The sequence below is a fragment of the Amycolatopsis sp. NPDC051045 genome (assembly GCF_040682955.1).
GTDB lineage: Bacteria > Actinomycetota > Actinomycetes > Mycobacteriales > Pseudonocardiaceae > Amycolatopsis.
In genome coordinates this window covers 1-57,671 of record NZ_JBFBCC010000031.1, presented here as the reverse complement: position 1 = coordinate 57,671, position 57,671 = coordinate 1, and the positions used below count along the sequence as shown (strand labels likewise).

General features: G+C 71.9%; 46 protein-coding genes (1 of these 46 running past the window's edge). 15 read left to right on the top strand and 31 right to left on the bottom strand.

Annotated features, from left to right (window positions below; genetic code table 11):
* Both AB0M80_RS39875 and argG read right to left on the bottom strand, forming a co-directional pair.
* Nucleotides 1-1,307 carry the start of a BTAD domain-containing putative transcriptional regulator gene (locus AB0M80_RS39875; protein ID WP_364575305.1) on the bottom strand. 1,459 nt of this gene lie to the left of the window's left edge, so only the first 1,307 of its 2,766 coding nucleotides appear in the window; the start codon lies at nt 1,305-1,307; its stop codon lies beyond the left edge, outside the window.
* Between the two features lie 268 nt (nt 1,308-1,575).
* The gene (gene argG / locus AB0M80_RS39870) at nt 1,576-3,024 is read right to left on the bottom strand and encodes an argininosuccinate synthase (RefSeq protein ID WP_364575304.1); all 1,449 of its coding nucleotides are present in this window, start codon (nt 3,022-3,024) and stop codon (nt 1,576-1,578) included.
* Between the two features lie 91 nt (nt 3,025-3,115).
* On the opposite strand from argG, the gene AB0M80_RS39865 reads away from it, so the two are divergent.
* Nucleotides 3,116-4,048 carry an aminoglycoside phosphotransferase family protein gene (locus AB0M80_RS39865; protein WP_364575350.1) on the top strand — a complete coding sequence of 311 codons (933 nt, stop codon included), beginning with the start codon at nt 3,116-3,118 and terminating at the stop codon, nt 4,046-4,048.
* Here the strand turns inward: AB0M80_RS39865 and AB0M80_RS39860 are convergent.
* The 4 genes from AB0M80_RS39860 to AB0M80_RS39845 form a co-directional block, all read right to left on the bottom strand.
* Complete coding sequence (locus tag AB0M80_RS39860) at nt 3,963-5,054, bottom strand: hypothetical protein (protein ID WP_364575302.1); 1,092 nt, start codon at nt 5,052-5,054, stop codon at nt 3,963-3,965. The genes AB0M80_RS39865 and AB0M80_RS39860 overlap by 86 nt on opposite strands.
* A gap of 62 nt (nt 5,055-5,116) precedes the next feature.
* Nucleotides 5,117-6,820, bottom strand: a complete 1,704-nt coding sequence (glpD, locus tag AB0M80_RS39855; protein ID WP_364575300.1) for a glycerol-3-phosphate dehydrogenase — start codon at nt 6,818-6,820, stop codon at nt 5,117-5,119.
* Nucleotides 6,821-6,822: 2 nt separating this feature from the next.
* Nucleotides 6,823-8,340 (bottom strand): glycerol kinase GlpK, encoded by a 1,518-nt coding sequence (glpK, locus tag AB0M80_RS39850; RefSeq protein ID WP_364575298.1) that lies wholly within the window; start codon nt 8,338-8,340, stop codon nt 6,823-6,825.
* 14 nt (nt 8,341-8,354) lie between these two features.
* The gene (locus AB0M80_RS39845) at nt 8,355-9,176 is read right to left on the bottom strand and encodes an MIP/aquaporin family protein (RefSeq protein WP_364575296.1); all 822 of its coding nucleotides are present in this window, start codon (nt 9,174-9,176) and stop codon (nt 8,355-8,357) included.
* Nucleotides 9,177-9,432: 256 nt separating this feature from the next.
* On the opposite strand from AB0M80_RS39845, the gene AB0M80_RS39840 reads away from it, so the two are divergent.
* The 3 genes from AB0M80_RS39840 to AB0M80_RS39830 all read left to right on the top strand — a co-directional run bounded on the left by AB0M80_RS39840 (nt 9,433) and on the right by AB0M80_RS39830 (nt 13,844).
* Complete coding sequence (locus tag AB0M80_RS39840) at nt 9,433-10,185, top strand: IclR family transcriptional regulator (protein WP_364575295.1); 753 nt, start codon at nt 9,433-9,435, stop codon at nt 10,183-10,185.
* Nucleotides 10,186-10,309: 124 nt separating this feature from the next.
* Nucleotides 10,310-12,259 carry a glycerol kinase GlpK gene (gene glpK / locus AB0M80_RS39835; protein ID WP_364575293.1) on the top strand — a complete coding sequence of 650 codons (1,950 nt, stop codon included), beginning with the start codon at nt 10,310-10,312 and terminating at the stop codon, nt 12,257-12,259.
* Between the two features lie 199 nt (nt 12,260-12,458).
* Nucleotides 12,459-13,844: a flavin monoamine oxidase family protein gene (locus AB0M80_RS39830; RefSeq protein ID WP_364575291.1), complete on the top strand. Its 1,386-nt coding sequence runs from the start codon at nt 12,459-12,461 to the stop codon at nt 13,842-13,844.
* A 79-nt stretch (nt 13,845-13,923) separates the two neighbouring features.
* Here the strand turns inward: AB0M80_RS39830 and AB0M80_RS39825 are convergent, their stop codons facing one another.
* Nucleotides 13,924-14,757, bottom strand: a complete 834-nt coding sequence (locus AB0M80_RS39825; RefSeq protein WP_364575289.1) for a substrate-binding domain-containing protein — start codon at nt 14,755-14,757, stop codon at nt 13,924-13,926.
* A 250-nt stretch (nt 14,758-15,007) separates the two neighbouring features.
* Between AB0M80_RS39825 and AB0M80_RS39820 the strand changes: the two genes are divergently transcribed.
* Entirely contained in the window at nt 15,008-16,453 is a 1,446-nt protein-coding gene (locus AB0M80_RS39820; RefSeq protein ID WP_364575287.1) for a DUF1996 domain-containing protein, read from the top strand.
* 41 nt (nt 16,454-16,494) lie between these two features.
* Here the strand turns inward: AB0M80_RS39820 and AB0M80_RS39815 are convergent, their stop codons facing one another.
* The 16 genes from AB0M80_RS39815 to AB0M80_RS39740 form a co-directional block, all read right to left on the bottom strand.
* Nucleotides 16,495-18,540, bottom strand: coding sequence for a glycoside hydrolase family 2 TIM barrel-domain containing protein (locus AB0M80_RS39815; protein WP_364575285.1), 2,046 nt, complete (start codon nt 18,538-18,540; stop codon nt 16,495-16,497).
* Nucleotides 18,541-18,680: 140 nt separating this feature from the next.
* On the bottom strand, nt 18,681-19,901 hold the full coding sequence (mmsB, locus tag AB0M80_RS39810; protein WP_364575283.1) for a multiple monosaccharide ABC transporter permease: 1,221 nt from the start codon (nt 19,899-19,901) through the stop codon (nt 18,681-18,683).
* Nucleotides 19,898-21,418, bottom strand: coding sequence for a multiple monosaccharide ABC transporter ATP-binding protein (gene mmsA, locus AB0M80_RS39805; protein ID WP_364575281.1), 1,521 nt, complete (start codon nt 21,416-21,418; stop codon nt 19,898-19,900). Before mmsA ends, mmsB begins: the two co-directional genes overlap by 4 nt.
* Nucleotides 21,415-22,521, bottom strand: a complete 1,107-nt coding sequence (chvE, locus tag AB0M80_RS39800; protein WP_364575280.1) for a multiple monosaccharide ABC transporter substrate-binding protein — start codon at nt 22,519-22,521, stop codon at nt 21,415-21,417. The genes mmsA and chvE overlap by 4 nt, the downstream gene beginning before the upstream one ends.
* Nucleotides 22,522-22,573: 52 nt before the next feature.
* Entirely contained in the window at nt 22,574-24,073 is a 1,500-nt protein-coding gene (gene araA / locus AB0M80_RS39795) for an L-arabinose isomerase (protein WP_364575278.1), read from the bottom strand.
* 17 nt (nt 24,074-24,090) lie between these two features.
* Nucleotides 24,091-24,768, bottom strand: a complete 678-nt coding sequence (locus tag AB0M80_RS39790) for an L-ribulose-5-phosphate 4-epimerase (RefSeq protein ID WP_364575276.1) — start codon at nt 24,766-24,768, stop codon at nt 24,091-24,093.
* The gene (gene araB / locus AB0M80_RS39785) at nt 24,768-26,429 is read right to left on the bottom strand and encodes a ribulokinase (protein WP_364575274.1); all 1,662 of its coding nucleotides are present in this window, start codon (nt 26,427-26,429) and stop codon (nt 24,768-24,770) included. Before araB ends, AB0M80_RS39790 begins: the two co-directional genes overlap by 1 nt.
* A 70-nt stretch (nt 26,430-26,499) precedes the next feature.
* The gene (locus AB0M80_RS39780; protein WP_364575273.1) at nt 26,500-30,324 is read right to left on the bottom strand and encodes a LamG-like jellyroll fold domain-containing protein; all 3,825 of its coding nucleotides are present in this window, start codon (nt 30,322-30,324) and stop codon (nt 26,500-26,502) included.
* 79 nt (nt 30,325-30,403) lie between these two features.
* Nucleotides 30,404-31,387, bottom strand: a complete 984-nt coding sequence (gene yjfF / locus AB0M80_RS39775; RefSeq protein WP_364575271.1) for a galactofuranose ABC transporter, permease protein YjfF — start codon at nt 31,385-31,387, stop codon at nt 30,404-30,406.
* A complete protein-coding gene (locus AB0M80_RS39770) occupies nt 31,384-32,439 on the bottom strand; it encodes an ABC transporter permease (RefSeq protein WP_364575269.1) in 1,056 nt (351 codons plus the stop codon). Before AB0M80_RS39770 ends, yjfF begins: the two co-directional genes overlap by 4 nt.
* Nucleotides 32,436-33,938, bottom strand: a complete 1,503-nt coding sequence (locus AB0M80_RS39765) for a sugar ABC transporter ATP-binding protein (protein ID WP_364575348.1) — start codon at nt 33,936-33,938, stop codon at nt 32,436-32,438. Before AB0M80_RS39765 ends, AB0M80_RS39770 begins: the two co-directional genes overlap by 4 nt.
* Before the next feature lie 52 nt (nt 33,939-33,990).
* A complete protein-coding gene (locus tag AB0M80_RS39760) occupies nt 33,991-34,971 on the bottom strand; it encodes an ABC transporter substrate-binding protein (RefSeq protein WP_364575267.1) in 981 nt (326 codons plus the stop codon).
* Nucleotides 34,972-35,118: 147 nt separating this feature from the next.
* A complete protein-coding gene (locus AB0M80_RS39755; RefSeq protein ID WP_364575265.1) occupies nt 35,119-36,162 on the bottom strand; it encodes a LacI family DNA-binding transcriptional regulator in 1,044 nt (347 codons plus the stop codon).
* 335 nt (nt 36,163-36,497) lie between these two features.
* Entirely contained in the window at nt 36,498-37,463 is a 966-nt protein-coding gene (locus tag AB0M80_RS39750; protein ID WP_364575263.1) for an endonuclease/exonuclease/phosphatase family protein, read from the bottom strand.
* Nucleotides 37,460-38,383 (bottom strand): serine hydrolase, encoded by a 924-nt coding sequence (locus AB0M80_RS39745; RefSeq protein WP_364575261.1) that lies wholly within the window; start codon nt 38,381-38,383, stop codon nt 37,460-37,462. The genes AB0M80_RS39750 and AB0M80_RS39745 overlap by 4 nt, the downstream gene beginning before the upstream one ends.
* Before the next feature lie 211 nt (nt 38,384-38,594).
* Nucleotides 38,595-39,389 carry an SDR family oxidoreductase gene (locus AB0M80_RS39740; protein ID WP_364575259.1) on the bottom strand — a complete coding sequence of 265 codons (795 nt, stop codon included), beginning with the start codon at nt 39,387-39,389 and terminating at the stop codon, nt 38,595-38,597.
* A gap of 221 nt (nt 39,390-39,610) precedes the next feature.
* On the opposite strand from AB0M80_RS39740, the gene AB0M80_RS39735 reads away from it, so the two are divergent.
* Nucleotides 39,611-40,228 carry a LysE family transporter gene (locus AB0M80_RS39735; RefSeq protein ID WP_364575257.1) on the top strand — a complete coding sequence of 206 codons (618 nt, stop codon included), beginning with the start codon at nt 39,611-39,613 and terminating at the stop codon, nt 40,226-40,228.
* A 21-nt stretch (nt 40,229-40,249) separates the two neighbouring features.
* Here AB0M80_RS39735 and AB0M80_RS39730 read toward each other — a convergent pair whose 3' ends face one another.
* From AB0M80_RS39730 to AB0M80_RS39720, 3 genes are all read right to left on the bottom strand, one after another.
* A complete protein-coding gene (locus tag AB0M80_RS39730) occupies nt 40,250-44,359 on the bottom strand; it encodes a beta-galactosidase (RefSeq protein WP_364575255.1) in 4,110 nt (1,369 codons plus the stop codon).
* Nucleotides 44,360-44,525: 166 nt separating this feature from the next.
* The gene (locus AB0M80_RS39725) at nt 44,526-45,569 is read right to left on the bottom strand and encodes a LacI family DNA-binding transcriptional regulator (RefSeq protein WP_364575346.1); all 1,044 of its coding nucleotides are present in this window, start codon (nt 45,567-45,569) and stop codon (nt 44,526-44,528) included.
* A gap of 172 nt (nt 45,570-45,741) precedes the next feature.
* Nucleotides 45,742-46,053 carry a hypothetical protein gene (locus AB0M80_RS39720; RefSeq protein WP_364575253.1) on the bottom strand — a complete coding sequence of 104 codons (312 nt, stop codon included), beginning with the start codon at nt 46,051-46,053 and terminating at the stop codon, nt 45,742-45,744.
* 105 nt (nt 46,054-46,158) lie between these two features.
* Between AB0M80_RS39720 and AB0M80_RS39715 the strand changes: the two genes are divergently transcribed.
* Both AB0M80_RS39715 and AB0M80_RS39710 read left to right on the top strand, forming a co-directional pair.
* Entirely contained in the window at nt 46,159-46,728 is a 570-nt protein-coding gene (locus tag AB0M80_RS39715; protein ID WP_364575251.1) for an RNA polymerase sigma factor, read from the top strand.
* Nucleotides 46,725-47,852, top strand: a complete 1,128-nt coding sequence (locus AB0M80_RS39710; RefSeq protein WP_364575250.1) for a CU044_5270 family protein — start codon at nt 46,725-46,727, stop codon at nt 47,850-47,852. Before AB0M80_RS39715 ends, AB0M80_RS39710 begins: the two co-directional genes overlap by 4 nt.
* A 56-nt stretch (nt 47,853-47,908) precedes the next feature.
* On the opposite strand, the gene AB0M80_RS39705 is transcribed toward AB0M80_RS39710, so the two are convergent.
* Entirely contained in the window at nt 47,909-48,565 is a 657-nt protein-coding gene (locus tag AB0M80_RS39705; RefSeq protein ID WP_364575248.1) for a helix-turn-helix domain-containing protein, read from the bottom strand.
* A 121-nt stretch (nt 48,566-48,686) separates the two neighbouring features.
* Between AB0M80_RS39705 and folE the strand changes: the two genes are divergently transcribed.
* A complete protein-coding gene (folE, locus tag AB0M80_RS39700) occupies nt 48,687-49,274 on the top strand; it encodes a GTP cyclohydrolase I FolE (RefSeq protein WP_364575344.1) in 588 nt (195 codons plus the stop codon).
* A complete protein-coding gene (locus AB0M80_RS39695) occupies nt 49,274-49,897 on the top strand; it encodes an FAD-dependent oxidoreductase (RefSeq protein WP_364575247.1) in 624 nt (207 codons plus the stop codon). The genes folE and AB0M80_RS39695 overlap by 1 nt, the downstream gene beginning before the upstream one ends.
* Before the next feature lie 302 nt (nt 49,898-50,199).
* Here AB0M80_RS39695 and AB0M80_RS39690 read toward each other — a convergent pair whose 3' ends face one another.
* The 4 genes from AB0M80_RS39690 to AB0M80_RS39675 form a co-directional block, all read right to left on the bottom strand.
* The gene (locus tag AB0M80_RS39690) at nt 50,200-50,634 is read right to left on the bottom strand and encodes a hypothetical protein (RefSeq protein ID WP_364575245.1); all 435 of its coding nucleotides are present in this window, start codon (nt 50,632-50,634) and stop codon (nt 50,200-50,202) included.
* A 109-nt stretch (nt 50,635-50,743) separates the two neighbouring features.
* Entirely contained in the window at nt 50,744-51,403 is a 660-nt protein-coding gene (locus AB0M80_RS39685) for a response regulator transcription factor (protein WP_364575243.1), read from the bottom strand.
* Nucleotides 51,400-52,902: a GAF domain-containing protein gene (locus AB0M80_RS39680; protein WP_364575342.1), complete on the bottom strand. Its 1,503-nt coding sequence runs from the start codon at nt 52,900-52,902 to the stop codon at nt 51,400-51,402. Before AB0M80_RS39680 ends, AB0M80_RS39685 begins: the two co-directional genes overlap by 4 nt.
* Before the next feature lie 166 nt (nt 52,903-53,068).
* A complete protein-coding gene (locus AB0M80_RS39675) occupies nt 53,069-53,476 on the bottom strand; it encodes a pyridoxamine 5'-phosphate oxidase family protein (RefSeq protein ID WP_364575242.1) in 408 nt (135 codons plus the stop codon).
* A gap of 238 nt (nt 53,477-53,714) precedes the next feature.
* Here AB0M80_RS39675 and AB0M80_RS39670 point away from each other — a divergent pair, with 238 nt between their 5' ends.
* The 5 genes from AB0M80_RS39670 (at nt 53,715) to AB0M80_RS39650 (ending at nt 57,549) form a co-directional block, all read left to right on the top strand.
* Complete coding sequence (locus AB0M80_RS39670; RefSeq protein ID WP_364575240.1) at nt 53,715-54,329, top strand: sigma-70 family RNA polymerase sigma factor; 615 nt, start codon at nt 53,715-53,717, stop codon at nt 54,327-54,329.
* A 21-nt stretch (nt 54,330-54,350) separates the two neighbouring features.
* Complete coding sequence (locus AB0M80_RS39665; RefSeq protein ID WP_364575238.1) at nt 54,351-54,884, top strand: adenylyl-sulfate kinase; 534 nt, start codon at nt 54,351-54,353, stop codon at nt 54,882-54,884.
* 456 nt (nt 54,885-55,340) lie between these two features.
* Nucleotides 55,341-56,771: a DUF1996 domain-containing protein gene (locus AB0M80_RS39660; protein ID WP_364575236.1), complete on the top strand. Its 1,431-nt coding sequence runs from the start codon at nt 55,341-55,343 to the stop codon at nt 56,769-56,771.
* 61 nt (nt 56,772-56,832) lie between these two features.
* On the top strand, nt 56,833-57,183 hold the full coding sequence (locus AB0M80_RS39655) for an MmcQ/YjbR family DNA-binding protein (RefSeq protein WP_364575234.1): 351 nt from the start codon (nt 56,833-56,835) through the stop codon (nt 57,181-57,183).
* Between the two features lie 231 nt (nt 57,184-57,414).
* Nucleotides 57,415-57,549, top strand: coding sequence for a hypothetical protein (locus tag AB0M80_RS39650; RefSeq protein WP_268747407.1), 135 nt, complete (start codon nt 57,415-57,417; stop codon nt 57,547-57,549).
* The last annotated feature ends 122 nt before the right edge of the window (nt 57,550-57,671 follow it).

The window sequence follows — 57,671 nt, the reverse complement described above, 5'->3', positions numbered from 1 at the left end:
CCGACGACCCGGTCCGCCCCCGCCAGCTCGGACAGCAGCTGCGCAGCCTCCCGTTCGCCGAACACGGTCAGTTCGACGTGCTTCGCGCCCGCCAGCTCCGGCAGCCGCCCGCGGGTCGTGACCAGCACGGCGCACCCGGCGTCGGCGGGCAGCAGCGGGCGGACCTGCGCGGCGGTCGCGGTGTCGTCGAACACCAGCAGCATCCGGCGCCCGGCCAGGCGCGAGCGGAACAACGCGGCCCGCTGGCCGAGCCCGGCGGGGACGGTGTTGCCGGTGACGCCCAGTGCGTGCAGGAAGTCGGCGAGCACCTCGGCCGGGTCGCGCGGCGCGCCCGTGCCCGCGAGGTCGACGTAGAGCTGGCCGTCCGGGAAGCGGCCGGCGAGGCGGTGGGCGACGTGCATGGCGAGCGCCGTTTTGCCGGTGCCGGGTGCGCCGGTCAGCACGACCGGCGCCGGCCCCGCGCCGAGCGCCGTTTCGAGCTCGCGGACGTAGTCCTCGCGGCCGGTGAAGTCGGGCAGGTCGGCCGGGAGCTGCCGCAGCGGCGACGGGACGGCCGCCCGAGCCGGGCCGGGCAGCGGCCCGCCGGCCAGGATCGCGGCCTGCAGGGCCCGCAGTTCCGGTCCCGGTTCGACGCCGAGTTCGGTGACCAGCCGCTCCCGCGCGGTCGTGTAGGCCTGGAGCGCCTCGGCCCGGCGGCCGGCGCCGGCGAGCGCGAGCAGGTACTGCTGCCAGAGCCGTTCGCGGTAGGGGTGTTCGGCCAGCAGCACGGTGAGCTCGGCGATCGCGGGGTCGTGCCGGCCCAGCCGCACCTGCAGCGCCAGCCGCTCCTCGACGGCGGCCAGCCGGTTCTCGACGAGCCGGCCGAGCTCGGCGTCCCAGGCGGGCGCGGTGGGCAGGTCCTCCAGCGGGTCGCCGCGCCACAGCGCTTCGGCCTCGGCCAGCAGCCCCAGCGCCGTCTCGGGCGAGCCGTCCTTGGCCGCGCGGGCGGCCTCGCCGACGAGCCGGCCGAACCGGTGGGCGTCGACGTCGCCAGGGTCGACGACCAGCGAGTAACCCGGGCCGTGGGTGCGCAGGACGGCGCCTTCGGGCAGCAGCCGGCGCAGGCGCCACACGTAGGTCTGCAAGTTGGCGGTGGCGGACGTCGGGGGGTCGTCCGGCCAGAGGGTGTCGATCAGCTGCCCGGGCGAGACCATCCGGTTCGCGTTGAGCAGCAGGTGGGCGAGCAGGACCCGCTGCTTCGCCCCGCCGAGGGGCAGCGCCCGCCCGCCGACCGTCACGGTCAGCGGTCCGAGCAGGTGAAACCGCACTTCAGGCCCCATCGCGTGCCCCCGTTCCCGCAGCCGCCCCCAGGCGGAACCCAGCAGCCGGACTGTAACCGGACGACGGTGCGGCCCGTGGGGAAATCGCGCACATCCGAGACAGTCAGACGCCTGATGTCACTCGTTTGCCGGGGTCGGCGAGGCGCTCGGCCGCGGCGAGGCGAGCGGAGTTTCGTTCGCCGAGCAGCGGATGGGCCGGGGGAGAACGAGGCGAAGGCCGCCACGGGGACATCCCCATGACGGCCTTCGCGGGCGATCAGTCCGTGCCGAACTCCATGGCGGCGCTGTCGAGCAGTTCGTCGTTGCCCGCCTTGCCGCGCGAGGCGATCGCCTCGGCGCCCCCTTCGGGCATCGCACCGATCAGGCCGGTCGAGGCCGCCTGGGCGGCGCCGATCAGCTTCGGGTGGGAGTTGCCGCCGACCATCCCGAGGCTCGCGTACTGCTCCAGCTTCGCGCGCGAGTCCGCGATGTCGAGGTTGCGCATGGTGAGCTGGCCGATCCGGTCCACCGGGCCGAACGCCGAGTCCTGGGTGCGCTCCATCGAGAGCTTGTCCGGGTGGTAGCTGAACGCCGGGCCCGAGGTGTCCAAAAGGGAGTAGTCCTCGCCGCGGCGCAGCCGCAGGGTGACCTCGCCGGTGACGGCGGTGCCGACCCAGCGCTGCAGCGACTCGCGCAGCATCATGGCCTGGGGGTCGAGCCAGCGGCCTTCGTACATCAGGCGGCCGAGCTGGCGCCCGTGGTTGTGGTAGCTGGCGAGGGTGTCCTCGTTGTGGATCGCGTTGACCAGCCGCTCGTAGGCGGCGTGCAGCAGCGCCATGCCCGGCGCCTCGTAGATGCCGCGGCTCTTGGCCTCGATGATCCGGTTCTCGATCTGGTCGGACATGCCCAGCCCGTGCCGCCCGCCGACGGCGTTGGCCTCCAGGACGAGGTCGACGGCGGTGGCGAACTCCTTGCCGTTGATCGTCACCGGGCGACCCTGCTCGAAGCCGATCGTGACGTCCTCGGGGGCGATCTCGACCTCGGGGTCCCAGAACCGCACGCCCATGATCGGCTTGACGATCTCGATGCCGGTGTCGAGGTGCTCCAGGGACTTGGCCTCGTGGGTCGCGCCCCAGATGTTCGCGTCGGTGGAATAGGCCTTCTCGGTGCTGTCCCGGTACGGCAGGTCGTGCGCCAGCAGCCACTCCGACATCTCCTTGCGGCCGCCGAGCTCGGTGACGAAGTCGGCGTCGAGCCACGGCTTGTAGATCCGCAGGGAGGGGTTGGCCAGCAGGCCGTAGCGGTAGAACCGCTCGATGTCGTTGCCCTTGAAGGTGGAGCCGTCGCCCCAGATCTGGACGTCGTCTTCGAGCATCGCGCGCACCAGCAGCGTGCCGGTGACCGCGCGGCCCAGCGGGGTGGTGTTGAAGTAGCTGCGGCCGCCGGAGCGGATGTGGAAGGCACCGCACGTCAGCGCGGCGAGCCCCTCCTCCACCAGCGCTTCCCGGCAGTCGACCAGCCGCGCGACCTCGGCACCGTACGCCGCGGCCCGGCCGGGCACCGACGCGATGTCGGGCTCGTCGTACTGGCCGATGTCGGCGGTGTAGGTGCAGGGGACCGCGCCTTTGTCGCGCATCCACGCGACCGCTACGGAAGTGTCGAGGCCACCGGAGAAGGCGATACCGACACGCTCGCCGACGGGCAGGGAAGTGAGCACCTTGGACATGCGAATGATTATGCACGGCTATGCATCGTCGTGCAATCCGGGGTGCCCGTGCTCACGGAAACCCGGTTGACGTGCGTGGTTGCGTGAACGCATGGGCCGGATGCACGCCGACGAGCACGCGATCGACGCCGGGCTGGTCCGGCGGCTGGTGCGCGGGCAGTTCCCGCGGTGGGCGGACCTGCCGGTCACTCCCCTGGCCTCGGGCGGCACGGTCAACGCCGTGTACCGGCTCGGCACCGGCCTCACGGTCCGGCTGCCCCTGACCAGTGGCGGCGCCGGTGACATCGCGAAGGAAGCCCGGATCCGCACCGCGCTCGGAGGGCTGCCGGTGGCCGTCCCGGCCGTCCTCGCGCGGGGCGAGCCCGCCGAGGGCTACCCGTGGCCGTGGACGGTGCACGGCTGGCTCGACGGCGAACCGGCGCTCGAAGGCCGGGACGCACCGGCCCGCGAGCTGGCGAAGTTCGTCCTCGCGCTGCGGGTGAACCGGGCGGACGGTCCCCCGGCGAATCGGGGCAAGCCGCTGTCCGCGGTCGACCAGGCCACCCGCCGGGCGATCGACGAGCTGAGCCGCACCGACGAGCCGTTCGACGCGGCCGCAGCCCTCGCGGTCTGGGCCGAAGCGCTCGACGCTCCCCCGTGGACCGGGCCGCCGTGCTGGGTGCACGCCGACCTGATGCCGAGCAACCTGCTGCTGCGCGAGGGCCGCCTGAGCGGTGTCCTCGACTGGGCGACCGCGGGCCTGGGCGACCCGGCGTGCGACCTGATCCCCGCGTGGAACCTGCTGTCCGCGGCCGCGCGGCCGGTCTTCCGCGACGTCGTCGGCGCCGACGACGCGACCTGGGCCCGCGGCCGCGGCCGGGCGTTGTCGATGGCGGTGCTCCAGCTGCCGTACTACCGGCACACCAACCCCGTCATCTCGGCCAACGCCCGGTACGTCCTCAGCGAGCTGAGCTGCCTGTCGGTTCCGACAGCTTCCACAGCACGGCGTGGGCGTTCCGGCCGGGCACGGCACACGAACCCGTGACCTCCCAGTCGTTCAGCCCCTTCGCGGAGCAGATCCCGCCCTCGGCGGGCAACGGCAGGGCCGAGGGCCGGCCGGCCCGGTCCCAGACGAGCGACGTCGAGGCGTCCTTCTCCCCGAGCACGACGCCGGACCGGCTGACGGCCGTGAACCGGATCGACCCGCCGTCCGGGGCCGGGAGCACGGTGAGCGTGCCCGCCGGGTCCCAGCGCGCCACCCGGGTGGTGAAGGCCTTGTCGCGCACCTCCCCGAAGACGGTCCCGTCGTCGGTGATCGCCAGCGCCGTACTGACCTCCCAGGTGGTGTCGAGCACCGTGGGCCGGCCCGTCGAATCCCACTTCGCCGCGTGGGTGCCGATGCTGCCGACCACGGTGCCGGCGTTGTCGAGGTCGTGCAGTGAACCGCCGTCGGTGAGCTCGACGACGTTGCCCGCCGGGTCCCAGTACGTGGCCTCGCTGATCACCGCGCCCGCGTCGTTCATCGCCCGGACCCGGCCGAGGCCGAGCACGGTCACCTCGCCCGAGCTGTCCCACCGCACCGCGGCGTCCGGGCCGGGCGCGCCGTAGGCGGTCCCGGCGACCACGCCGCGTTCGTTGATCGCGACCGGCGTGGACCACGAGTAGCCGGGGAAGCCGGTCGGCTGTTCCAGCTCCACCGGTACGCCGGAGGCGTCCCAGCGGGTGGCCCGCCCGGTGTCGACGTGGTTGGTCGAGTCCCCGATCGCCACCCCGGCCTCGTTGACGGCGGTCGCCTTCACCTCGGCGTAGCCGTCGAGCGGCCGCAGGTCGGAAATCCGGCCCGCCGCGTCCCACCGGGCCCCGTGCACGTGGAAGGCCGGGTCGTACGCCTCGCCGAACACCGTTCCGTGGTTCGTCACCCGCAGTCCCTCGCTGGTGAGGCCACCGGGCAGCGTGCCCAGGTCGATCGGCCCGCGGATCTCGTCCGCACCCGCCGGCACCGCGGCGAGCACCGTCACCGCCGCCGCCGTCGCAAGAACTCCTCTGAACATCCCTGTTCCTCCCTGTCAGGTCGGTTCCGGGTGTTCACGCGCGACGGCGGCGATCGGTTGAGTCAGCCCGGCAGGAGCGCCGGGGCCGCGAGGCGGGTGGCGTTCGCCGCCGCGTCGTCCGGGGCCTCCTGCGCCGAGCGCTCCGCCTCGACCCGGGCCAGGTAGTTGGCCACCTCGCGGCCGGCCCGGTGCGCGTCCCAGCCCAGCAGCGGGGCCATCAGCTCCGCGACCACCGGGGCCGCCGTGACGCCGCGGTCGCGTTCCTCGATCGAGATGCGCGTCCGCCGGGTGAGCACGTCCTCCAGGTGCAGCGCACCCTCGTGGGAAACCGCGTAGACGGCCTCCGCGCGCAGGTACTCCGACGCGCCCGGGATCGGCGAACCCAGGTCGGGCTGCTCCTTGATCAGGTCCAGGAGGTTCCAGATCCGCGTCCCGTACCGCTGCAGCAGGTGCTCGACGCGGGGCAGCGGCAGTCCCGTCCGGGAGGCGAGACCGGCCCGGTCCTCCCAGAGCTCGTGGTAGCCCTCGGCACCGGCGATCGGGAGCCGGTCGGTCCACGACGGCGGGGCCGGGCGGCCGAGCTCCTCGACCACGACGTCGACCGCGTCCGCGGCCATCACCCGGTACGTCGTGTACTTGCCGCCGGCCACGATGACCAGGCCCGGCACCGGGTGCGCCACCGCGTGCTCCCGGGAAAGCTTCGTCGTCGCGGCCGCCTTCGCCGCCAGCAGCGGCCGGAGCCCCGCGTAGACGCCCTCGATGTCGTCATGCGTCACCGGGGTACGCAGGACGGCGTTGAGGTGCTCCAGCACGTAGTCGACGTCCGCGCGGCTCGCCGCCGGGTGCTCGCGGTCGAGGCCCCACTCGGTGTCGGTGGTGCCGACGATCCAGTGCCGTCCCCACGGGATGACGAACAGCACGCTCTTCTCGGTGCGCAGGATCAGCCCGGTGTCCAGGTCGATCTTCTCCCGCGGCACCACCAGGTGGATGCCCTTCGACGCGCGGACGGTGAACGGCGCGGGGATCCCGGCCGCCGCCGCCATGTCGTCGCTCCAGACACCGGTGGCCGCCACCACCGTGCGAGCGCGGATCTCGAACTCGACGCCGCTTTCGCGGTCCACGACCTTGGCGCCGACCACGCGCTCGCCGTCGCGAAGCAGCGAAGTGACGCGAGCCCGCGTGAGCACCGAAGCGCCCTGCTCGGCGGCCGTCCGCGCGATCGTCATCGTGTGGCGGGCGTCGTCGACCTGGGCGTCGTAGTACTGGATCGCCCCGATCAGCGCGTCGTCGGCGAGGGCCGGCGCCACCTTGAAGGCACCTCGCTTGGACAGGTGCCGGTGCCGCGGCAGCGCGCGGGCCCCGCCGAGGGTGTCGTACAGCGTGACGCCGGCGCCGATGTAGCCGCGCTCCCACACCCGGTGCTGCAGCGGGACCAGGAACTTGACCGGCCGCACCAGGTGCGGGGCCAGCTTCTGCAGCAGCAGCCCCCGCTCCTTGAGCGCTTCGCGCACCAGCTTGAAGTCCAGCTGCTCCAGGTAGCGCAGGCCGCCGTGGATGAGCTTGGACGACCGGCTGGACGTGCCGGCGGCGAAGTCGCGGGCCTCGACCAGCGCGGTGGAAAGCCCGCGCGACGCGGCGTCGAGCGCGATCCCGGCGCCGGTCACTCCCCCGCCGACGACCAGGACGTCGACCTCTTCGCGCGCCAGTTTCCGCAGCGTCTCCACGCGGTAGACCGGGGAAAGCGGTGTCACGGTGTTCCTCCTCATGGTCACTGCACGTCGACCCAGTCGAGGGTGCGGCCGACGGCCTTCTGCCAGCCCGCGTAGCCCTCGGCGCGCTGCTCGTCGGTCCACGTCGGCGTCCAGCGCTTGTCTTCGTTCCAGTTCTGTTCGAGCTCGTCGGTCGAGGACCAGAAGCCGACGGCCAGCCCGGCCGCGTAGGCGGCGCCGAGCGCGGTCGTCTCGGCGACGACCGGCTTCGACACCGGGACGCCGAGGATGTCCGCCTGCAGCTGCATGCACAGCTCGTTGGCGGTGACGCCACCGTCCACGCGCAGCACGTCGAGCGGGACGCCGGAGTCGTTCTGCATGGCCTCGACGACGTCACGGGTCTGGTAGCAGATCGCCTCCAGCGTCGCCCGCGCGATGTGGGCGTTGGTGGTCGCGCGGGTCAGCCCGACAATCGCGCCGCGGGCGTCCGAACGCCAGTACGGCGCGAACAGCCCCGAGAACGCCGGGACGAAGTAGGCGCCACCGTTGTCCTCGACCTGGCGGGCCAGGCTCTCGCTCTGGGACGCGCCGCTGATGATGCCCAGCTGGTCGCGCAGCCACTGCACCGCCGACCCGGTGACCGCGATCGAGCCTTCCAGCGCGTAGACCGGCTTCTCGTCGCCGAACTGGTAGCACAGGGTCGTCAGGAGGCCGTGCTTCGAGCGGACCAGCTCCTGGCCGGTGTTGAGCAGCAGGAAGTTGCCGGTGCCGTAGGTGTTCTTCGCCTCGCCGGGCCGGAAGCAGACCTGCCCGACGGTGGCCGCCTGCTGGTCGCCGAGGACGCCGGTGATGGCGACCTCGCCGCCGAGCGGGCCGTCCGCGCGGGTGGTGCCGAAGAAGCCCGGGTTCGACGACGGCCGGATCGACGGCAGCATCGCACGGGGGACGTTGAAGAACGACAGCAGTTCGTCGTCCCAGTCGAGTGTCTCGAGGTCCATCAGCATGGTGCGCGAGGCGTTGGTCGGGTCGGTGACGTGGACGCCGCCGTCCGGGCCGCCGGTGAGGTTCCAGATCAGCCACGAGTCGGTGGTGCCGAAGAGGGCGTCGCCCTTCTCGGCGTCCTCGCGCACGCCGTCGACGTTCTCGAGGATCCACTGCAGCTTGCCGCCGGAGAAGTACGTCGCGGGCGGCAGGCCGGCCTTGCGGCGGATGACGTCGCCCTTGCCCTCGCGCTCGAGCGCCGAGGCGATCCGGTCGGTCCGGGTGTCCTGCCAGACGATCGCGTGGCCGTACGGGCGGCCGGTGCGGCGGTTCCACACGACGGTGGTCTCGCGCTGGTTGGTGATGCCCAGCGCGGCGAGGTCACCGGCGGTGAGGTCGGCCTTGTTCAACGCGGTCGCGATGACCGAGCGGGTGCGTTCCCAGATCTCGGTGGCGTCGTGCTCGACCCAGCCCGGCTTGGGCAGGATCTGCTCGTGCTCGAGCTGGTGGCGGGCGATCTCGTTGCCGCCGTGGTCGAAGATCATGAAGCGGGTGCTGGTGGTGCCCTGGTCTACGGCGCCGACGAAGTCAGGCATGGTGGTTCTCCGTTTCAGGCGGCGGGCTCGAGGTCCTTGGCGGGCATGGCGTCCAGCGGGTCCCCCGTGGGGAGGAAGCGCTCGATCAGGAACTTGTAGATCGCGCCGCCGACGAGGGCGCCGAGGACCGGGGCCACGATCGGGATCCACCAGTAGGGGAAGCCGTACTGGTCCGACCACGCTGTGTCGTAGCCGGTCAGCCAGGACGCGAGGCGGGGGCCGAAGTCACGGGCGGGGTTGATCGCGTAGCCGGCGTTCGTGCCCCAGGCCATGCCGATCGCGACGACGAGGAAGCCGACGACGACCGGGGCCAGGTTCGCGCCCGGCGAGGTGTTGCGGAGGTCGGTGATGGCGAAGAGGACGATCAGCAGGATCGCGGTGCCGATGATCTGGTCGCGGAAGGCGCCCCAGTCACCCACGGGGAGCGTGCCGTTACCCGGAAGGGTGGAGAACACGCCCTGGGTCTTGATGGTGAGGCCGGGGTCCTTGGCGTTGAGCACCTCGGTGTAGTTCCAGCGCACGAGCAGGGCGGCGACGAAGGCACCGGCCGTCTGGGCCAGGGCGTAGGGGGCGACCTTGCGCCATTCGAAGCCCTTGAACACCGCCAGCGCGATGGTCACGGCCGGGTTCAGGTGCGCGCCGCTGATCCGCGATGCGACGTAGACACCGAGCGTGACGCCGAGCCCCCAGGCCCAGGCGATGCTGTCGTGGTCCCCGATGCCCGCGGCGACGACCTGCGCCACCACCCCGCACCCGAACAGGATGAGGATCATCGTCCCCACGAACTCGGCGGCCATCTCGCCGCCGAGCCCGCGGGCCTTGAGGTTTCGCACCATTGCTTTCCTCCACAAAGGACCGTTCGTTCCCCCTGGTGAGGGAAAGCTAGGTTCACCCGGGTGGGCGGTCAACGGACGGCGGTCGGCATTGTCGAACGGCCGATGTGGATGTTCGACATTGTCGAATCACGGCCGGTCAGGTTACCGATCCGGCCGAAAGCAGGCGGACCCCAACTGGAGCGAACTTGCTCGACGGGACCTGTTCCGCCGTGACTGCCGGTCGGATTGGTAACGATCGGTACAGTAGGGTCGCGCCGTGCCCGGTCCGATCCAGTCCATCGAGCGCGCCGCCGCGATCCTGCGGTTGCTGGCGCGCGGCTCGGGGCGGCTGGGGGTCGGCGAGATCGCCGAATCGCTGGAGCTGGCGAAGGGCACCGCGCACGGGATCCTGCGCACGCTGCAGGGCGTCGGGTTCGTCGAGCAGGACCGCGACACCGGCAAGTACCAGCTCGGCGCGGCGCTGCTGCACCTGGGCACGAGCTACCTCGACGTCAACGAGCTGCGGTCCCGGGCCATCAATTGGGCCGACGCCCTGGCCTCGCGCAGCGGCGAGGCGGTCCGGATCGGGGCGTCCCTGGAGGGCCGGGTGCTGGTCGTGCACCACGTGTTCCGGCCGGACGACAGCCTGCAGACCCTCGACGTCGGCACGCTGCTGCCACTGCACGCGACCGCGCTCGGCAAAGTCCTGCTCGCCTACGACTCGACGCTGAAGGCGGCCCCGGAGCCGTACACGCGCCGCACCCTGGTCACCCAGACGGCGATCAAGCGAGCGTGTGCGAAGGTACGGGAGGCGGGCTGGGCGGTGGAGAACGGCGAGATGATCTCCGGGGAAGCCGGGATCGCGGCCCCGATCCGCGGCCACGGCGGCATCGTGGTGGGCGCGATCGGCGTGTCCGGCGCGGTCGAGCGGATCTGCGAGCCCGACGGCGGCCCGAGCCCGCGGCTGCTGGGCCACGTCCGCGACGCGGCCCGTGCGGTCTCGCGCGACCTGGGCGCGTCCCGGTGGTGAGGTGGCGCGGCCGGGTTCGCGACGCCGCCCGCGGTCGCCCCCGGCTCGACCGGCCCGGCCGCCACCGCGAGGTGGCCGCACCCGCGCCGGACCGGCGCGGCCCGATCGGCACGGAGGTGAGCACGTGGTCCAGCGGTACGTGATGTCCATCGACCAGGGCACCACCTCGACCCGGTGCATCCTGTTCGACGCCCGCGGCCGGCTCGTCTCCGTCGTGCAGCGCGAGCACCAGCAGCACTTCCCGCGGCCCGGCTGGGTCGAACACGACGCGACCGAGATCTGGCGGAACGTGTCCCGGATCGTGCCGCAGGCGCTGGCCGACGCCGGGGCGACCGCCGAGCAGATCGTCGGCCTCGGGATCGCCAACCAGCGCGAGACCACCGTGCTGTGGGACCGCCGCACCGGCAACCCGGTCGGGCGCGCGATCGTCTGGCAGGACACCCGCACCGACGCCATGCTCGAACAGCTCGCCCGCGAACCCGGCGCCGACCGCGTCCGGCAGCTGTGCGGCCTGCCGCTGGCGACGTACTTCTCCGCGCCCCGCATCCGCTGGCTGCTCGAGCGCACGCCGGGCCTGCGCGAGCGCGCCGAACGCGGCGACGTCCTCTTCGGCACCATCGAGACCTGGCTGATCTGGAACCTGACCGGCGGCGCCGAGGGCGGCGTGCACGTCACCGACGTCACCAACGCCTCGCGCACCATGCTGATGAACCTGCGCACGCTGTCCTGGGACGACGAGCTGCTGGAGTTCTTCGACGTCCCGCGCGCGATGCTGCCGGAGATCCGGTCCTCCACGGAGGTCTACGGGACGACGTCGCGCGTGGTGCCCGGGATCCGGATCGCGGCGGCGCTGGGCGACCAGCAGGCGGCGCTGTTCGGCCAGACCTGCTTCGCGCCCGGCGAGGCGAAGTGCACGTACGGCACCGGCAGTTTCCTGCTGCTCAACACCGGCCCGACACCGGTGCTGTCCACCCACGGCATGCTCACCACGGTCGGCTTCAAGATCGGCGACGAGCCGGCGGTGTACGCACTGGAAGGGTCGATCGCGGTCACCGGGTCACTGGTGCAGTGGTTCCGCGACGGCCTCGAGCTGATCGGCAGCGCACCCGAGATCGAGACCCTGGCGCGCACGGTCGAGGACAACGGCGGCTGCTACATCGTGCCGGCGTTCTCCGGGCTGTTCGCGCCGCACTGGCACAGTGAGGCGCGCGGCGTGATCGCCGGGCTGACGTCGTACATCACGAAGGGCCACCTGGCGCGGGCGGTGCTGGAGGCGACCGGCTGGCAGACCCGCGAGGTCGTCGACGCGATGAACGCCGACTCCGGGCTGGCGCTCACGACGTTGAAGGTCGACGGCGGGATGACGGCCGACAACCTGCTGATGCAGTGCATCGCCGACGTGCTCGACGTGCCGGTGGTGCGCCCGATGGTGGCGGAGACGGTGTCGCTCGGCGCGGCGTACGCGGCGGGGCTGTCCGTGGGGTACTGGCCGGACCTGGAGGGCTTGCGGCGCAACTGGCACCGCGCCGGCCAGTGGCTGCCGGCGATGGACCCGGCCCGCCGCGACTCCGAGTACGCGCACTGGCGCCAGGCGGTGGAGCTGACGTTCGGCTGGATGCGCCCGGCCCCGGCCGCGGCGGCGCCGGGCTCGGACCTGGTCGAGGTCCTGCTGGCCGACCACCGCCGGTTCGAGCAGCTGCTGCGCGACCTGCGCAACACCGAAGCCGACCGCCCGGCCTTGGTGGCGGAGCTGGCGGCCCTGCTGGTCGCCCACGCGACGGCGACCGAGCGCATCGTCCGCCCGGCGGCCCCGGGCGACCCGTTCGCGGAGGACCTGCTGGCGGTCTTGGAGGGCGACGACTTCGAGAAGGCGTTGCTGCGCTTGGAGAACGTCGTGGACGCCCACGTCCGCGGCGAGGAACGCGGGCTGGTGAACGACCTGCGCCGGAGTACGTCCACTTCGGACCGGACGGGACTGGGCCGGGCGTTCGTCGCGGAACGGCGCCGCCAGCTGGATCTCGACTGCGGCGGGGTGAACCACATCCGCGAACTGGGCGACCGGCTGAAGCTGTAGCGCTGCACCTTCCCGCCGCCTTCTTCGCCGCCGCCGCTGGACGCGCCGGCGCCGCACCCAGCGGTTGACACCGCGGCGGCGGAACCGAAATGATCTGCGCACAAGTGAATCCGTAACCAGTCGGCGCCGTGGTGGTAGGTGGGTGCGCCGGCGTGTTCGCGCACGTCGCGAACACGCCCGACCCACCCTGGAGGTTTTCGTGTCCCCCCACCCCGAGGTCGACGTCGTCGTGGTCGGCGCCGGCATGGCCGGTCTCGTGTGCGCGCATCGCCTGCGCCGCCGGGGAATCGGCGTCCTCGTCCTCGAAGCCTGCGATCGACCCGGTGGCCGTACGGTCGGCGCCGAGGTCGGCGGCGAGTCCGTCGATCTCGGTGGCCAGTTCGTCGGACCGGGCCAGGACCGGGTTTACGCGCTGGCCGCGGAACTCGGCGTAGCCACCTTCCCGACGTACACGGCAGGCTCGAACGTGCTCGAAACCGAGACCGGACGGTTGCGGCCGTTTCGCGGCATGGCGCCGAGACTCGGCCCGTCGACGCTGCTCGACGTCGCGCGGGCGCGGTTTCGCCTGGACCGGCTGGCCCGGGATATCGACACCGAAACACCCTGGCGCAGCCCGGACGCGGCCGCGCTCGACGGGCAGACCCTGCAGTCGTGGATCGACCGCAGGGTGCACACCCGGGGCGGGCGCCGGTTCCTCACCCTGGCCTGCCAGGCCATCTGGGCCTGTGAACCGAGTGAGCTGTCGCTGCTGCACGCCCTGTTCTCCATCAAATCAGCGGGCAGCCTGTCGGCGTTGACCGATTTCGAAGGCGGCGCGCAACAAGACCGGTTGGCGGGCGGGGCCCATGGCCTCGCCGCCCGGCTCGCCGCCGGCCTGGACGCCGGCCTGCTCCTGAATGCCCCGGTCCGGCGGATCGAGCAGGACGACCGCGGCGCCACCGTGATCACCGAGGACGGAACCGCCTGGCGCGCCGGACAGGTGGTGGTCGCGGTGCCTCCACCGCTCGCGAGCCGGATCGCCTACCAGCCGCCGATGCCGGCCGGACGCGACACCCTGCTGCAGCGACTGCCCATGGGCAGCGTGCTGAAGTGCATCGCCACGTACCCGGAACCGTTCTGGCGGACGGCCGGTCTCAGCGGCGCGGCCCTCAGTTTGCGCGGCCCCATCGCGCTGACCGCCGACAGCAGCCCGCAGTCGGGCCGGTGCGGCGTCCTGATCGGCTTCGTCAACGGCGCAACCGCTCGAGATCTCACCACCCGCTCCGAGGCCGGCCGCCGGGCACTCCTGCTCGACGCGCTGAGCCGCCTGTTCGGTCCACCGGCCGGCAGGCCCGTGGCCTTCGCCGAACGAAACTGGACCGAGGAGCCGTTCACCCGTGGCGCCTACGCGGCGGTGTTCCCGCCGGGGGCCTGGACCGGGCCGGGCTCCGCACTCCGCGCCGGCGTCGGCCGGATCCATTGGGCGGGAACGGAAACTTCACCCCGCTGGTACGGCTACATCGAAGGCGCCGTGCAGTCGGGCGAACGCACGGCGGACGCGATCATCCGGACGCACCGGCCCCGTCCGCCGGCGCCGGTGCGGTGAAGCTGCTCGACGGCCATCGTGATCCTGGCGGTGCGGGCGGTTCGCCCCGGTGGCGCGTGGCCCGTGCCGTCAGAGCTTCCTAGCCGGCCCGGAGGCAGCGGCTGCTCTCCCGCACCACGAGCTCCACCTCGACCGTTCCCCACGCCGGGGCCGCCACGCCTTCGATGTGGGCCGCAAGGGTCGCCAGGGTCCGGCGGCCCGCCGCCACGAAGTCCTGGCGGACCGTCGTCAACGGGGGTGCGAAGTACGCGGCCTCGGGGACGTCGTCGAAGCCGACCACGTGTGCGTCGCGCGGGACTCGCATGCCCGCCTCCGCGAACGCCGCCAGCAGGCCGAGAGCCATGTGGTCGTTGGCCGAAAACACCGCGCCCACGCCCGATTCGACGGCCAGGGACTGGCCGGCGCGGTAGCCGGAACGGGCGGACCAGTCGCCGCGCATCACCGGCGGGATCTCCGCTCCGTGGCGTTCGAGGGTTTCGCGCCAGCCTTGCTCGCGGGCGCGCGCCGCCGGGCCGTCTTCGGGGCCGCCCAGGTGCCAGACCGTCGGGTGGCCGAGCTCCAGGAGGTGCTCGGTGGCCCGGCGCGCGCCCGCGTACTGGTCGGTCGACGCCGCCGGCACCAGGGGGATGCCGGCGGCCGGGGCCAGCTCGGCCAGCAGGTGCCCGTCGAGCACGACGATCCCGGTCACCCCCTGCAGCTGCAGGCCGTCCACCGCGGCCAGCACCGCCGCACCGTCGTGGCCCGCCGCGCTGAAGACGCTCAGCGGGTATTCCTGCTCGCGGGCGGCCGCGCGGAGACCGTGCAGGACCGGGCCGGACGCGGACGAGCCGGTGGCGATCACCCCGAGCGTGCCCCGCCGCCGGCGGGCCCGCGCGCGGAGGGGGCCGTCGGGACCTGCGTCGTCCACGGGCATGGGTCGATGTTAGCGATCACATCGCGGGACGTGAACTTTGTTCACCTTCCATAAATAACGAACCGATAACGGCGCCGACGCGGCTTGAACCGGCCCCACCCGGCGGCCGTTCCACCCAATGCCGGAACCAGTGACACCGGGCGCGTTCCCGATACCCGCGCCCCCGGTGCCGCTCCCCGGGTTCCGCGCGTCTCCAGCCCGGGCACGCACGCTGTCTTCGCCGTGCCCGGAAAACCGAACGAGGTGAACTTTGGCCCGGAATACTTCCCGCACCCCCGCCACGGGCAGACATCGCATCACCCGTCGCACGAAGATCGCGACCGGCGGTCTGGCGCTCGCGCTGGCCGTCGGCGGCATCGTCGTCGCGACCACCGCCGGCCGCACCGGCGAGGCCAGCGCGGACGAGGCCGACCCGTCGTTCTTCATCGACATCGCGAAGGTCCCCTCGGGCATCAACGTGAACAAGGCGCTGCAGCAGAAGGGCGCCCGCGGCACGTTCACCGTGGACTGCGGCCGCAACGAAAACCAGCACTTCAACCCCGACAACTTCATCGCCCAGCCGGGGATCAAGAACGGTGCCCAGCACCTGCACGACTACGTCGGCAACCTGTCCACCAACGCCGACTCGAACAACAAGAGCCTGCTCAAGGCCGGCACCACGTGCAAGAACGGCGACAAGTCCGCCTACTTCTGGCCCGTCGTCCGCATCGACACCGGCGACGCCGAGAAGAACCCGCCCGCCACGCAGCCCGACCGGGCCGGCAGCGCCAAGGACAAGGCGAGCGCCCAGGTCGAGTGCCCCGACGTCGCGAGCAAGCTCCCCGACGTCCCGGACCAGGCGATGGCCGAGGTCGACCGCAACCTCGACCTGCTCGACAAGCAGATCGACGAGGCCAACAAGCGGATCGCGAACGGCGACCTCAAGACGCCGCAGGACATCCAGAACGCCGTCGTCGGCCCGCTCAAGGACAAGCGCGCGGCCACCATCGACCGGATCGCCATCGCGATCGGCCGCCGGGCCGCGAAGCCGACGAACCTCGGCGGGCTCGCGCAGTGCGCGCTCAAGCAGAACGGCCAGGGCGGCATCGACAACGGCGGCCAGAACAGCAACGGCCAGCCCGCCGAACTGCCCGGCGTCAACGACAAGAACGAGGTCGGCGACAACGACGGCGAGATCCAGCGCGTCCAGTCGGCGACGATCACGTTCACCAGCGGCGGCGCGAGCAAGGTCGTCGCGATGCCGCAGTTCCTCCGCATCCTCTACGGCGACGCCAAGCAGAGCACCAACGGCCCGGCCAACGCCCGGCCCAGCTGGACCTGCACCGGCTTCGAGGACCGGCTCACCGACCACTACCCGATCTGCCCGCAGAACAGCAAGGTGGAGCGCATCCACGCCTTCCCGAACTGCTGGGACGGCAAGAACATCGACAGCGCCAACCACCGCACGCACATCGTGTTCGCGGACCAGCAGGGCAAGTGCCCGCAGGGCTTCAAGAACGTCCCGCAGCTGGTGATCAAGCTGGTCTACAACATCCCGCGGGACATCCAGGTCAAGGGCCAGTACAAAGTGGACGCCTTCGCGCAGGAGAAGCACAACCCCCGCTCGGACCACGACGACTTCGCCAACGTCATGGGCCAGCGCCTGATGAACCAGGTCGTCAACTGCATCAACACCGGCAAGCGCTGCAACCAGTGACCCGCTGACCGGCCCTTCGAGGAATCTCCTCGAAGGGCCGGTCACGGCGTCAGGGTCCAGGTCACCGTGTCCGTGTGCGGGTGACCGTCCTCGAAGGACGTCGCCCGCACGACGTTGGGTCCCGGCCGCAGGGTGACCGCGGACCAGCGGGCGATGTGGCCGTCGGGGACCCGGGTGCCGAGCGGGACACCGTTGATCGAAAGGCTCACCGGCGCGGTGCCGGTGTAGACCTTGACGTCGGTGGTGGCGGTGGTCCGGACCGCGTCGCGGGCCGAGGTGATGTGCAGGACGGGCCGGTCCGACCAGTTCGCCTGGTACCAGTAGAAGGCGTCCTTCCTGGTCACCCGGTCGTCGGTGACCAGGCCCTTGTCGTTGATGCCCGCGCGGTCGCCCTCGTTGCGCCCGTCCGAGGCGAAGTCGAACATCACCCAGACGAAGCTGCCCCAGAGGTACGGACGCGCCTCGATCGCGCGCCACGAGGCCTCGGCGACCTCCGCCTGGTACTCCTCGGGGTGCCAGTGCCCGCCGGGCACGGGCGGGGCGGGGTGCTGCTCGTGCTGCCGGACGCTCGCGCCGGCCCCGTACTCGGAGACCGAGATCCGGCGCCCGGGATCGGCGCGGTGGAGCTCGTCCGCCCACTTCCCCAGGTTTTCCGCACCCGGCAGGTACCAGCCGTAGTACCGGTTGTAGCCGGTGAGGTCCGCGTGTCCGGCGAGGGGGTCGGTGTCGGACAGGCAGCAGTGCGCGTATGACGTGAGCCGGTCCGGATCGTCGGCGCGGAAGACGTCCTGGACCGCCGCGAGCACGGCGTTGGCGGCCGGGCTGGAGACGTACTGCTCGTTGCCGAGCCCCCACAGTGCCACCGACGGGTGGTTGTAGTTCTGCCGGACCAGCTCGTGCGCCTGGATTTCGGCGTTCGCCGTGAACGCCGCCGAATCGGTGACGAAGCCGACCAGCGGCACCTCGGTCCACACCACCAGCCCGAGGCGGTCGGCGAGGTCGTATTCGCGGGGCGAGTGCTGGTAGTGCGCCATCCGGACGGCGTTCGCGCCCAGCTCGGCGATCAGCGCGTAGTCGGCGTCGATGTCGCTGTCCGTCACCGCCGCACCCCGGTCCGGGCGGCTGGGCAGCTGGGTGTTGACCCCGCGCAGCGGGTACGGGACGCCGTTGAGCAGGAACCCGCGCGCGGGATCGACGGCGAAGGTGCGCAGCCCCAGCGGCACGCTCACCGCGTCGCCGCCCACCTCCGCGGTGACCGAGTACCGGTAGGGATCCCGCACCCCGTTCCACCGGTGCGGATCACGGATCCGCAGCGCCGAGGTCACCGGCACGGTCCGGCCGGGCCCCACGGTGACCGCGGTGGCCGCCACCGCCACGACGCGGCGCGAGGCGTCCCGGACCACCGTCCGGACCGGGATGCGCCGCGTCACCGGCGTGTCGTTGGTGACCCTGGTCGTGGCCTCCAGCTCGGCCGCCGCCGCGGAGAGCGCTTTCTGCCGCACGGCGACACCCGGGCCGCCGAAGTCGAGCGCGTCGACGTGCACCGGGTCGGTGACGACGAGCCGGACATCGCGGTAGAGGCCGCCGAACAGCGTGAAGTCGCCGTCGAGGGGCGCCACGTCCGCGTTCTTCCGGTTGTCGACCGCCACCGCGACGGGCACGGACTCCCCGGCGGGGGCGAGACCGGTGATGTCGAACCGGAAGCCGGAGTAGCCGCCCTCGTGCCGCCCGGCGTGCCGCCCGCCGACGTAGACGTCGGTGACCAGGTTCGCGCCGTCGAACTGCAGGAAGACGCGCCGGTTCCCCGCCGGGACGGCCAGCCGCGTCCGGTACCACCCGACGTCGCGCCGGTAGTTCCCGCCGCCGTCCGCGCCATCGGCCGCGTTCCACGTGTGGGGCAGGGAAACCGGCGTCCATGAGGAGTCGTCGAAGCCGGCGGCCGCGGCGCCCGGGACATCGCCGAGGTGGAATTTCCAGCCGGTGGCCAGCACGGTTTCGCTACGCGCCCGAGGGAGTGCCGCCTCCGCGGCCGGCACGCAGAAACCGCACAACAGCAGGGTGATCAGGGCGAGCACGAGCCGACGCATTCCCGGGACTATCACAGCCCCCTCGGCCACGGGTCAAGCAGTTCGAGAACTTCGAAAGCGCATTCCGACCAAGGTATTCACCCGCACGAAAAGGGGGCCTTCCCCACCCGGGAAAGGCCCCCTTGCGAAACGCGCCCGGCTCAGGAAGCCGCGCGGCGTTTCGTCCAAATGTCGTAGGCCACCGCGGCCAGCAGCACGACGCCCTTGACCAGCATCACCCGCTCGCTCGGCGCGCCGATCAGGGACATGCCGTTGTTGATCACGGCCATGATCAGGCCACCGGTGATCGCGCCGACGACCTTGCCGACGCCGCCCTGGACGGCCGCGCCGCCGATGAACGCCGCCGCGATCGCGTCGAGTTCGAAGTTGACGCCGGCCGTCGGGCCCGCCTGGTTGAGCCGGCCGGCAAAGATGATGCCCGCCAGCGCGGCCAGCACGCCCATGTTGACGAAGATCCAGAACGTCACCGACTTGACCTTGACCCCGGAGAGGGTCGCGGCCTGCAGGTTGCCGCCGACGGCGTAGATGTGCCTGCCGAACACCGACTTCCCGGCCACCAGCGAGTAGCCGATCACCAGCACCGTCAGCAGGATGAGCACCCACGGCAGGTTCTTGAACCGCGCCAGCTGCACGACCAGCGCGAGCACCAGCACCGCGATCCCGGCGATCTTGAGCACGAAGACGCCGAACGGGTCGACGTCCTGGCCGTAGCCCACGCGCGCCGAGCGCTTCCGCCACTGGGTGAACGCGATCCCGGCGACGGCCGCCACGCCGGCCAGCAGGCTGACCAGGTCGGCGCCGCCGAGCGGGCCGAGACCGATGTTGCCGAGGTAGCCGTCGGTGAAGCCGTTCGACAGCGTGCGGATGGTGTCCGGGAACGGGCCGATGCCCTGGTTGCCGAGGACCGTCAGGGTCAGGGCCCGGAACGCGAGCATGCCGGCCAGGGTGACGATGAACGCCGGGATGCCGAAGTAGGCGACCCAGTAGCCCTGCCACGCGCCGATCACCGCGCCGACGACGAGGGTGACCAGCACCGCCCAGAACCACGGCAGGTGCCAGTTCACCATCAGCACCGCCGACACCGCGCCGGTCATCGCGACGACCGATCCGGCGGACAGGTCGATGTGCCCGGAGATGATCACCAGGATCATCCCGATCGCGAGGATCAGCACGTACGAGTTCTGCACGATGATGTTGGAGATGTTCTGCGGCTCCAGCAGCGCACCACCGGTGAGCACCTCGAACAGCACCACGATCAGCGCGAACGCGACGTAGATGCCGCTCTGGCGCGGGTTGATCGAGATCCTCCGCTTGGAGCGCTCAACCGGGGGCACGGCGGGCCGCGCTTCGGTCGTGGTCATTCCCGTTCCTTCGTCATGTACTGCATCAGCAGTTCCTGGGTGGCGTCTTCGCGCTTGGCCTCACCGGTGATCCGCCCCGCCGAAAGGGCGTAGATCCGGTCGCAGAGCCCGAGCAGCTCCGGCAGCTCGGAGGAGATGACCAGCACGGCCTTCCCCTGCGCGGCCAGCTCGTTGATGATCGTGTAGATCTCGAACTTCGCGCCGACGTCGATGCCGCGCGTCGGCTCGTCGAGGATCAGCACGTCCGGGTCGGTGAAGATCCACTTGGCCAGCACGACCTTCTGCTGGTTGCCGCCGGAGAGCTTCCCGGTCACGCTGTTCACGCTCGGCGCCTTGATCCGCAGGTCCCGGCGGTAGGAGTTGGCGGTGTCGTGCTCGGCGTGCTCGTTGACCCAGCCGCGCTTGGCCAGCTTGCCCAGCCCGGCCGCGGACACGTTGCGCTGGATGTCCTCGATGAGGTTGAGGCCGTAGCGCTTCCGGTCCTCGGTGGCGTAGGCGATGCCGTGCCGGACGGCGTCCTGCACCGACCGGACCTCGATTTCCTTCCCGTGCTTCAGGATCCGGCCGGAGATGTCCTTGCCGTAGGACCGGCCGAACACGCTCATCGCGAGCTCGGTGCGGCCTGCGCCCATCAGCCCGGCCAGGCCGACGATCTCCCCGCGCCGCAGCGTGAGCGAGGCGCCGTCGACGACGACCCGGCCGGCCTGGGTGGGGCTGTGCACGGTCCAGTCCTCGATCCGCAGGACCTCTTCGCCGATTTCCGGTTCCCGGGGCGGGAACCGGTGCTCGAGGTCGCGCCCGACCATGCCGGTGATGATGCGCTCTTCCGTCAGCCCGGCCGCGTCGAGCGTCTCGATCGTCCGGCCGTCACGCAGGATGGTGACGGTGTCGGCGATCGCGGTCACCTCGCCCAGCTTGTGCGAGATGATCACGCACGTGACGCCCTCGTCACGCAGCCCGCGCAGCAGCTCCAGCAGGTGGGCCGAGTCCTCGTCGTTGAGCGCCGCGGTGGGCTCGTCGAGGATCAGCAGCCGGACCTCCTTGGACAGGGCCTTGGCGATCTCGACCAGCTGCTGCTTGCCGACGCCCAGGTTCTGGACCTGGGTGACCGGGTTTTCGGCGAGGCCGACGCGCCGCAGGAGCGCGCCGGCCTCGTGGTTGGTGCGGTTCCAGTCGATCCAGCCGCGCTTTTCGCGTTCGTTGCCGAGGAAGATGTTCTCCGCGATCGACAACTGACCGCACAGCGCGAGCTCCTGGTGGATGATCACGATCCCGCGCCGTTCGCTGTCGCGCACCGACCCGAACTCGCACCGCTGCCCGTCGAAGGTGATCTCGCCGTCGTACGACCCGTGGGGGTAGACGCCCGAGAGCACCTTCATCAGGGTGGACTTCCCGGCGCCGTTCTCCCCGCAGATCGCGTGGATTTCCCCGCGGCGCACGGAAAGCGTGACGTCCGACAGCGCCTTGACCCCGGGGAAGGTCTTGGTGATCCCGCGCATGCCGAGCAGTTCGGTCATTTCAGCTGACCTGCCGTGTAGTAGCCGGAGTCGACCAGTTCCTTCTGGTAGTTCGTCTTGTCCACGGTCACCGGCTGCAGCAGGAAGGACGGGACGACCTTCTTGCCGTTGTCGTAGTCCTTGGTGTTGTTGACCTCGGGCTTGCCGCCCTTGAGCACCGCGTCGGCCATCTTCACCGTGGTGTCGGCGAGGATGCGGGTGTCCTTGAAGACCGTCGAGAACTGCTCACCGGCGATGATCGACTTGACCGAGGCGACCTCGGCGTCCTGCCCGGTGACGATCGCGTACGGCTGGCCGGCGGTGCCGTAGCCGTTGCTCTTCAGGGCCGAGAGGATGCCGATCGACAGGCCGTCGTACGGCGAGAGCACGCCCTGGACCTTGGCACCACCGGTGTAGGTCTTGGTGAGCAGGTCCTCCATGCGCCGCTGCGCGGTGGCCGGGTCCCAGCGCAGGATGGCCGCGCGGGCGAAGTCGGTCTGCCCGCTCTTGACGACCAGCTTGCCGCTGTCGATCAGCGGCTTGAGCACCGACATCGCGCCGTTGAAGAAGAAGGTGGCGTTGTTGTCGTCCGGCGAACCGGCGAACAGCTCGATGTTGAACGGACCGGCACCGTCACCAAGGCCCTTGACCAGGGAGTTCGCCTGCTCGACGCCGACCTTGAAGTTGTCGAAGGTGGCGTAGTAGTCGACGTTCGGTGAATTGCGGATCAGCCGGTCGTAGGCGATGACCGGGATCTTCTTGTCCGCGGCTTCCTGCAGCTGGGTGGTGATGGCGGTGCCGTCGATCGAGGCGATGACCAGGAGCTTGGCGCCCTTGGTGATCTGGTTCTCGATCTGGTTCACCTGGGTGGGGATGTCGTTCTCGGCGTACTGCAGGTCGACCTTGTAGCCGAGCTTCTCCAGCGCCGACTTGATGTTGTCGCCGTCGTGGATCCACCGCTCCGACGACTTCGTCGGCATCGTGACGCCGACGAGGCTGCCCGCGGCACTGGCACCGGACGAAGCGGCCGCCTGGTCCCCGGTCTTCTGGCTCGAGCCGCACGCGCTGAGCGTGAGCACGAGGCCCGCGGCGGCGATCCCCGCGATTGTTCTGCTGAACTTCATTGTTCCTTTTTCCTTTCTCGGTGACCCGCCACTTTCACGTGGAAGCGGCCGGTCAGAAACCCTGAGCGAGCCGGTAGTAGGCCTGGTTCCAGCGGATGCGGTCGGCGAAGCCGTGCGGGGTCGTGTCCTGGTCGATGACCAGCAGTTCGACGCCGAGCAGATTAGCGAAGTCGCGGAGGGTCTCCGTGCCCACGGCCTGGGTGAGCACGGTGTGGTGCGGGCCGCCCGCGGTGATCCACGACTCCGCGGACGTCGCCAGCGACGGCGCCGGCTCCCAGACCGCCCGCGCGACCGGCAGGTTGGGCAGCGGCTCGTCCGGCGCGACGACCTCGATCTCGTTGGCCACCAGCCGGAACCGGTCGCCGAGGTCGACCAGGCCGAGGACGACGCCGGGCCCGGGCGCGGCGTCGAACACCAGCCGGACCGGGTCCTCGCGGCCGCCGATGCCCAGCGCGTGGATCTCGCAGGACGGCTTCGCCGCGGCGATGCTGGGGCAGACCTCCAGCATGTGGGCGCCGAGGATCTTCGGCGTGCCCGGCCCGAAGTGGTAGGTGTAGTCCTCCATGAACGAGGTGCCGGGGCCGAGCCCGGTGCCCATCGCCTTGACCGCGGCGAGCAGCGCCGAGGTCTTCCAGTCGCCCTCGCCGCCGAAGCCGTAGCCGTCGGCCATCAGCCGCTGCACCGCGAGGCCGGGCAGCTGCCGCAGCCCGCCGAGGTCCTCGAAGTTCGTGGTGAACGCGCCGAACCCGCCGTCGGTGAGGAACTTCCGCATCCCGGCTTCGATCCGGGCCGCGTAGCGCAGCGACTCGTGCCGCGCTCCCCCGGCCGCCAGCTCCGGGACCAGGTCGTAGTCCGCGGTGTACTGCTCGATGAGCGAGTCCACGTTGGAGACTTCTTCAACCAGGTCGACCAGGTCGTTGACGCCGTAGGTGTTGACCGAGACGCCGAACCGCAGCTCGGCCTCGACCTTGTCGCCTTCGGTGACCGCGACGTCGCGCATGTTGTCCCCGAACCGGGCCAGCCGCAGGTTCCGCAGGTGGTCGGCGCCGATCGCCGCCCGCGCCCACGCGTCGATCCGCGCGACCACGGCCGGGTCGGACACGTGCCCGGCCACGGTCTTGCGCGGCACGCCGAGCCGGGTCTGGATGTACCCGAACTCCCGGTCGCCGTGCGCGGCCTGGTTGAGGTTCATGAAGTCCATGTCGATCGTGGACCACGGGAGCGCCTCGTTGAGCTGCGTGTGCAGGTGCAGCAGCGGCTTGCGCAGCGCGTCCAGCCCGGTGATCCACATCTTCGCGGGCGAGAAGGTGTGCATCCACGCGATCACGCCGACGCACGCGGCGTCGGCGTTGGCCTCCTGCAGCACCCGGCGGATCGAAGCGGCCTCGGTCAGCACCGGCTTGCCGACGATCTCGGCCGGGAGCCCGCCGGAAGAGGCCAGGAGCTGCTGGATGCGCAGCGACTGGCCGGCGACCTGCTCGAGGGTCTCCTCGCCGTAGAGGGCCTGGCTGCCGGTGAGGAACCAGAGCTGGGGTTTCGATGCCGAAGTCATCGTTCTCCTTGGAAAGATCAGTGCTGGCCGTAGACGTTCTGGTACCGGGCGTAGAGCCGGTCGACGTCCTCGGGCGGCAGGGGTTCGGGCGTGCCGAGCTCGAAGGCCTTGTGCACGGTGCGGGCCACGTCTTCGACCATCACCGCGGCCTTGACCGCGTCACGCGCGGTGCGGCCGACGGTGAACGGGCCGTGGTTGCGCATCAGCACCGCGGGCGACCGGCTCGAGCGAAGCGTTTCGACGATGCCGCGGCCGATGGAGTCGTCGCCGATCAGGGCGAACGGCCCGATCGGGATCTCCCCGCCGAATTCGTCGGCGATCATCGTCAGCACGCACGGGATCGGCTCGCCACGGGCCGCCCACGCCGTGGCGTAGGTCGAGTGGGTGTGCACGACGCCGCCGATCTCCGGCAGGTGCCGGTAGACGTAGGCGTGCGCGGCGGTGTCGGACGACGGCGCGAGGTCGCCTTCGACGAGTTCGCCGTGCAGGTCGGTGACGACCATGGTGTCCGCGGACAGGTTGTCGTAGGACACCCCCGAGGGCTTGATGACCAGCAGGTCCCGGCCCGGGACCCGCGCCGAGACGTTGCCCGCGGTCCAGATGACCAGCTCGTTGCGGGTCAGTTCGCCGTGCAGCTTCGCCACGGTCTCCCGCAGTTCGGCGACGGTGTCGAGCACTTCACCGGTCAGCGACATCAGGACCGTCCTTTCGCGACGCCTTGCGAGATGGCGCGGCGGCGGGCCGCCATGCGGTGCATGACATCGTTGCCGCCACGGCCGAAGTAGTCGTGCAGCTCGGTGTACTCGGCGTACAGCTCGTCGTAGGCGGCGACGTGGGCGGGCACCGGCTGGTACACCGCGCGATCGACCGAACCCATGGCCGCCGCGGCCACGCGGACGTCCGGGTAGGCCCCGGCGGCGACGGCCGCGTGGATGGCCGACCCGAGCGCGGGCCCCTGGGCCGAGCCGATCACCGACAGCGGCAGGTTGGTGACGTCGGCGTAGATCTGCATGAGCAGGGCGTTCTTCATCAGGCCGCCGGCGATGATCAGCTCGGTGACCGGGACCCCGGCCGCGTTGAACGTCTCGATGATCTTCCGGGTGCCGAACGCGGTCGCCTCCAGCAGCGCGCGGTAGACGTCCTGGGCGCGGGTGGCGAGCGTCTGCCCGACGATCACCCCGGACAGCTCGTGGTCGACCAGCACCGACCGGTTGCCGCTGTGCCAGTCGAGGGCGATCAGGCCGTGTTCGCCGATCTCCTGCTGCGCGGCGAGCCGGGTCAGGTGCTCGTGCACCCCGGCCGGGCTCGCGTAGGACGCGGGGACACCGTGCTCGACGAACCAGCCGAAGATGTCGCCGACGCCGCTCTGGCCGGCCTCGTACCCCCACAGCCCCGGCACGATCCCGCCTTCGACGACGCCGCACATGCCGGGGACCTCGCGCAGTTCGGCGCCGTTCATCACGTGGCAGGTCGAGGTGCCCATGATCGCCACCATCTGCCCGGGCTCGACGGCCTGGGCTGCGGGGGCGGTGACGTGCGCGTCGACGTTGCCGACGGCGACCGCGATGCCCTCGGGCAGCCCGGTCCACGCGGCGGCCTCGGCGGACAACGAACCGGCGCGGGCACCCAGCTGGCCCAGCGGGTGTTCGAGCTTGTCGGCCACGAAGGACTCGAAGCCGGGGGCGAGCTCGCGGAGGAAGTCGCGGCTCGGGTACTGGCCGTCCTGCAGGATGCCCTTGTAGCCGGCCGTGCAGGCGTTGCGGACGTAGGACCCGGTGAGCTGCCAGACGATCCAGTCGGCCGCCTCCACCCAGTGCCGCATCGCGGCGTAGACCCCAGGCGCCTCTTCGAAGACCTCGAGAGCCTTCGCGAACTCCCATTCCGACGAGATGAGCCCGCCGTAGCGCGGGAGCCACTTCTCGCCACGGGTGCGGGCCAGCTCGTTGATCCGCACGGCCTGCGGCTGGGCCGAGTGGTGCTTCCAGAGCTTCACGTACGCGTGCGGCTCGGCCTCGAACTCGGGCAGTTCGCACAGCGGCGTCCCGTCCGCGGTCGTCGGCACCATCGTGCACGCGGTGAAGTCGGTGGCGATGCCGATGACGTCGCCCGCGTCCACGCCGGCGTCCCGCAGCGCCGCCGGTACGGCGTTGCGGAGCACTCCGACGTAGTCCGCGGGCACCTGCAACGCCCATTCCGGCGGCAGCGCGCGGCCCGTGGCGGGCAGCGTCTCGTCGAGCACCCCGTGCGGGTACTCGAAGACGCCGGAGCCGAGTTCGGCTCCGTCACGGACCCGCACGACCACTGCGCGGCCCGACAGCGTGCCGAAGTCGACGCCGACGGTGAGTGGTTCTCCCACGGTGTCCTCCCTCCTGATTGGTGACCGGGACGCGGCGCGGGCGGCGGTCTGCGCGCCGCGTCCCGGGGTTCTAGCGGCCGGTGAGCACCAGGACGGTCACCGAGTTGGCCGGCAACGTCAGCTTCGACGTCGCGGCGAGACCGGTGATCTCCCTGGTCTGCGGCACGATGGCAGCCGGCGCGGCGAGGCTGTTGCGCCCCGCCGGGTCGCCGGTGAGCGTGGTGAGGGTCCCGGTGCCGTCGACGGCGGTGACGCCGGTGAGCGCCAGCCGTGCGGTCTGCACCTGCCCGGTCGGGTTGACGAGTTTGACCGTGAAGGTCTTCCTTCCGCTCTTCGTGGTCACGTTGACCACCTGCCGCAGGGGGCTGCCCTGGTTGAGGCGGCTGGTCACGATCTGCTTGCCCAGCGTGCTGGAGAACATCTGCTGCACCCAGTACGACGGCGAGCCGTAGCTGCTCCCGGCGTCGAGGCCGATCAGGTTGACCGGCCAGTTGGACTGGTTCTCGTGCACCAGCACCGGCGCGTACATCGAGCCGATGACGACGTCGCTGTTGCGTTCGAGCCCGGTGAGGAACGCGGCCTCGCCGATGGCGGCGGCCAGCGTGCCGGTGGGCCGGCCGTCCTGGGCGCCGTACTCGCCGACGAGGATGTCCGGGCCACTGCGGTCGGCGGTGTCGTAGCGGGTCGAGTTGTCGGTGAACCACTGCGGCGACTGGTAGTAGTGGTCGTCCGCGGCGTCCGGGCGCACCCCGGTGGAGGTGCTCGACGCGGCCCCGCCCTGCAGGCCGCCGGTGGTGGCGATGACGGTCAGCTGCGGGTACTTCGCCTTGATGGCCTGGTACATGTCGGTGAAGCGCCAGGCGTAGCTGCCCGAGCCGTCGAACCAGTCCTCGTTGCCGACCTCGACGTAGTGCAGGTCGAACGGCGCCGGGTGCCCGTCGGCGATCCGCTTGGCGCCCCACGTCGTCGAGGCGTCGCCGATGGCGTACTCGATCTCGTCGAGGGCTTCCTGGACGTAGGCCGGGTAGTCGGCCTGGTCGACGTGCTGGCCGTTGAGGGTGTAGCCGGCGAACAGCGCGAGCAGCGGCTGGGCACCGATGTCCTCGGCGAGCTTGAGGTGGTCGAGGATGCCGAAGCCGTCGGTGGACCAGTAGCCCCACGCGGTGTTCTGGTGGCCGGGCCGCTGTTCCAGGGGGCCGATGGTGTTCTTCCACGCGAAGCGCGTGTCGAGGGTGTTGCCTTCGAGGTAGTTGCCGCCCGGGACGCGGAACAGGCCGAGCTTCATCGCCGCGAGCTTCTGCCCGAGGTCGGCGCGGACGCCGTTGGGCCGGTTCTTGAAGGTCGGCGGGAACAACGACACCTGCTGGAACCAGGCGTCCCCGCTCAGCGCCTTCTTCCCCTTGTTGAGCAGCGAGACGACGATCCGGTTGTCGGTGGACGCGGTGATCGTCGACGGCGTGGTGAAGCTGAACGCCTGCTGCGCCCACGCCGCGCCGACCGGCTGCACGTCCTTGCTCGCCAATACCGTGCCGTCCGGCTTCTCCAGGCTGACCCGGACGCCGCCGGTCCACGTTCCCTTGGCGAAGAAGCTGCCGGTGTACTTGGTCGACGGCTTGGCGGCGACGCCGTAGAAGCCGACGTTCGCGGCGGCCACCCGGCCGGCGGGCGGGACCGCGTCGGCGTGCAGCTTGAGCGACCGGTCGAGCGCGGTGTTCAGCGGGTTCGCGGTGTCGATCGCGTAGGTGCCGGTGGCGCCCGCCGAGGTCAGCAGCGACCAGTACGGCACCGGGGTGTCGCCCGCGCCGCTGCCACCCTGGTAGCTCTCCTTGAAGGTGCGGTTGCGGACGAGTTCGGCGTAGAGCCCGCCTTCGATCGAGTGGCTGATGTCTTCGAGGATCGAGCCGTAGGTGGTCGGCCGGGTGTTGGCGCGCACGACGTTGGCGTCGACGGCGAGCTGGTTGGCCCCGGCGAGGGTGCCGATCTGCGCGGCGGTCAGCGGGAAGCGGCGCAGCTCGACCTCGTCGACGGCGCCGGTGAAGCCGGAGCCGACGGTGAACGGCGCCGCCGCGGTGCCCGAGGCCGGGCAGGCGGAGACGTCGAGGGCCGTGCCGGTGGGCGTGCCGCAGGTGCCGGTGACCGCGGACGCGTCACCGTCGGCGTAGACGGTGAGCCGCTGCGTGGCGCGGTCGAGGACGAGGGCGGCGTGGTGCCAGGCGCCGTCGGCGAGCCCGCCGCCGGTGGTGGTCACCTGGATCGGGCCCACCCGGGCGGTCAGCTTGCCGCCGGTCACGCCGAGGGCGTAGCCGTCCCCGTGGTCCACCAGGGTGCCCGACGCGGTGGTGCGGAACCACCCGGCCAGCGACAGCGAGCCGGTGCCGGTGTCGAACGCGGGCGAGGTACCCATGTCCACAGTGGACTTGCCGTCGAGCTGGACGGCCTGGCCGGCCGCCCCCGCGGTCCAGGTGGCACCGCGGAGCGTGCCGTCGGCGGCGTTGGCCGAGGCGTCGCGGGCCACTGTCCCGGCGCCCTCGTCGAAGTGCCACGAGCCGCTCGCGGCCAGCGCGGCGACGGCGGGCCCGGTCAGCGGCGTCGGGTAGGCGCGGACGTCGTCGACGCCGCCGGCGAACCAGTCGGCCGGGGTGCCCGCCCACTTGCCGCGCCCGATGACCAGGTGCCCGCCCGCGGTCCACGGCGTGGTGAACGGGACGCTCTGCTGCAGTGTTCCGTTGACGTACAGCGAAAGCGTGCCCGCCGCGCGGTTGTACACGCCGACGACGTGCTGCCACTGGCCGGCCTGCGCGGGCAGTGTCGACACCGCCGATGTCGCAGCCGCCTCTCCGTCGCTCGCGCGGCGGGTGAAGGCGAAGCGGCCGTCCGCGGCGCGCTGGAGGTAGAAGCCGCTGATCGTGGCGCCGTCGATGCTCACCGCGGTCCGGAACCCGGTGTCCGCGGCCGGCTTGACCCACGCGGACACCGAGAAGCTCTGCGCGGTGTCGACGACCGGGGCCGGGACGTCGACCGCGGCGTCGGTGCCGTTCAGGGCGACGCCGTACGGACCGACGACGCCGTCGCCCCAGGCGGCACCGCCGGTCAGGGTGGCGGTGCGCCCGTCGAGGGAGTCGTCCGCCGTGGTGGTGCCGGTGCCCTCGTCGAGACCCCAGTGCCCGGCGATGGCCAGGCGGGCGGCGCCGGCGGCGGTCAGGGCGCCGGTGTAGGCGCGGACGTCGTCGATCGTGCCGTCGACGAAGTCCACCGGGTTGCCGCCGTACTTGCCGCGGCCGATCACCAGGTGGCCGGCGCCGGCCCAGGCCGTGGGCGCCGCGACGGTGGCCTGGCGGGTGCCGTCGACGTAGAGCGACAGGGTCGACGCGGTGGCGTCGAACACGCCGGTCAGCTGGTACCACTGGCCGGCGACGGGGTCGAAGTTCGCCGACGCGACCACGCCGTCGGTCGGGGCGTCCCCGGCGAGGCGGGTGAAGGCGAAGCGGCGGGAGTCGTCGCGGAACTGCAGGAAGAAATTGCTCACCTGGGTGCCGTCGACGCTGACGAACGTCTGGTAGCCGGACGTCTTGTCGAGCTTGACCCAGCTGCTCACCGTGAAGCTCTTGGTGGTGTCGAGCACGGGCGCGCCGGCGTCGGCGAACCCGCCCGCGCCGTCGGTGGTCAGCGCACCGCCCCGCAGGCCCGGGCCCCAGCCCGCGCCGCCGGTCAGCGTCGCCGGGTGGCTGCCCGCGGTGTCGGCGGCGGTCGTCCCGCTGCCGTCGTCGAACGTCCAGTGCCCGGCCAGTGCCGGGTCGGCGTCGGCCGAGGCGGCCGGCGCCACCGCGACCGGGACGCCGGAGCACAGGGCCAAGGCCGCCAACACGGCCAGCGGCCGCCGCAGTCTGCGGAGCATGACTCTCCCTTGAGTGTGAGCGCTCACAAGTCTGGCGGGAGCGAAAGCGGCACTTCCACGGGGAAGTGCCGCTTTCGCGCTAACGGGTTCGGCGGGTGACGAGGCGTTGCAGGACGATGAAGACGAACAGGAGGGCCCCGGTGATGATCGAGGTCCACCAGGAGTTGAGGGTGCCGTCGAAGGTGATCAGCGTCTGGATGATGCCCAGCACCATGATCCCGAGGACGGTCCCGAGCACGTACCCGGAGCCGCCGGTGAGGATGGTGCCGCCGATGACGACCGCGGCGATCGCGGTCAGCTCCAGGCCGACGCCGTTGAGCGGGTCGCCCGAGGACTTGTAGAGGACCAGCAGGAGCCCGCCGAGCGCCGAGCAGAACCCGCTGATCGTGTACACCGCGATCTTCGTGCGGCCGGTCTTGAGTCCCATCAGCATCGCGGACTGCGCGTTGCCCCCGATCGAGTAGACGGTGCGCCCGAACCGGGTGAAGTACAGGACGTACGCGGCCACGGCGACGACCACCAGCGCGACGACCACGCTGATCGAAATGTGCAGCTCGCCGCCGAGCGGGAGCTGCGTCTGCGCGAGGGTCGCGATCGTCGCGTTGTCGATCGAGTACGCCTCGGTGCTGATCGTGTAGCAGAGCCCACGGGCGAAGAACATCCCGATCAGCGTCGCGATGAACGGCTGGATCTCGAAGAAGTGGATCAGCGCGCCCATCCCGGCGCCCAGCAGCGCGCCGACCACCAGCACCACGGCGATCGCCGCGTACGCCGGCCAGCCGTGCTTCTGCAGCAGGTCGCCGGAGATCACCGTGGACAGCGCCACCACCGACCCGACGGACAGGTCGATGCCGCCGGTGAGGATCACGAACGTCATGCCGACGGCGACCACGAGCAGGAAGGCGTTGTTGATGAACAGGTCGAGCACGACCTGCCCGGACCCGAACGCCTCGTAGCTCGAGGCCCCGAAGATGTACGCCCCGATGAGCAGCGCCATCGTCGCCAGGATCGGCAGGTGCCGCTGCTGCGGCCGGTAACCGCGGACGCGCGCGAGCGTGGTCATGCCGTGACCTCCACCTTCTCCGGAGCGGACGTGGGTGCCGGGTGCCCCGGCTGGGGCGTCCGGCGGCGCAGGAGCTTCCGGCGGAACGCGGGCGACTGCAGGAGGCACACCGCGAGCACGACCACGGCCTTGAACAGCATGATCGCCTCGGGCGGGATGCCGAGGGCGTAGACGGTGGTGGTGAGCGTCTGGATGAGCAGCGCGCCGATCACCGAGCCGCCGAGGGAGAACCGGCCGCCGGTCAGCTGGGTGCCGCCGACGACGACGGCGAGGATCGCGTCGAGTTCGATGAACAGCCCGGCGTGGTTGCCGTCGGCGCTGTGCACGTTCGCGCTGATCATCAGGCCGGCGATGCCCGCGCACAGGGCGCAGAAGACGTACACGAGCCAGGTCAGCCGCGCCGAGCGGAGGCCGGCCAGCCGGCTGGCCTCCGGGTTGCCGCCGACGGCCTCGACGAGCAGCCCGAGCGCGGACCGGCGGACGAGCACCGACGCCAGCACGAACACCGCCAGGGCGATGAGGATGGCGCCGGGCAGCGTGAACAGGAACCCGCTGCCGATCCACTCGAAGGAGTGGGAGTTGACGGTGATGATCTGCCCGTCGGTGATCAGCTGCGCGATCCCCCGGCCGGCGACCATCAGGATCAGCGTGGCGATGATCGGCTGGATGCCCAGTGCCGCGACGAGCCAGCCGTTCCACACCCCCAGCAGCAGCGAGAGGCCGAGCGCCAGGCCGACCGCGATGAGCGTGGAGCCCACGCCGTCGGGGTTGTCGCTGATCCACAGGCACGCGAGCGCGCCGCTGATCGCCACGACCGAGCCCACCGACAGGTCGATGCCGCGGGTGGCGATGACGAGCGTCATGCCGATCGCGATGAGGATCAGCGGGGCGCCGTTCTTCAGGATGTCGACGAGGTTCCCGTAGAGGTGGCCGTCGCGCACCTCAATCTTGAAGAACGACGGGCTCGCGATCAGGTCGCCCAGCAGCAGCACCAGCAACGCCACCACGGGCCAGAAGAGCCGCTGTTTCGTCAAGTTCGTCAAAGCCGTCATGCCTGCACCCCCTCGGCCATCGTGGCCATGATGTCGTCCGCCGTGAGCCCCTGGTTTTCCCGGACCGCCACGACCTTCCGGTCGCGCAGCACCACGACGCGGTGGCTCAGCCGCAGGACCTCTTCCAGCTCGGCGGAGATGTACACGACGGCCATCCCCTCGCCCGAGAGCTGGGTGACCAGCCGCTGGATCTCCGTCTTGGCGCCGATGTCGATGCCGCGCGTGGGCTCGTCGAGGATCAGCAGCCGCGGTTCGGTGATCAGCCAGCGGGCCAGCAGCACCTTCTGCTGGTTGCCGCCCGACAGGTTGCCCACCAGCGCTTCGGGGTTCGCGGGGCGGATGTCGAGGGCCTTGACGTACTTTTCCGCGATTTCGTCCTGCCGGCGGCGCGAAAGCGGCCGCGCCCAGCCCCGGGAGGCCTGGAGCGCGAGCACGATGTTCTCCCGCACGGTGAGCTCTTCGACGAGCCCTTCGGCCTTGCGGTTTTCCGAGAGGAACGCGATCCGGTGGTCGAGCCCGGCCCGCGGGGTGCGCAGCGTGGTCGCGCGGCCGTCGACCTGCACGGTTCCGCTGTCGGCGTGGTCGGCGCCGAACAGCAGCCGGGCGAGCTCGGTGCGCCCGGAGCCGAGCAGACCGGCCAGCCCGACGACCTCGCCCTCGTGGATGGCGAGGCTGAACGGCTCGACGCCGCCCTTGCGGCCGAGGTCCTCGGCGGCCAGCAGCACCGGCGCGCCGGCGACCTCGGCCCGGCTCGGCCCGGAGTCCTCCAGGTCCTCGAGGACCTGGAGCTCCTTGCCGATCATCTTGGTGACCAGATCGACCGGCGTGATGTCCGCGGTGCGGTACTCGCCGATCAGCTTTCCGTTGCGCAGCACGGTCATCCGGTCGGCGATCGCGAAGACCTGGTCGATGAAGTGGGAGACGAACAGGATCGCCATGCCGCCTTCGCGCAGGGACCGCACGACCTTCAGCAGCTGCTCGACCTCACCGGCGTCCAAACTGGACGTCGGCTCGTCGAGCACCAGCACCCGCGCGTCGACGTCCAGCGCGCGGGCGATGGCGACGAGCTGCTGCACCGCGATCGAGCAGGTGCTGAGCTCGGCCGAAACGTCCACGTGGACGTCCAGCCGGGCCAGCAGCTCCTCGGCCCGCCGCCGCATCGGGGCCCACTGGATGCGGCCGAAGCGGCGGGGTTCCCGGCCGAGGCAGACGTTCTCCGCCACGGACAGGTTCGGGCAGAGGTTGACTTCCTGGTAGACCGTGCTGATGCCGGCCTGCTGGGCCTCGCCGGGCCCGCTGAAGGCGACGGCGTCGCCGTTCAGCTCGATCGTGCCCGCGTCCACCCCGTACACCCCGGTGAGCACCTTGATGAGAGTGGACTTGCCGGCGCCGTTCTCGCCCATCAGGGCGTGGACTTCGCCGGGGAACATCCGGAAGTCGACCCCGTCGAGGGCGAGGACGCCGGGGAACTCCTTGCGGATACCGCTCATCCGCACCATGGGTTGCGGTTCAGGCATTTGGTGTGCTCCGGGGTGGACGCGGGGAACTGGCTCAGTACTGACGCTGCGGCAGTGCGGCCTTGGCCGACGCCTGGTCGAACTCGGTTTCCTGGGTCTCGATGCGGGCGGGCACCTGCTCGCCGGCGGCGACCTTCTTCACCAGGTCCATCAGCTGCGGGCCGAGCAGCGGGTTGCACTCGACGATGTGGTTGATCTTGCCGTCGGCCAGCGCCTGCATCCCGTCCTTCACGGCGTCCACCGAGACGATCTTGATGTCCTTGCCCGGGACCTTGCCCGCGGCTTCGATGGCCTCGATGGCGCCGAGGGCCATGTCGTCGTTGTGGGCGTAGAGGACGTCGATCTTGGGCTGGGCCTTCAGGAAGGCCTCCATGACCTCCTTGCCCTTGGCGCGGGTGAACTCACCGGTCTGCGAGGCGACGATCTTGTACTTCGGGTCCGCCGCGATGACGTCGCCGAAGCCCTTCTTGCGGTCGTTCGCCGGTGCCGAGCCCGTGGTGCCCTGCAGCTCGACGATGTTCACCTGGCCGGTGGCGCTCCCGTACTCCTTGGTCAGCCACTCCCCCGCCTTCTTGCCCTCGGCGACGAAGTCGGAGCCGAGGAAGGTCTTGTAGAGGGACTTGTCCGGGGAGTCGATCGCCCGGTCGGTGAGGATGACCGGGATGTTGGCCGTCTTGGCCTCCTTGAGCACGGTGTCCCAGCCGGACTCGACCACCGGCGAGAAGGCGATGACCTTGACCTTCTGCTGGATGTACGAGCGGATCGCGGAGATCTGGTTCTCCTGCTTCTGCTGCGCGTCGGAGAACTTCAGTTCGACCCCGGCGGTCTTCGCCGATTCCTGGATCGACTTGGTGTTCGCCGTCCGCCAGCCGCTCTCGGCGCCCACCTGGGCGAAGCCGAGCGTGACCGCTCCGCCCGGACTACCGGACGAACCGCCGCTCCCGCAGGCGGTGAGCAGCACGAGTCCGGCCGCCGCGGCCGCCGCGGCGGCCCATCGCTTCTTCAGCACGTTCACTCCTCGATCGACGATGATCTGTGGGAAAACCTGGGTGGGGAAACTCGGTGGAACTGGGTCTGGCAAAACTCGGTGTGACAAATACCTGCTTGCGTGTTAGCGCTAACAAATCCTCGGGGACCACCGGGTCCGCACCGGCCCGCCGCGCTACCGCGGTCCGGTGCTTTCGCGCACGATCAACTCGGGGACGACCAGGGCGCGCGCGTGCCGGTCGCCTCCGTCCATCCGCCCGGCCAGCAGGCCGAACGTACGCCGTCCGACTTCGATGAAGTCCTGGCGCACCGTGGTGAGCGGCGGCGTGAAGTACGCCGCCTCGGGGACGTCGTCGAAGCCCGCCACGCGCACATCCCGCGGCACCGAGATGCCCGCTTCGGCGAACGCGCGCAGCAGCCCCAGCGCCATCTGGTCGTTGCCGGCGAACACGGCGTCCAGGTCCGGTTCCTTGGCGAGGGATCGCCCCGCCTCGTAGCCGGAGCGCGAACTCCAGTCGCCGCGGATCACCTGCGGGACCCCGACGCCGTGGCGTTCCAGGGTTTCCCGCCAGCCGAGCTCGCGGTCGCGGGCCTCCAGCCAGTCCTCCGGCCCGGCGATGTGCCACACCGTGCGGTGGCCCAGCGCCAGGAGGTGTTCGGTGGCGCGGCGGGCCCCGTCGCGCTGGTCGACGGAGATGACCGGCACCGGTGCCGTCTCCCCGCCGCCGACCGCGACGACCGGGAAGTCCGCGGGCGCGGCTTCCAGGGCCCGGCCCGCGCTGACGTGCGGGGCGATGACGATGACGCCTTCGACCGCCTGGCGGCGCAGGTTCTCCACCGCGTCGGCGATCGACGACCGGCCCGGCCGGCTGACGCTGGAGATCGTGATCGCGTACCCGGCTTCCCGGGCGGCGTTCTCGATGCCGTACAGCGTGCTGGCCGGACCGTACAGATTGGACTCGAGCGCGACGACGCCGAGCGTGCCGGTCCGCCCGGTGACCAGCGCGCGGGCCGCCGAGTTGGGCCGGTAGCCCAGTTCTTCGATCGCCGCGAGCACCCGGGCACGGGTCTCGGGGCGCACCGGGCCGGTCCCGTTGATCACCCGGGACACGGTCATGTGGGACACGCCGGCCACGCCCGCGACGTCGGTCAGGCTCGGCTGCCGCGTCCCGGCCGCGGTCGCCTTCACGGGTCCGCCGGAGCGGGGTCGTTCGGCCACCGGCGTCCCCTTCCGTCCGCTCCGACATGGTCTGCGTCACCTGTTCCGGTGACGACGAGGAGTTAGTGTTAGCGATAACACCTGCGGGGTCAACCCCGGGCCGCGTAACGGTCCAATCACGAGGCCCACCGACCGCCCCGACGACGAATTCGACGGCCCGACCTGCGCGGAGCGTCGTTTGAAATTCACCGCCCGTCAGCACCGCCCGGTGTTCAAGTGCATGTTCGACGTCCGGCACCGGACGACACGCGTCCCCGGATGGACGACACGGCGTACCCGGGCGGCCGCTGCCGTGTCGTCCGCCCAGGTACGCGAGATCGCCGTCCGGGTACGGCTCAGAACGCCACCGTGGCGGCGACGGGCAGGTGATCGCTGCCGGTCGCGGGCAGCGTCCAGGCCGCCACCGGCCGCACGCCGGAGACGAAGATCTGGTCGATCCGGGCCAGGGGCAGCGCGGCGGGCCAGCTGAAGCCGAAGCCGTCGCCGGCTTCGTCCTGCGCGGCACGCAGCCGGGCGGTGATCGGCGCGAGCGCGCGGTCGTCGGCGGTGCCGTTGAAATCGCCGACGAGCACGGTCCGCGGCGCGGATTCCGCGGCGAGGGCGTCGGCGAGCAGGCCGACCGCGCCGTCGCGGCCGTTCGCGGTGAACCCCGCGTCGAGGCGTACCCGCACCGACGGCAGGTGCGCCACGAACACCGCCACCGGCCCCTTCGGAGTGTCCACAGTGGTCCGCAGCGCGCGGGTCCACGGCATGATCGCCACCGGCTGCGTGTCGCGGAGCGGGAAGGTGCTCCAGACGCCGACGGTCCCCTGCACGGAGTGGTGGGGGTAGCCCGCGGCGAGGGCGTCCTCGTACTTCGGCACTTCGGACTTCTTCAGCTCTTCGAGCGCGATCACCTGGGCGCCCACGTCGGCCAGGGCGCGGGCGGTGCCCGCCGGGTCCGCGTTCTCGTCGTTCACGTTGTGCGAAACGATCGTGAGGTCCCCGCCCTGTTCCCGCTGGTCGACGAGCCGGCCGCCGAAGAACCCACCCCAGACCAGTGTCGGCAGCAGGAGCGAGACGAGGGCGAGCGCCGAACGCCGGACCAGCGCCGCGACCAGCAGCGGCACGACCAGCAGGCCGGTCCAGGGCAGGAACGTCTCCAGCAGGCTGCCGGCGTTGCCCGCCCAGTTGGGCACCAGCGGGTGCGCGAGCAGCAGCACCGCCGTCAGGACGGCGAAGACGGCGATGACGCGGCCGCGGCGCCACGTCCCGGCCCGGCGATCCGGCACGGACGGCGCCGGCTCGGTGGTCGCGGTCATCGGGTGGCCGCCGGCAGTTCCCGCCGGATCGCGGCGATGAGCTTCTGGCTGTTCTCGAGCGCGGCCCGCAGCCCGGCCGCCGGCGTCCCGCCCGCGTTCTGGTGGAGGACGACGCCGAGGATGAGGGCGCCGTCGTTCGCTCGCGCGGCCCACATCAGGGCGCCCCCGGCGGCGGTCGACGAGCCGGTCTTCAGCCCGATGACGCCGTCGCGGCCGAGGAGGGTGTTCGTGTTGACGACCGGGCCCGGCACGCCGTCGATGCGCAGGCTCGGGGTGGCGGCGATCGCGCGGATCACGGGGTTCTTCATCGCTTCGCGGGCCAGCCGCAGCTGGTCGGCGGCGGTGCTGGTGGTCGAGTCCTCGACCCCGCTGGCACCGGTGTAGGTGGTGCTGGTCATGCCCAGCGCCGCGGCCTGGCGGTTCATCTTCGCGACGAAGGCTTCCTGGCTGCCCGCGTCCCAGCGGGCGAGCAGGCGGGCGACGTTGTTGCCGGACGGGACGAGCATCAGGGCCAGCAGGTCCCGCTCGCTGAGCCGGCGCCCCGCGCGGACCGGCGCGCTCGATTCTTCGGCCGACGTCGACTCGGCCTCGGCCTGCTCGTCGACGGTGATCTCGGGGCCGGCCTCGTCCGGGCCGAGCGGGTGGTCCTTCAGCACCACGTAGGCGGTCATGACCTTCGTGACGCTGGCGATCGGCACCGGCCGCTGCGCACCGCGGCTGCCGAGCGAGCCCAGGTTCTGCACCTCGGCGCTGGCCTGCCCCTCGGCCGGCCACGGCAGCGAAAGGTCGACGTCCGGCCGGGCGGCGAGCGCCCGCCCGGCGGTCTCGGGCGGGAAGACCACCCAGCAGGCGGCGGCGAGCGCCACCGCCCCCGCGGCGGCCAGCCCCGCGGCGACGGGCGGGATGCGGATACGGGCCATCGGTCTCCTCCGAGTGCGGGGTGCGCTCGGCGAAGCGCACACCGGTCACTCTGCGGGGAGAAGATCGCCGGCCCGTCGGGGTTGTTCGACAGGTCTGAACCAGAAATGTCCCGATTGCGTCCCGAAAGGTGCGTGCTGAAGAACTCCACGATCACTTCCACCGGCCTGGTGCAGCCGGGCTACGGCGACGGGCGCGCCCGGCCCCGGAACCTCACGGCACGATCGCGTCGACGTACCCGCCGTCCACCCGCACCGCCGCGCCGGTGGTCGCCGAAGCGAACGGCGAACTCAGGTACACCACCAGGTGCGCGATCTCCTCCGGCTCGATCAGCCGCTGCAGCAACGATTGCGGGCGGTGCTTCTTCATGAATTCGCGCTGGGCCTCGTCCCACGGCAGGTCCTTGTCGACGAGTTCGTAGACGAAGTCCTCGACGCCGCCGGTGTGCGTCGGCCCGGCGATCACCGCGTTGACCGTGACGCCGGTTCCGGCCGCGTGCTTGGCGAACCCGCGGGACACCCCGAGCAACGCGGTCTTCGTCACTCCATAATGGATCATTTCGGCCGGGATGACGATCGCGGAATCGCTGGCGATGTACTGGATCCGGCCCCAGCCGCGGTCGGTCATGCCGGGCAGGTAGGCGCGGGTGAGCCGGACCGCGGCCAGGACGTTGACTTCGAAGTAGTGGCGCCAGTCGGCGTCGGTGATGTCCATCGGCTCCCGGGCGCCGAAGATGCCGAGGTTGTTGACCAGGATGTCGGTGTCCGGCACCTCCTCGACCACCTGGGCCGCGCCGGCCTCCTCGGACACGTCGCCCGGGGTCGGCAGGAAGTCCGCGTCCGGCACGTCCTCGCGCAGCCGCGCGATCGCCTTGTGGACGCCGGTCTCGCTCCGGCCGTTGATCGCGACCCGCGCCCCCGCCGCCGCGAGGCCCGCCGCGATCGCCGCGCCGATGCCCTGGGTGGATCCGGTGACCAGTGCCGTCTTCCCGCTCAGGTCGACCCGCATCGTGAAAGCCCTCTCTCGCTCACGTGCCTCCCTCCCGGGCGATTCAAGCACAGCTCGCCGGAGCCCACCGGCTGGAAAATCCGGTTGCCCTCCCCCGCACGCCGGCGCCACGATCGGCGCATGACCACGCACCGCACCCCGCTCCTGCCGACCGCCGCCGCGACCACCGCGCCGGTCCGGCAGCAGCCGTGCCGTCCGCGGAGGCCGAGCAGCTCCATGCCGTGAGCGGCGCGCTGCTCGCCGGCCTCGTGGCCGGGTACGGCATCGCGATCCCGGTCGGCGCCGTGGGGACGTACCTGGTGGCGCTCACCGCCCGCACGTCGCTCGGAACCGGCCTCGCCGCGGCCCTCGGCGTCGCCACCGCCGACGGGGTGTACGCGCTGGTCGCCGTGCTCGGCGGCGCCGCGATCGCCGCGGTCATCGCCCCGTTCGCCGGGCCGTTGCGGCTGCTCTCGGCGGCGATCCTCGTCGTGCTCGCGGCCCACGGCGCCGTGCGCGCGGTGCGCACCCACCGCGCCGCCACCGTGCGGCCGGTGAGGCCGCTCGCGCCCGGGCGCGCCTACGTCAGCCTGCTGGGCATCACCCTCGTCAACCCGGCCACGGTCGTCTACTTCACCGCGCTGGTGGTCGGCGACCGCGCCGGCACCGCCGTGCCGGTGCTCGACCAGGGGGTGTTCGTGCTCGCCGCGTTCGCCGCCTCGGCGAGCTGGCAAATCGCCCTCGCCGGCGGCGGCGTCCTGCTCGGGCGGGTCCTCACCGGGCCGCGGGGCCGGCTGGTGACGGCGCTCGCCTCGAGCGCGGTGATCACCGCGCTCGCCGTCCGGCTTGTCCTGGCCTGAGCGGAAAACCGGTGCCGGTGATCACCGGGCGGGCGGCGTGACGCAGGTCAGCGTCGGCACCGCCCAGTCCGCGTGGTCCTGCCCGTTGCCGTCCCCGCCGTCGGTCACCAGCAGGTCGAGCACCTGGGCGCCGGTGACGTCGACGTCGATCGGCACCGCCGCCTGCCCGCCCCTGACCACCGGGGTCGTGACGCGGCTGACGCCGTCGACCGAGACGCTGAAGCCGACGCTGCCGCCGGTGCCGGTTTCGCCGTCGACGCCCGCCGAAGCCGTCAGCCGGGTGCACGCGCCCGCCAGGTAGAGCTGGACGTCGCTCGCCGCGTGGACGCCGAGACCCTTGGCGTAGGCCACCCCGCCGATGGTCATCGGCTTGCCGTCGCCCGCGCTCGCTTCGCCGTTGCTCGTGTCGCGCTCGACCGGGCCCCAGCCGTTCGTCGCGGTGAGGAACGGCAGTGAGCTGACCGCCACCTGCCCCGCGGGCGGCGCCGGGGGCACCGCACCCACGATCCGTTCCCCGGTCACCGAGCCCGGCCGGCCCGCCTGCCGGTAGGCCACCGCGACCTTCAGCGCGGCAGTGTCCACAGTGGTGGGAGGCGTCACGGTCCAGGTGAACGTCGCCGCCTTCCCGCCGTCGATCCGCGGGACCGACGGCGGGGCCGCGGCGCCCACCGTCCACCCGGCCGGAGCGGTGAGCACCGGCCGGACGTCGAACGCCGGTGGCGCGCCCGGGGGCACCCGGACCGTCGCCGACGCGGTGAACTGCTGCCCGCCCGAGGCGGTGTCCGGCGCGGTCAGCGACACCCCGGCCGCCGGCGCCGGCGGCATCGCGTACCGCACGGGGTTGAAGCCGGGCGAGGGGTTCTGCCGGACCGTCAGCGGCGAGCGGTAGCTGCCGTAGTTCGTCCAGGTGATCTTGCCGAGGCCGCCGGTGCTGCCGTCGAGGTTCCACACCGCGACGGCGATGGTGTTGCGGCCGTTCGGGTTGAGGATCCCGTTCGGGATGGGGAAGCTGTGCTGCGGCCCGAGGTAGTTGACGTACTGGCCGAGCTGCCAGCCGTTGACGAAGATCAGGGCCCGGTACTGCCGCGCCGGGTCATCGGTGATGGTCAGGCCGAGCGAGGTGTCCTGGCCGCGCGGCAAATCCAGATCCGCCGTCGTCCGGTACCACGACACCCCGGGCGTGGTGTCCTGCGCCGGGAGGGCGGCCGGCGCCCAGCCGCGGTCCGGGAACCCGGGCAGCGACCAGCCCGCGCGCTCGCCGTAGAGGCCGCCGGTGTTGAGCGGGCCGCGGCCCGGGTCGAGCCCGGTTTCGCCGCCGCGGACCCCCTGCAGCCGCCAGGTCACCGACGTCAGCGGGGTTCCGGTGAGCCGCGCCGAGGTGAGCCCGCGCGCCGCCTTGTTGCCGTTGGCGGCCCCGTAGTCTTCTTCGTGGCCCATGTTGACGGTCAGCACGGAGATCTCGTTGTCGCCCTGCTTCAGCGCGCCGGCCGGGAAGCCGAACGTGTGCTGCGGATCCTTCGAGCTGCCGAGGAAAACGCCGTTGAGCCACGCCGAAAACGCGCCCGCCGGGCCGCCGCTCTGACTGGCCAGGGTGATCCCGGTCTGCTTCCCGTTGCCGGTGAAGTGGCCGCGGTACCAGGTGTTGCCGGTGTGGAAGCCGTAGTCGTCGGCGAAGAGCACCGGTTTCGTGCCCAGTGCCGTCGAGCTGTTGCTGGTTTCCTTGTCCGCCACCGGCCACGCCGAATCGTCGAAGCCGGGCTGGGCCTCCGGGGACTCCTGCTGGTGCTTCCAGCCGGTGAGGGCGGGCAGCGTCACGGCCTTGGCGGTGGGCGCCGTTCCGGTGAGGCTGCCGCTGGACGTCGGCTTGACCGGCACCCAGGAACCGTTCCACAGCACCAGTTTCGCCGCGCTGAAGACCTCGAACGCGCCGTCGGTGCCGGTGTCACCGGTCAGCGAGAGGATGCCGTGCTGGTCGGCCGCGGTCCGGACCAGGTGGGTGCCGCGGACCAGCACCGGGCCGGTCGCGGTGTCCTGGCGCCAGAACGTCGCCGCCGTCGCCTTGTCCGCGAGCAGCAGGAGCAGCGGTCGCGCGCCGGGGGCGGTGACGAGCACGCGGGCCAGGCCGTCGTGGGTGTAGTTCAGCCGCAGGTCGCCGCGGGCGGCGTCCCACGTGCTCGTCGCGGTGCCGTCGAGGACCTGCACGGACGGCTGCTGCGCGAACCGCAGGACGGTCTCCCCCGGCCCGCCGTGGTCCCCGTAGAGCACCGCGACGTCGCGGTTCCCGATGGCCGCGGTCGTCATGATCTCCGACGTCGAGTACTGCATCCGCGTCCGGCCGAGGTCGTAGCCGGCGACGAGGATCTTCGACTGCCGCCCGTTCAGCGTGATGCCGGTGCCGGGCTGCTGCGGCACGACCGGGTAGTAGTCGGTGCTGCCGGCCAGCAGGTCGACGGCGTCCACCACGACGTACGCGCCGCTGGCCTTCGCGTCCTTCTGCCCGGTGACGGCGATCTTCAGCGTGTGCGGCCCGGCGGGCAGGTCGCGCACCTCGTAGCCGGTGATCTGGTTCTGCTTGCCCGCCGCGTAGAGGTCGACCGAAGCCACCTTCGCGTCGTCGAGGTAGACGTCGGCGACGCCGTGGCTCGGGTCCTTCGACGTCACCCACCGGATCCCGGTGCCGGTGAACGGGACGCTCACGCTGTCCCCGGCGGTGTTCGAGAACGACTCGGTGTGCTGGTAGTCGCCGCCGGTGTAGTTGACCTCGGGCCCGACGTGGCTCCAGGTGCCGGTGTAGCCGACCTCGGTGGCGCGGTCGTCGTAGGTGTAGCCGGCGTGCGCGGCCAGGTCGAGCGCGACGCTGGTGGCGTCGGTGGCGGTGGACGTCGAGTCACTGTGGCGCAGGGTGTGGAACTGCGTGCGGGTGTCCGGGTTGATCCGGGCCGTGTCGGTGAGCGCCGGATCGGTCAGCGGCGCGCCCGCGAGCCCGTCGGTCTTGGTCAGCGGGGCGACGGACTGGGTGAAGTAGCCGATCAGCTTGTCTTCGGCGTACTTCGGGTCGAACTGCCGGGCCTCGGTGATCGCCGCGCCGTAGTCGTAGGAGGTGTAGTTCTGCGGGATCGCGCTCCAGCCCCATGACGTACCGCCGTGCAGCATGTAGAAGCTCTGGCCGGTGGCGCCGACGGCGATGTTCTGCTTGTAGAAGACGTTCGCGAACTGGTCGTTGATCAGCTGGGCGCACTTCTCGTAGCCGGGGCCGCCCCACGGGTCGAAGGCGCCGCCCTGGAACTCCGCGGTGATCAGCGGCTTGCCGGGGACGTGGTCGTAGCTGATGTCCGGCACGCCGTTCCACTTCGCCGGGTTCGAGCAGTCGAAGCCCTGCGGGTAGGAATCGGCGGCGTCGACGTCGAGCGCGGCGTCGCCGGCGTTGAACGTCCCGTTGTTGTTGCCGACCAGCGGGACGGTGATGCCGTCGGCGCGGGCCTTGTCCTCCAGGTGCTGCAGGTAGGCGCGACCGTCGGCGTTGCCGTTGTAGTACTCGTTTTCGACCTGGTAGGCCAGCACGCTGCCGGTGCCGTTGGTCAGCTGGTGGCGGGCGATGATGCGGTCGATCTGCGTCTGCCACTCGTCGGAGTACTCCAGGTAGACCGGGTCGGCGCTGCGGGTGTGGCCGGGCGTGGTGGACAGCCAGGTCGGGAACCCGCCGCCGTCGACCTCGGCGTTGATGTACGGCCCGGGCCGCGCGATGACGTAGAGGCCGGCCTGCTGCGCCAGGTCGAGGAGCTTGTCGAGGTCCCGGACGCCGGTGAAGTCGTAGACGCCCTGCTTCGGTGAGTGGTAGCCCCAGTCGAAGTAGAGCGAGGTCGCGTTGAAGCCGGCCGCCTTCATCTTCTGGAAGATGTCGAGCCACAGGTCCGGGCTCGGCAGCCGGTAGGAGTGGAACTCCCCCGACCACAGGTAGGTCCGGTTCCCGTCGACGAGGAACGAGTAGCCGTCGTAGGTGACGTTGTGCGCGGGCGGCGCCGCCGGAGCGGCCGTCGCGGCCTGCGGGATCGCGACCCCGGCGAGGGCGAACAGGACGGAAAGCAGGACGGTGAACAGCGTCCGGCGACGGGCACGGCGGGCGGCGCGCATGCGGAGCCTCCTGGAGCGGCGGGGACCACAATCGAACACGAACCTTTGCCGACTACACAGAAGCGGTCAAGATACAACACCAGGATGGATCAGTGCCGACGCCTTGTTAGCGTTAACAAATCCGGGCGAAAGGGATGGGACGTCGCAAAACGACCGGCATTTCCGGTCAGCGAAGGGCGGTGCTCTCCCGCACGACGAGTTCGGCGGGCACGAGGTGGCGGGCACCGGCGTCCCCGCCCGCCATCCGGTCTTCGAGGAGTCCGAAGGTGCGGCGGCCGACCTCGATGAAGTCCTGGCGCACGGTCGTCAGCGGCGGGGTGAAGTACGCGGCCTCGGGCACGTCGTCGAACCCGGCGACGTGGACGTCTTCCGGAACCCGGATGCCGGCCTCGGTGAACGCCCGGAGCAGGCCCAGCGCCATCTGGTCGTTGGCCGAGAAGACCGCCTTGAGCCCGCGCTTGCCGACCAGGGCCCGGCCCGCCTCGTAGCCCGACCGCGGGCTCCAGTCGCCGCGCACCACCGCCGGCACCCGCAGGCCGCGTTCCTCCAGAGTGTCGCGCCAGCCGCGTTCCCGGTCGCGGGCCTCCAGCCAGTCCTCCGGCCCGGCGAGGTGCCAGACCGTCCGGTGGCCGCGGGCCAGCAGGTGCTCGGTGGCGCGGCGGGCCCCGTCGTACTGGTCGACCGAGAGCACCGGCACCGGCGCCGACTCCCCGCCGCCGACCGCCACCACCGGGATGTCCGACGGCGCCGCCGCGAGCGCGCGCCCGGCCGTCACGTGCGGGGCGATGACGACGATCCCTTCGACCGCCTGGCGCCGCAGGCTCTCCACCGCGTCGCCGATCGACGTCCGGCCCGGCCGGGTCACGCTGCAGATGGCGACGCCGTACCCGGCCTCGCGGGCGGCGTTCTCGATGCCGTACAGGGTGCTCGCCGGCCCGTAGAGGTTCGACTCGAGCGCGACCACGCCGAGGGTGCCGGACCGGCCGGTGACCAGCGCCCGCGCGGCGGTGTTGGGCCGGTACCCGAGTTTCTGCACGGCGGCCAGGACCCGCTCGCGGGTTTCCGGACGGACCGGTCCGCTCTCGTTGACCACGCGCGAGACCGTCATGTGCGAGACGCCGGCCATGCCGGCGACGTCGGCCAGACTCGGCTGCCGCGGCCCCGGCGGAGACGTCCGCGTCTGCTCCCCCGGCTTCGCCCGGTCCACCACCCTGGCCCCCTCGATCTCGTACCGTGTCCCCACCTCCGAGACGGTACCGCCGAATCGACGCGTTCCGGACGTCCCGCGCCGCGCCGGGACCGGCCGAGCGGACGAGAAAGCGCTTTCACGACGGTCGTGACACGCTGAGGGGCCGCCGAGCGCCCCGCCGGTGCGGCTTGCTTCACGGCTCGGTCGGCGCCGGTGACCCGGCAGCTCGTCCTGCGGGCTCCCGGCAGCGTGGCCCCGCCGCGGCGGGGACGGGTTCGATCGATTTTCCGGCCTCCCGGCCGCGGCGGGCAGCTCCTTTCGCCGAGGTCTCCGGCGGTGCCGCGGTCGCCGTCGTGGCCACGCTCGTCGTCAGGGCCGGCGGGACCACGGGCAGCGGCCCCGACTCGGCGGGCCCCGGCGGCCGCACCGCCGCGGCCATGCCCAGCATCGCCACCACCGCGCCGGCACACGTCCCGGCGAGCAGCCTCGCACTTCTTCTGTCCATACCGGCTCTTGTCGGCCGGCCGCCGCGGCGTTCCCCGGATGTGGCGTGCGTCTCATCCGGACGGGCGGGCGGGGACGCGGGCGGCGGGCCGCGACAACCAGTAGCGTGACCAGAATCGTCGAACGGCTGGACCGGCCCGACCTCGCCGCACGGGATCCGAAGGAGATCTTCGCGCGGCTCTTCGACGAGTACGCCCCTCCCCTGCGCGGCTACCTCGCGGGCCGGGTGGGCGTGCACGTCGCCGACGACCTCGTGGCGGAGACGTTCGTCGTCGCGCTGCGAAGACGGGCGAGCTACGCCCCGGAGAAGGCGCCGATCCGCGGCTGGCTGTACGGGATCGCCACCAACCTGCTGCGCAACCACGTGCGCCAGGAGGTCCGCGGGTTCCAGCTGACCGCGAAGGCGGGTGCCGGGGACCGCCCGGCCGAAAACCACGACGCCGCGGTCGCCGGCCGGGTCGACGCGGCGGCGCGCCTGCGCGTGCTCGCCGCCGAACTCGCCGCACTGTCCGAACAGGACCGCGACGTCCTGCTGCTCACGTCCTGGGCCGGGCTCGAACCCGCCGAAGTCGCCGAGGCGCTCGGCGTACCCGCGAGCACGGTGCGCTCGCGCCTGCACCGCGTGCGCCACCGGCTCCAGGCCCTGCTCGTCCCCACCGAGGAGAACCACTCATGAACGAGCTCGACGAAACCCTCGAGCTGCTCCACCGGGAAGCCCGCACCGCCCCGGCCGACCTGTCCGCGGCCCGCGCCCGGCTGCTGGCCGAGCTCGACGCCGAGCCGGCCGCCCCCGTCGTCCCGCTGCGCCCCAAGCGCCTGCGCCGGTTCGCCCTGCCGGTCGCCGCCGCGGTGGCCGGTGTGGTCGCGGTGACCACCGTCCTCGTCCGGCAGCCCCCGGCCGGGCCGGCCGCCGCGCCGCCGCCGGTGCGCACCTCCGCGCCGGTCCCGGCGGCACCGGTGCCGACCGCGGCGGCCCCGGACATCCGGCTGATGTCGGCGGCCCAGGTGCTCACCCGGGCCGCGGACCTGACCGTCGGCGCGGCCGACCAGCCCGTCGGGCCCGGGCAGTTCCGGTACGTCGCCGAGCACACGTGGGTGCGGCGCGGCGTCCAGACCGGCGACGCCACCGGCTACACCTACCTGTGGGAGCAGGAGGTCGACCGCTGGATCCCGGCGGACGAGCACGACGTCTGGCAGGAGACGCGCAAAATCCTGAGCACCGGGAAGTTCCTCGGCGGTTCGGTGCCGCAGTCGCAGGCCCCCGAGCCGGAGATCACGAACACCGACCAGGGGCAGTGGCAGGGCCGGTGCGGCGACTTCTTCCCGAAGAGCAAGCCCGCGAAGAAGTGCGGTGACGCCGGCGACTGGGACAGCCCGGCGTTCTACGCCGCGCTGCCGCACGACCCGGCCGCGCTGTACGCGAAACTGCAGCAGCTGACGAAGGGCCGCGGCTCGACGCCGTCGGTCATGTTCCACTTCGGCATCGAGATCCTCCGCGCCGGTCAAATGCCGGCGCAGCTGCGGGCGCAGTGGTACCGGGCGCTGGCGAAGATCCCGGGCATCACGGTGCTGGCCGCGGAGGCGAACCTCGACGGCCGCACCGGCGTCGCGCTCGGCCTCGACGACCGCCACGAAATCCGGCAGCTGATCATCGACCCGGTCACCGGGCGGTTCATCGGCGAACGCACGATCGCCGGAGCCGAGCCCGAGGAACCGTGGATCGAGCCGGGTACCGAAATCGGCGCGAGCGCGATCACGACCGCAGTCGCCGGCCGGCTCGGCGAAGTCCCGCCGAAGTAGCCCGGCCACGGGCTCCTGGCCGGCAGCGGCGCCGGCCGGGAGCCCGGTCAGTCCGGTCAGTCCCGGGCGAGGCGCACGCAGCAGAAGCCCGGGTGCGGATCCAGCCGGGCCCGGAGGGCACGGTCGCCCACGGCGTCGAGCATGCCTTCGACCAGGCCGAGGTTCATCTCGCAGACCAGCCGCGTGTGCGTCACGGCCAGCCGGTGGAACGGGCAGTTGCCGAGCAGGACCTCGCCGTCCTCGACGCGCGGCTCGAAGCCGTGTTCTTCCAGCGTGCCGAGGATTTCCGGGGCGCCGGCGGCGAGCTCCGCCCCGCGTTCGCGGGCGCACCGCATCAGGATTTCCCGCGGCGAGCCGCCGGTTTCGCCGGCCTCCTCCACCGCGGTCGCCAGGAGCCGGCCCGCCAGCTCGTACTGGCGTTCGGGCAGGGAGACGCTCACCTGCCGGTCCGACCGGCGGTACAGCTTCGCCGGGCGGCCCGCGCCCGGCCCGGTGCGGCCGGTGCGGCGTTCGTGGCCGACGGCCAGCAGCCGCTCGTCCACCAGCCGGTCGAGGTGGAACGCGACGGTCGCCCGGGGCACGCCGAGGGCCGCGGCGACGTCGTCCCGGCTCACCGGCTCCGGGCAGCGGACGACGTACTCGTACAGCCGGCGCCGGGTCGGCTCGTCGAGCGCCGCGACCGCGGCCAGTGCCTCCGCCTGGGTTTCCTGCATCAGCGCACTCTAAAACAAATAGCTGTTGACGAAAACCCCCGGGAGCTTCTAACGTCGCCTCGACTTGATTTTAGAAGGAGGCACGCCCGTGACCGTCGATCCCGTGAGCGCACCGGTCCCGCTGCGGCACCTCGGTGTCGTCCCCTCCCGCGACGACGTCGACCTGCACGCGGCGGAGCGCGCGGTCGCCGACCTGCTGCGGGCGCTGGGGAAGGACCCGTCGTCGGAACACCTCGGCGACACGCCGCGGCGGGTCGCCCACGCCTACGCGGAAATGCTGCAGCCGCGCGACTTCCGGCTGACGACGTTCCCCAACGACGAGGGCTACGACGAGCTCGTGCTGGCGAAGAGCATCCCGGTGCAGTCGCTGTGCGAGCACCACCTGCTGCCCTTCCGCGGCGTCGCGCACGTCGGCTACCTGCCCGGCGACCGGATCCTGGGCCTGTCGAAGCTCGCCCGCGTCGTCGAGATGTTCGCGCGGGACCTGCAGGTGCAGGAGCGGCTGACCAAGCAGGTCGCGGACTGGCTGCAGGAGCACCTCGCGCCGAAGGGCGTCGGCGTCGTCATCGAGGCCGAGCACCTGTGCATGTCGCTGCGCGGGGTGCGCGCGACCGGGGCGCTGACCGTGACGTCGTCGCTGCACGGCCTGCTGCGGGAGGAACCCAAGACGCGGCAGGAGTTCTTCGCCCTGTCCGGGGTGAGCGCCTGATGGACACCTTCGTCGTCGCCGGCGCCGGGCTGACCGGCGCGAAGGCCGCGGAAACCCTGCGCGCCGAAGGATTCGCCGGGCGCGTCGTCCTGGCCGGCGCCGAGCCGGACCTGCCGTACGAGCGGCCGCCGCTGTCGAAGGGCTACCTGCTCGGCCGGGACGACCGGGCCTCGGTGTTCGTCCACGACGAGCAGTGGTACGCCGACCAGGACATCGAGGTGCTGACCGGCCGGCGCGTCACGGCGCTGGACCGGGCCGCGCACGAGGTCGAACTGGCCGGCGGCGACCGCCTCGGCTACACGAAGCTGCTGCTGGCGACCGGGGCATCACCGCGGCGGCTGCGGGTGCCCGGCAACGACCTGGACGGCGTCCACTACCTGCGCCGGCTCGCCCACGCCGACCGGCTGCGCGACGCGCTGGCTTCCGGTGGCCGGGTCGTCGTGGCCGGCGCGGGCTGGGTCGGCCTGGAAACCGCCGCGGCCGCGCGTCACGGCCGGGTGGTCGCCGGGCTGCACGTCAACAAGTGGGACGAGGGCCTCGACGCGGTACGTGAGCTGATCCTCGGTGGACGGACCGTGGACCCGGACCGGCTGGCCGACCCGGCCCGGCCGCTGACGGACTAGCGGCGCCCTCGGGACGCGGCCCGGCAAGGGCCGAGTCTGGCCACCCGGCTTTGCGCGGCCGATCAAGGGCCGAGCCGGGCCTGTCCACCCGGGCCTGTCCACCCGGGCCTGTCCACCCGGGACCGTCCGGCCGATCAAGGCCGAGTCGGGCCTGTCCACCCGCGACCGTCCGGCCGACCAAGGCCGAGCCGCGCCCTATCCACCCGCGACCGTCCGTCCGGCCGGCCGGCATCCGAGCCGGGCCTGTCCACCCGGGACGGCCGACCGACCAGACCCGGCCGGCACCGTCCATCCGGGATCGGCTACTCCTCCCGCCGGTGCCGGCCGCGCCGTGCACCGGCGATCGCTCGTACCCGGGTCGCCAGATCACTCCGGCGCGCCCGGTGGGCGTACGCCAGCAGCGCCTCCGCCTGAGCCTGCGGCAGCCATCCCTGGTCCGCGCCCGTCTCCAGGCGCAGCAGGTGGGTCACCAGCTCCCGCGACTCCTCGTCGTGCTCGCCCGCCCGCTCCGCGAACCGGCGGGCCGCCTCGGCCTCGCCGTCGCACCACGCCGTCATCGCCAGCAGCGTCGCCGTGGCCGTCAGGATGTCGCCGCGGTGGACGCCTCCCTCCGCCGCCAGGTGCTCCGCCAGCTGGAAGCTGCGCGTGCCGACCCCGCCGGCCCCTTCGCGACGCACCGCGTCCGCGAGTGCCCTGATCTGCCGCGTGACATAGTCCCCGCCCGACAACCCCGCCATGCCGTCCCCTCCGCCGCGCACGCCAAGCCGTGCGTCACGGGACAGGTGTACTCCATCGGCGGCCGGATACGTCGAACGCCCCACCGGTTACGTCCGAACAGTCCGGAATCTAGCCCGATCGTCCCGGTTCGGCCCGGCGCTGGGACATGTAGACCGCCGCCGAGGTGCGCCGCTCGACCCCGAGCTTGTGCAGCACCGACGAGACGTAGTTCTTCACGGTCTTCTCCGCCAGGAACAGCCGCTCGGCGATCTGCCGGTTGGTCAGGCCCTCCGCGACGAGGTCCAGCACCCGCCGCTCCTGCGGGCTCAGCTGCTCGTACCGCGGATCGGGGGCCGAGGCGTTCTCCCCGCGCAGCTTGTTCATCACCGACGCCGTGAGCGTGGCGTCCAGCAGCGAGCCGCCGGCGGCGACCGTGCGGACGGCCTCGACCAGCGACCGGCCGGAAACCTGCTTCAGCATGTACCCGGCCGCGCCCGCCATGATCGCGCCGAACAGCGCTTCGTCGTCCGAATAGGACGTCAGCATCAGGCAGGCGGGCGGCGGGTCCAGGGTGGACCGGATCTCCCGGCACACCGCCACCCCCTCGCCGTCGGGCAGCCGGACGTCGAGCACGGCCACGTCCGGGCGGGCCTGCGGGATCCGCACCAGCGCCTCGGCCGCCGTGCCCGCCTCCCCGACCACCTCGATGTCCGCCTCGGGCTCGAAGACGGTCTTCAGCCCGGTCCGGACCAGCTCGTGGTCGTCCAGCAGGAACACCCCGATCGTCATCGTCCACTCCCCTGCTCGTCGGCCGATACCGGCAGTTCTGCGGTCCATTCCAGCCGGGCGCCGCCGTCCCCGGCCGCCGCCAGCACGCAGTGGCCGCCCCACCGGGCCGCCCGCGCGGCCAGGTTGGCCAGGCCGCTGACCCGGCCGGCCTCGACGGGCGGGCCGGCGCCGTCGTCGCGCACCACCAGCGTCAGCCGCCGGCCGAGCCGGTCCACGGTGACCTCGACCGACGAAGACTTCGCCCGCGCGTGCCGCGCGACGTTCGTCAGCGCTTCGCGCAGCGAGGCGATCAGATCGGAGCGGACGGCTTCCGGCACCGCCGCGTCCAGCGGCCCGTCGAAGCCGACGCGCGGCTCGAAGCCGAGCGCGTCCCGGGCGTCCACGGCCACCCGCAGCAGCTCCCCGCGGAGGCTGCCCTGCGCCTGGGCGGGCGCCTGGAGCGAGAAGATGCTGTTGCGGATCTCGCGGATCGTGCCGTCGAGGTCCTGGGCGAACCCGGCCACGCGCGCGGCGACCCCCGCGTCGGCGATCAGCCTGCTGACGCCCTCGAGCCCGAGCCCGGTCGCGAACAGCCGCTGGATCACCAGGTCGTGCAGGTCGCGGGCGATCCGGTCGCGGTCGGAGAACACCGCCAGCTGCTGGTGCGCCTCCTGGGCGCGGGAGAACTCGACGGCGAGCGCGGCGTGCCCGGCGAACGTTTCGGCCAGCTGGACGTCGGAGTCGGTGAACGGCGACCGGTCGCGGAACTTCGCGACCACCAGCACCCCGAGGGTCTCCTCGCCGACGATCAGCGGCACCGAGATCGCCGAGTCCAGGTCCTTGACCATCGCCGGCATCGGCCCGGCGTGCTCCCGCTGTTGCTCCTGCACGCGCTCGCCGTAGTCGCGCACGACGACCGGGCGCCGGGTGGTGAACGCCATCCCGGTGGCGGTCCCCTCGGTCGGCACGGTCAGGCCGGTGAGGCGGTCGGCGTCCTCGCCCGGCGGCTCGACGACGTCGAAGACGAGCCGCCCGGGGCCGTCGGGCCGTGCGATCGCGCCCGCGGTGCCGCCGGCCACGACGCGGGCGCGTTCGGCGACCAGCCGGAGCGTGGCCCGCAGGTCCTGGGCCGAGAGCAGGGCGCGGGTGACGTCGTAGGACGCCTCCAGCCAGCGTTCGCGGCGGCGCATCCGGTCGACGAGCAGGGCCTTTTCGACGGCCATCCCGGTGGCCGCGGTGAGCGCGCCGAGCACCTCGCGTTCGTGGCGACCGAACTCCCCGCCCCCGCCGGGTTCCACCACGAGCGTGCCGAACGTCTGCGTCCCCGCGCGGACCGGCAGCTCGACCGCACCGGCGCCGAGGGCGCCCCGGCCGTAGTCGGCCATCCCGCACTCGGCGAGGTCCAGCCGGCCGCGCCGGGCGCCGAGCAGTTCGCACGTCGCCGTGACCGCGCGGTGCAGCAGTGCCGGCAGCTCCAGCTCGCGGGCGATGCCGCCCACCGCCGCCAGGATCGCCGGCATGCTGATTTCGTCCGCCACTTTCCCGTCGACCCCGCTGGTTCCGCCCGTACCCGGGCCTGTCCCGGGCCGTCAAGGGTCCCACAGGCCACTGCCCGTGTCGGCCCAATCCGGTTCGTCCATCCGGTGGGTCGATGGCGGCCGCCGCTGCGTTACGGCGACGGCGGGATCACTCGGCGTGGCAGACGATGCGGTGACCGCTGATCGTCTCGGCCGGGATGCGCAGGAACCGGCGGCCCGTCCGGGCGGACGCCGGGCACGGGCAGGCGGGGTCGCCGAGGTCGACGGCGCCGGCCTCGGTGGCGCGCCCCAGCAGGCTGACGTACCAGCCGGCGCCGAGATCGGCGGCGAGGTCGTCCGCTTCGAACGCGACGACGGCGTCGCGCGCACCCGCGTACAGCGGACTGCCGGCCGGTACGGCGAACACCACGGCGTCGTCGACCACGGTGAAGCGCACCGGTCGGACCGCCGGCATCGCCCGGTGGGTGAAGATCACCCGGCCGAGGCTCGCCGTCCCGAGCAAGGCGAGGCACTGCTGCCGGTCGAGCAGCAGCCCGAAGCCCACGTCTTCCACCATCTCGTCCCTGTGTCTTCTGCCGTGAAATTCCCGGCCACCAGCGTGATCGGTGCGCCCGGTTCGCCGATAGGGCCGTTCGGCCCGGCCCCCCGGCGACGGCGGCCGGGCACATCCGGGCTCGGCCGGCCAGGGCCGGAAGACCCGGTTCGCGACGGCCGCCCGGCCGGTGTGGCGGGCACGGGGAGTGACCTAGCGTCGTGACCGTCCGTCGCCGAGAGCGTGAGAGGGGGTGAGGCGGATGCCGCCGCACTCCACCGAGGGTCGTCCCGCGCCCACGGCGACGTTCCTCGACCCGGCGCTCGTCCGGTCGGCGGTGCAGGGCAACCGCGCCGCGGTGGCCGGGCTGCTGCGCGCGCTGCGGCCGATGGTGTTCCGTTACTGCCTGGGCCGGCTGCGCACGTGGCAGAACGGTTCGTCGGACGCCGAGGACTGCGCCCAGGACGTGCTGCTCGCGATCGTCCGCGCCCTGCCGGAGTACCGCCTCGAACCCGACGGCTTCGTGCCGTTCGTCTTCGGCATCGCCGCGCACAAGGTGGCCGACTTCCACCGGCGCCGGGCGCGCGACCGCACCAGCCCGGTCGCCGAACCCCCCGCCGTCCGGGCGGGCGGCACGGACCCGACGGGCGACGAGGTCGAGCGCTCGGCCGCCCTCGACTGGTCGACCGGCCTGCTCGACACGCTTCCGCCGCGCCAGCGCGAAATCCTCGTCCTGCGCATCATCCTCGGCATGACGGCCGAGGAGACCGCCGCCGCCGTCGGCCTCGCCAGCGCCGGCGCGGTCCGCGTCGCCCAGCACCGGGCCCTGACCACGCTGCGGCGCAACCTCCTCGCGCACCACGAGGCGACATCCTGACGCCGGGACCGCTGATCGCGCGTGCCATCATGCCCCGGTGTCCCCGCTGCTGATCGTCGTCGGCGGCCTGCCCGCGACCGGCAAGACCACCGTCGCCGCGAAACTGGCCCGCCGCACCGGCTTCGCTTCCTGCGCGTCGACACCATCGAGCAGGCGATCCTGCGCAGCACGCCCCTCGGCCGGCCGCTGGGGCCGGCCGGCTACGTCGTCGCCCGGGCGGTCGCCGCCGACCTGCTCCGGACCGGGGCGAGCGTGATCGCCGAATGCGTCAACCCGCTCGCCGTCACCCGGGACGCCTGGCGGGCGACGGGCCTCGACGCCGGGGCGCGGGTGCTCGAAACCGAGATCGTCTGCTCCGACCCGGCCGAACACCGGCGGCGGGCGGAAACCCGCGACCCCGGCATCCCGGGGCTCGTCCCGCCCACCTGGGCGGAGATCGTGGCCCGCGAATACGAACGCTGGGACCGCGACCGGCTCGTCGTCGACACCGCCGGGCGGTCGGTCGGCGAAGCGGTTTCGGTCATCACCGCGGCCTTCGCCGACCAGAAGCCGTGAATGGGCGTCGAGGTCGCCATTCACCCATTCCACGGTTATTACCGAGACCAGACGGACTGCGGGCATTCCGCACGCCTCACCCAGGGATACGGATGCCGGTTCAGCTCGGTTCAAACTTTTTTCCGCCGACCGTGACGCAACGAGACAAGGCCAGGTCAGAGCCCACTTTCGTCACGGAAACACGAACCGGGCCTGACGGTTCGTGACGACCGGAAAGAACTTCTTGCCCGGTGTCAAACGCCCGTGTAGGTTCCATAACGGAACGATAACCAGCCGGTTGACGGCGCGGCCACGGGCAGGTGACCGTGCGCCCACTGATGTCGGGTCAGTGGACCAGCCGGGCATCGTTCCTTGCCGACAAATCCTGCACCACCCCGCCTGATCGGGGCGAGCCTGGGCTCGCGTCCGTTCAGTGTCGCGCGGTCCCGCCAGCCCGACACCCCGGAGGATTTTCCCATGTCCCGCACCCAAGGACGGCATCGTCTTTCCCGCAGAACGAAGATCGCGACCGGCGGCCTCGCCCTGGCGATCGCGGTCGGCGGCATCGTCGTCGCGACGACCACCGGCAACACCGGTGAAGCCAGCGCCGACGAAGCGGACCCCGCCTTCTTCGTCGACATCCTCAAGGTGAAGCCGAACCAGTTCGACCCGCGCCCGGTCACCGGCGCGGCGACGGGCACGTTCACCGTCGACTGCGGCCGCAACGAAAACCAGCACTTCAACCCGGACAACTTCATCGCCCAGCCCGGTGTCCGCAACGGCGCCCAGCACCTGCACGACTACGTGGGCAACCTGTCGACGAACGCCGACTCGAACAACAAGAGCCTGGTGAAGGCCGGCACCACCTGCCGCAACGGCGACAAGTCCGCCTACTTCTGGCCCGTGGTCCGCATCGACACCGGCGAAGAGGAGAAGAACGAGCCCGCCAAGGTGCCCGACGGCGACCGGGCGCAGGCCGACCGCGAGGCGCAGAGCGTCCAGGTGGCGTGCCCGGACGTCGCCAGCAAGCTGACCGACATCCCCGACCAGGCCATGGCCGAGGTCGACGGCAACCTGGACCAGCTCGACACCCAGGCCGACGAGGCCAACAAGCGCATCGCCGCGACGCAAGGCCAGGGCGGCCCGGACTTCGTGCGCAACGCGATCCTGAACCCGCTCAAGGACCGGCGCGCCGCGATCATCGACCGGATCGCCATCGCGATCGGCCGGTTCGCGCAGAAGCCGCGTGACCTCGGCGGCCTCGCGCCGTGCGCGACGAAGCCGGGCAAGGACACCGGAACGCCGACACCGCCGCCGAGCACCCCTGCCGGCGGCGCGCTGCCCGGACAGGACGAGAACAACGAGCTGCCCGGCAACGACGGCAAGATCCTGCGGCCGCAGCGGGTCCAGCTCACCTTCCGCGGCAGCCCGGTCGGGAAGGTCGTGGCGATGCCGCGCTTCCTGCGCGTGCTCTACGGCGACGCGAAGGTCTCGACCAACGGGCCCGCCAACGCCAAGGCGAGCTGGACGTGCACCGGCTTCGAGAACCGCCTCGTCGACAAGTACCCGATCTGTCCGGAGGGCAGCAAGGTCAAGCGCGTCCACACGTTCCCGAGCTGCTGGGACGGCAAGAACACCGACAGTGCCAACCACCGCACGCACATCGTGTTCCCCGACCGGTTCGGCCGGTGCGGCAACGGGTTCAAGGCGGTGCCGCAGCTGCAGATCTCGCTGACCTACGACATCCCGCGGGACATCCAGCTCAAGAAGCAGTACAAAGTGGACGCTTTCCCGCAGGAGAAGCACAACCCGCTGTCCGACCACGACGACTTCGCCAACGTGATGTCGCAGCGGATCATGAACGGCCTGGTGAACTGCGTGAACCGCGGACGGACCTGCCGGGCGTGACCTGAGGACCGGCGGCGCACCCGGGGATGGTGCGCCGCCGGTTCCGCGCCAGAATGGCGCAATGGTCACCGGTGACGAAGTCCGCGCGTTCGCCTCCACCCTCCCGCGTGCCTACGAGGCAATCGTGCGCGACCGGATCAAGTTCCGGGTGGGACAGATCGTGTTCGTGGCGTTGTCGGCGGACGAGACCCTGATGGGCTTCGCCTTTCCCCGCGAGCAGCGGGAAGCGCTGATCGCGGCCGAGCCCGGCAAGTTCCTGCTGCCCGAGCCGTCGGACCTGCGTTTCCGGTGGATGCGCTGCCGCCTCGCGGCGATCGACCAGGCCGAGATGCGCGAGCTGGTCGTGGAAGCGTGGCGGATGTGCGTGCCGAAGAAGGTCTGGACCGCGTATGCGGAGACCCACCCGTTCTGACGACCACCCGATCGACCGTGAAGGCCTCCTCGCCGGCGCTGCCGGTGCGGAGGCCTTTCGCCGTCGTGGTCCGTGCGTACCTCCCGCACGGACCATGACGAACGCACGGGCCGGGTGTGCGCACCGCATTCCAGAAGACGTCGACGTGCATGCCCGGGACCCATTCTTGTTCACGTCACCCCGACCCGGTGGCGCCACCGGGAAACACTCGACATCCCTTCAGGAGGAATCATGATCTCGACCTTCGAGCGCCCCTCGGCCGTCGTCGTCCACAACCGCGCCGTGGTCCACAACCGCGCGGTCGTCCACAACCGCGCCGTCGTCCACAACCGCGCCGTCGTGCACAACCGCGCTTCCGCCAAGTAATCACGGCCAAGCCGCCGGCGTGCCGCGGCCCCGCTCCGGGGCCGACTGGATCGTCCGGGAGGTGCTGCGGGCGGTCCCGGTCTACGCCCGGCCCGGGGACGGTTCGTAGATGTAGTAGTTGT

Excerpts from the sequence above, each read along its gene's own strand:
- AB0M80_RS39750 (WP_364575263.1), bottom strand. The coding sequence starts at position 37,463 with ATGACCGCGACCACCGAGCCGGCGCCGTCCGTGCCGGATCGCCGGGCC.
- AB0M80_RS39685 (WP_364575243.1), bottom strand. The coding sequence starts at position 51,403 with ATGACGATCGGGGTGTTCCTGCTGGACGACCACGAGCTGGTCCGGACC.
- AB0M80_RS39705 (WP_364575248.1), bottom strand. The coding sequence starts at position 48,565 with ATGCAGGAAACCCAGGCGGAGGCACTGGCCGCGGTCGCGGCGCTCGAC.
- mmsB (WP_364575283.1), bottom strand. The coding sequence starts at position 19,901 with ATGACCACGACCGAAGCGCGGCCCGCCGTGCCCCCGGTTGAGCGCTCC.
- AB0M80_RS39670 (WP_364575240.1), top strand. The coding sequence starts at position 53,715 with ATGCCGCCGCACTCCACCGAGGGTCGTCCCGCGCCCACGGCGACGTTC.
- glpK (WP_364575298.1), bottom strand. The coding sequence starts at position 8,340 with ATGCCTGACTTCGTCGGCGCCGTAGACCAGGGCACCACCAGCACCCGC.
- AB0M80_RS39695 (WP_364575247.1), top strand. The coding sequence starts at position 49,274 with ATGGACACCTTCGTCGTCGCCGGCGCCGGGCTGACCGGCGCGAAGGCC.
- AB0M80_RS39765 (WP_364575348.1), bottom strand. The coding sequence starts at position 33,938 with ATGGTGCGGATGAGCGGTATCCGCAAGGAGTTCCCCGGCGTCCTCGCC.
- AB0M80_RS39770 (WP_364575269.1), bottom strand. The coding sequence starts at position 32,439 with ATGACGGCTTTGACGAACTTGACGAAACAGCGGCTCTTCTGGCCCGTG.
- chvE (WP_364575280.1), bottom strand. The coding sequence starts at position 22,521 with ATGAAGTTCAGCAGAACAATCGCGGGGATCGCCGCCGCGGGCCTCGTG.
- yjfF (WP_364575271.1), bottom strand. The coding sequence starts at position 31,387 with ATGACCACGCTCGCGCGCGTCCGCGGTTACCGGCCGCAGCAGCGGCAC.
- AB0M80_RS39845 (WP_364575296.1), bottom strand. The coding sequence starts at position 9,176 with ATGGTGCGAAACCTCAAGGCCCGCGGGCTCGGCGGCGAGATGGCCGCC.
- araA (WP_364575278.1), bottom strand. The coding sequence starts at position 24,073 with ATGACTTCGGCATCGAAACCCCAGCTCTGGTTCCTCACCGGCAGCCAG.
- AB0M80_RS39865 (WP_364575350.1), top strand. The coding sequence starts at position 3,116 with ATGGGCCGGATGCACGCCGACGAGCACGCGATCGACGCCGGGCTGGTC.
- glpD (WP_364575300.1), bottom strand. The coding sequence starts at position 6,820 with ATGAGGAGGAACACCGTGACACCGCTTTCCCCGGTCTACCGCGTGGAG.
- argG (WP_364575304.1), bottom strand. The coding sequence starts at position 3,024 with ATGTCCAAGGTGCTCACTTCCCTGCCCGTCGGCGAGCGTGTCGGTATC.
- AB0M80_RS39680 (WP_364575342.1), bottom strand. The coding sequence starts at position 52,902 with ATGCCGGCGATCCTGGCGGCGGTGGGCGGCATCGCCCGCGAGCTGGAG.
- AB0M80_RS39650 (WP_268747407.1), top strand. The coding sequence starts at position 57,415 with ATGATCTCGACCTTCGAGCGCCCCTCGGCCGTCGTCGTCCACAACCGC.
- AB0M80_RS39780 (WP_364575273.1), bottom strand. The coding sequence starts at position 30,324 with ATGCTCCGCAGACTGCGGCGGCCGCTGGCCGTGTTGGCGGCCTTGGCC.
- AB0M80_RS39740 (WP_364575259.1), bottom strand. The coding sequence starts at position 39,389 with ATGCGGGTCGACCTGAGCGGGAAGACGGCACTGGTCACCGGATCCACC.
- AB0M80_RS39660 (WP_364575236.1), top strand. The coding sequence starts at position 55,341 with ATGTCCCGCACCCAAGGACGGCATCGTCTTTCCCGCAGAACGAAGATC.
- AB0M80_RS39815 (WP_364575285.1), bottom strand. The coding sequence starts at position 18,540 with ATGCGTCGGCTCGTGCTCGCCCTGATCACCCTGCTGTTGTGCGGTTTC.
- AB0M80_RS39690 (WP_364575245.1), bottom strand. The coding sequence starts at position 50,634 with ATGGCGGGGTTGTCGGGCGGGGACTATGTCACGCGGCAGATCAGGGCA.
- AB0M80_RS39730 (WP_364575255.1), bottom strand. The coding sequence starts at position 44,359 with ATGCGCGCCGCCCGCCGTGCCCGTCGCCGGACGCTGTTCACCGTCCTG.
- AB0M80_RS39675 (WP_364575242.1), bottom strand. The coding sequence starts at position 53,476 with ATGGTGGAAGACGTGGGCTTCGGGCTGCTGCTCGACCGGCAGCAGTGC.
- AB0M80_RS39790 (WP_364575276.1), bottom strand. The coding sequence starts at position 24,768 with ATGTCGCTGACCGGTGAAGTGCTCGACACCGTCGCCGAACTGCGGGAG.
- AB0M80_RS39655 (WP_364575234.1), top strand. The coding sequence starts at position 56,833 with ATGGTCACCGGTGACGAAGTCCGCGCGTTCGCCTCCACCCTCCCGCGT.
- AB0M80_RS39745 (WP_364575261.1), bottom strand. The coding sequence starts at position 38,383 with ATGGCCCGTATCCGCATCCCGCCCGTCGCCGCGGGGCTGGCCGCCGCG.
- AB0M80_RS39860 (WP_364575302.1), bottom strand. The coding sequence starts at position 5,054 with ATGTTCAGAGGAGTTCTTGCGACGGCGGCGGCGGTGACGGTGCTCGCC.
- AB0M80_RS39710 (WP_364575250.1), top strand. The coding sequence starts at position 46,725 with ATGAACGAGCTCGACGAAACCCTCGAGCTGCTCCACCGGGAAGCCCGC.
- AB0M80_RS39825 (WP_364575289.1), bottom strand. The coding sequence starts at position 14,757 with ATGCCCGTGGACGACGCAGGTCCCGACGGCCCCCTCCGCGCGCGGGCC.
- AB0M80_RS39720 (WP_364575253.1), bottom strand. The coding sequence starts at position 46,053 with ATGGACAGAAGAAGTGCGAGGCTGCTCGCCGGGACGTGTGCCGGCGCG.
- mmsA (WP_364575281.1), bottom strand. The coding sequence starts at position 21,418 with ATGACCGAACTGCTCGGCATGCGCGGGATCACCAAGACCTTCCCCGGG.